At 74.7% G+C, this 57,671-nt stretch carries 42 protein-coding genes (2 of these 42 only partly in view); 24 read left to right on the plus strand and 18 right to left on the minus strand.

The window, feature by feature from the left end; genetic code table 11:
• From ACW14Y_RS36585 to ACW14Y_RS36600, 4 genes are all read left to right on the plus strand, one after another.
• On the plus strand, positions 1-1,866 hold the 3' portion of the coding sequence (locus tag ACW14Y_RS36585; protein WP_380310597.1) for an MMPL family transporter. The gene continues 369 nt to the left of window position 1, outside the view; 1,866 of the gene's 2,235 nt are visible here — the last part of the coding sequence; its start codon lies off the left edge, out of view; the stop codon is at positions 1,864-1,866.
• A gap of 291 nt (positions 1,867-2,157) precedes the next feature.
• The gene (locus tag ACW14Y_RS36590; protein ID WP_380389089.1) at positions 2,158-3,354 is read left to right on the plus strand and encodes a sensor histidine kinase; all 1,197 of its coding nucleotides are present in this window, start codon (positions 2,158-2,160) and stop codon (positions 3,352-3,354) included.
• Positions 3,351-4,046 carry a response regulator transcription factor gene (locus ACW14Y_RS36595; RefSeq protein ID WP_380310593.1) on the plus strand — a complete coding sequence of 232 codons (696 nt, stop codon included), beginning with the start codon at positions 3,351-3,353 and terminating at the stop codon, positions 4,044-4,046. The genes ACW14Y_RS36590 and ACW14Y_RS36595 overlap by 4 nt, the downstream gene beginning before the upstream one ends.
• Positions 4,047-4,124: 78 nt before the next feature.
• Positions 4,125-5,660, plus strand: a complete 1,536-nt coding sequence (locus ACW14Y_RS36600) for an alpha/beta hydrolase (protein WP_456984904.1) — start codon at positions 4,125-4,127, stop codon at positions 5,658-5,660.
• A 54-nt stretch (positions 5,661-5,714) separates the two neighbouring features.
• Here the strand turns inward: ACW14Y_RS36600 and ACW14Y_RS36605 are convergent, their stop codons facing one another.
• The gene (locus tag ACW14Y_RS36605) at positions 5,715-6,320 is read right to left on the minus strand and encodes a TetR/AcrR family transcriptional regulator (RefSeq protein ID WP_456984905.1); all 606 of its coding nucleotides are present in this window, start codon (positions 6,318-6,320) and stop codon (positions 5,715-5,717) included.
• A gap of 73 nt (positions 6,321-6,393) precedes the next feature.
• On the opposite strand from ACW14Y_RS36605, the gene ACW14Y_RS36610 reads away from it, so the two are divergent.
• The gene (locus tag ACW14Y_RS36610; protein ID WP_456984906.1) at positions 6,394-7,299 is read left to right on the plus strand and encodes an alpha/beta fold hydrolase; all 906 of its coding nucleotides are present in this window, start codon (positions 6,394-6,396) and stop codon (positions 7,297-7,299) included.
• Positions 7,300-7,379: 80 nt separating this feature from the next.
• The gene (locus tag ACW14Y_RS36615; RefSeq protein ID WP_456984907.1) at positions 7,380-8,843 is read left to right on the plus strand and encodes an Hsp70 family protein; all 1,464 of its coding nucleotides are present in this window, start codon (positions 7,380-7,382) and stop codon (positions 8,841-8,843) included.
• A 13-nt stretch (positions 8,844-8,856) separates the two neighbouring features.
• Here the strand turns inward: ACW14Y_RS36615 and ACW14Y_RS36620 are convergent, their stop codons facing one another.
• From ACW14Y_RS36620 to ACW14Y_RS36655, 8 genes are all read right to left on the minus strand, one after another.
• A complete protein-coding gene (locus tag ACW14Y_RS36620; RefSeq protein ID WP_456984908.1) occupies positions 8,857-10,446 on the minus strand; it encodes a dynamin family protein in 1,590 nt (529 codons plus the stop codon).
• The gene (locus ACW14Y_RS36625) at positions 10,443-12,440 is read right to left on the minus strand and encodes a dynamin family protein (RefSeq protein ID WP_456984909.1); all 1,998 of its coding nucleotides are present in this window, start codon (positions 12,438-12,440) and stop codon (positions 10,443-10,445) included. The genes ACW14Y_RS36620 and ACW14Y_RS36625 overlap by 4 nt, the downstream gene beginning before the upstream one ends.
• Positions 12,441-12,445: 5 nt before the next feature.
• A complete protein-coding gene (locus ACW14Y_RS36630) occupies positions 12,446-14,809 on the minus strand; it encodes an Hsp70 family protein (protein ID WP_456984910.1) in 2,364 nt (787 codons plus the stop codon).
• A complete protein-coding gene (locus ACW14Y_RS36635) occupies positions 14,806-15,099 on the minus strand; it encodes a hypothetical protein (RefSeq protein WP_456984911.1) in 294 nt (97 codons plus the stop codon). The genes ACW14Y_RS36630 and ACW14Y_RS36635 overlap by 4 nt, the downstream gene beginning before the upstream one ends.
• 64 nt (positions 15,100-15,163) lie before the next feature.
• Positions 15,164-15,718: an RNA polymerase sigma factor gene (locus tag ACW14Y_RS36640; protein ID WP_402722573.1), complete on the minus strand. Its 555-nt coding sequence runs from the start codon at positions 15,716-15,718 to the stop codon at positions 15,164-15,166.
• A 63-nt stretch (positions 15,719-15,781) separates the two neighbouring features.
• Positions 15,782-18,199, minus strand: coding sequence for an Hsp70 family protein (locus ACW14Y_RS36645; RefSeq protein ID WP_456984912.1), 2,418 nt, complete (start codon positions 18,197-18,199; stop codon positions 15,782-15,784).
• Positions 18,196-19,761, minus strand: coding sequence for a dynamin family protein (locus ACW14Y_RS36650; RefSeq protein WP_456984913.1), 1,566 nt, complete (start codon positions 19,759-19,761; stop codon positions 18,196-18,198). The genes ACW14Y_RS36645 and ACW14Y_RS36650 overlap by 4 nt, the downstream gene beginning before the upstream one ends.
• The gene (locus ACW14Y_RS36655; protein ID WP_456984914.1) at positions 19,758-21,857 is read right to left on the minus strand and encodes a dynamin family protein; all 2,100 of its coding nucleotides are present in this window, start codon (positions 21,855-21,857) and stop codon (positions 19,758-19,760) included. Before ACW14Y_RS36655 ends, ACW14Y_RS36650 begins: the two co-directional genes overlap by 4 nt.
• Before the next feature lie 416 nt (positions 21,858-22,273).
• Here ACW14Y_RS36655 and ACW14Y_RS36660 point away from each other — a divergent pair, with 416 nt between their 5' ends.
• The 5 genes from ACW14Y_RS36660 (at position 22,274) to ACW14Y_RS36680 (ending at position 27,377) form a co-directional block, all read left to right on the plus strand.
• Positions 22,274-22,876: a carbonic anhydrase gene (locus ACW14Y_RS36660; protein ID WP_380306364.1), complete on the plus strand. Its 603-nt coding sequence runs from the start codon at positions 22,274-22,276 to the stop codon at positions 22,874-22,876.
• A 79-nt stretch (positions 22,877-22,955) separates the two neighbouring features.
• A complete protein-coding gene (locus tag ACW14Y_RS36665; RefSeq protein ID WP_380389788.1) occupies positions 22,956-24,473 on the plus strand; it encodes a SulP family inorganic anion transporter in 1,518 nt (505 codons plus the stop codon).
• Between the two features lie 563 nt (positions 24,474-25,036).
• Complete coding sequence (locus ACW14Y_RS36670; RefSeq protein WP_456984915.1) at positions 25,037-25,288, plus strand: hypothetical protein; 252 nt, start codon at positions 25,037-25,039, stop codon at positions 25,286-25,288.
• Positions 25,289-25,420: 132 nt separating this feature from the next.
• Positions 25,421-26,518 carry a BadF/BadG/BcrA/BcrD ATPase family protein gene (locus tag ACW14Y_RS36675; protein ID WP_380389792.1) on the plus strand — a complete coding sequence of 366 codons (1,098 nt, stop codon included), beginning with the start codon at positions 25,421-25,423 and terminating at the stop codon, positions 26,516-26,518.
• Between the two features lie 43 nt (positions 26,519-26,561).
• Positions 26,562-27,377 (plus strand): class I SAM-dependent methyltransferase, encoded by an 816-nt coding sequence (locus tag ACW14Y_RS36680; protein ID WP_456984916.1) that lies wholly within the window; start codon positions 26,562-26,564, stop codon positions 27,375-27,377.
• A gap of 108 nt (positions 27,378-27,485) precedes the next feature.
• On the opposite strand, the gene ACW14Y_RS36685 is transcribed toward ACW14Y_RS36680, so the two are convergent.
• Positions 27,486-28,328 (minus strand): SAM-dependent methyltransferase, encoded by an 843-nt coding sequence (locus tag ACW14Y_RS36685; protein WP_380306352.1) that lies wholly within the window; start codon positions 28,326-28,328, stop codon positions 27,486-27,488.
• 188 nt (positions 28,329-28,516) lie between these two features.
• On the opposite strand from ACW14Y_RS36685, the gene ACW14Y_RS36690 reads away from it, so the two are divergent.
• The 6 genes from ACW14Y_RS36690 to ACW14Y_RS36715 all read left to right on the plus strand — a co-directional run bounded on the left by ACW14Y_RS36690 (position 28,517) and on the right by ACW14Y_RS36715 (position 34,613).
• Positions 28,517-29,434, plus strand: coding sequence for a YwqG family protein (locus tag ACW14Y_RS36690; protein WP_380389797.1), 918 nt, complete (start codon positions 28,517-28,519; stop codon positions 29,432-29,434).
• Positions 29,435-29,549: 115 nt separating this feature from the next.
• Positions 29,550-29,918 carry a PRC-barrel domain-containing protein gene (locus ACW14Y_RS36695; RefSeq protein WP_375977169.1) on the plus strand — a complete coding sequence of 123 codons (369 nt, stop codon included), beginning with the start codon at positions 29,550-29,552 and terminating at the stop codon, positions 29,916-29,918.
• 95 nt (positions 29,919-30,013) lie between these two features.
• On the plus strand, positions 30,014-30,280 hold the full coding sequence (locus ACW14Y_RS36700) for a metal-sensitive transcriptional regulator (RefSeq protein WP_030393156.1): 267 nt from the start codon (positions 30,014-30,016) through the stop codon (positions 30,278-30,280).
• A gap of 284 nt (positions 30,281-30,564) precedes the next feature.
• On the plus strand, positions 30,565-32,016 hold the full coding sequence (locus ACW14Y_RS36705) for an endonuclease/exonuclease/phosphatase family protein (RefSeq protein WP_456984917.1): 1,452 nt from the start codon (positions 30,565-30,567) through the stop codon (positions 32,014-32,016).
• 14 nt (positions 32,017-32,030) lie between these two features.
• A complete protein-coding gene (locus tag ACW14Y_RS36710; RefSeq protein WP_456984918.1) occupies positions 32,031-34,037 on the plus strand; it encodes a phosphocholine-specific phospholipase C in 2,007 nt (668 codons plus the stop codon).
• A 102-nt stretch (positions 34,038-34,139) separates the two neighbouring features.
• A complete protein-coding gene (locus tag ACW14Y_RS36715) occupies positions 34,140-34,613 on the plus strand; it encodes a VOC family protein (RefSeq protein ID WP_380304457.1) in 474 nt (157 codons plus the stop codon).
• A 42-nt stretch (positions 34,614-34,655) separates the two neighbouring features.
• On the opposite strand, the gene ACW14Y_RS36720 is transcribed toward ACW14Y_RS36715, so the two are convergent.
• The 3 genes from ACW14Y_RS36720 to ACW14Y_RS36730 form a co-directional block, all read right to left on the minus strand.
• Positions 34,656-35,918, minus strand: coding sequence for an FUSC family protein (locus ACW14Y_RS36720; protein WP_380304455.1), 1,263 nt, complete (start codon positions 35,916-35,918; stop codon positions 34,656-34,658).
• Positions 35,919-36,008: 90 nt separating this feature from the next.
• Positions 36,009-36,749 carry a polyprenol monophosphomannose synthase gene (locus tag ACW14Y_RS36725; protein WP_380304453.1) on the minus strand — a complete coding sequence of 247 codons (741 nt, stop codon included), beginning with the start codon at positions 36,747-36,749 and terminating at the stop codon, positions 36,009-36,011.
• A 197-nt stretch (positions 36,750-36,946) separates the two neighbouring features.
• Positions 36,947-37,213 (minus strand): GlsB/YeaQ/YmgE family stress response membrane protein, encoded by a 267-nt coding sequence (locus ACW14Y_RS36730; RefSeq protein ID WP_380304451.1) that lies wholly within the window; start codon positions 37,211-37,213, stop codon positions 36,947-36,949.
• A 462-nt stretch (positions 37,214-37,675) separates the two neighbouring features.
• Between ACW14Y_RS36730 and ACW14Y_RS36735 the strand changes: the two genes are divergently transcribed.
• The 4 genes from ACW14Y_RS36735 to ACW14Y_RS36750 all read left to right on the plus strand — a co-directional run bounded on the left by ACW14Y_RS36735 (position 37,676) and on the right by ACW14Y_RS36750 (position 49,257).
• Positions 37,676-40,780, plus strand: a complete 3,105-nt coding sequence (locus ACW14Y_RS36735; protein WP_456988350.1) for an AMP-binding protein — start codon at positions 37,676-37,678, stop codon at positions 40,778-40,780.
• A 60-nt stretch (positions 40,781-40,840) separates the two neighbouring features.
• Entirely contained in the window at positions 40,841-41,278 is a 438-nt protein-coding gene (locus ACW14Y_RS36740; RefSeq protein ID WP_380389802.1) for a DUF4259 domain-containing protein, read from the plus strand.
• Positions 41,279-41,434: 156 nt separating this feature from the next.
• Positions 41,435-48,961 (plus strand): RHS repeat-associated core domain-containing protein, encoded by a 7,527-nt coding sequence (locus ACW14Y_RS36745; protein ID WP_456984919.1) that lies wholly within the window; start codon positions 41,435-41,437, stop codon positions 48,959-48,961.
• A gap of 38 nt (positions 48,962-48,999) precedes the next feature.
• A complete protein-coding gene (locus tag ACW14Y_RS36750) occupies positions 49,000-49,257 on the plus strand; it encodes a hypothetical protein (RefSeq protein WP_380304443.1) in 258 nt (85 codons plus the stop codon).
• A 100-nt stretch (positions 49,258-49,357) separates the two neighbouring features.
• Here ACW14Y_RS36750 and ACW14Y_RS36755 read toward each other — a convergent pair whose 3' ends face one another.
• Positions 49,358-50,293, minus strand: a complete 936-nt coding sequence (locus tag ACW14Y_RS36755) for an NmrA family NAD(P)-binding protein (protein ID WP_456984920.1) — start codon at positions 50,291-50,293, stop codon at positions 49,358-49,360.
• Positions 50,294-50,384: 91 nt separating this feature from the next.
• Between ACW14Y_RS36755 and ACW14Y_RS36760 the strand changes: the two genes are divergently transcribed.
• A complete protein-coding gene (locus ACW14Y_RS36760) occupies positions 50,385-51,299 on the plus strand; it encodes a TetR/AcrR family transcriptional regulator (RefSeq protein WP_456984921.1) in 915 nt (304 codons plus the stop codon).
• Positions 51,300-51,803: 504 nt separating this feature from the next.
• Here ACW14Y_RS36760 and ACW14Y_RS36765 read toward each other — a convergent pair.
• On the minus strand, positions 51,804-52,454 hold the full coding sequence (locus ACW14Y_RS36765; protein ID WP_380304435.1) for a hypothetical protein: 651 nt from the start codon (positions 52,452-52,454) through the stop codon (positions 51,804-51,806).
• Positions 52,455-52,576: 122 nt separating this feature from the next.
• On the minus strand, positions 52,577-53,704 hold the full coding sequence (locus ACW14Y_RS36770) for an RICIN domain-containing protein (RefSeq protein ID WP_456984922.1): 1,128 nt from the start codon (positions 53,702-53,704) through the stop codon (positions 52,577-52,579).
• A 278-nt stretch (positions 53,705-53,982) separates the two neighbouring features.
• Here ACW14Y_RS36770 and ACW14Y_RS36775 point away from each other — a divergent pair, with 278 nt between their 5' ends.
• Entirely contained in the window at positions 53,983-54,876 is an 894-nt protein-coding gene (locus ACW14Y_RS36775; RefSeq protein ID WP_456984923.1) for a transcriptional regulator, read from the plus strand.
• 1 nt (position 54,877) lies between these two features.
• On the opposite strand, the gene ACW14Y_RS36780 is transcribed toward ACW14Y_RS36775, so the two are convergent.
• The gene (locus ACW14Y_RS36780) at positions 54,878-55,525 is read right to left on the minus strand and encodes a TetR/AcrR family transcriptional regulator (protein WP_456984924.1); all 648 of its coding nucleotides are present in this window, start codon (positions 55,523-55,525) and stop codon (positions 54,878-54,880) included.
• Positions 55,526-55,643: 118 nt separating this feature from the next.
• On the opposite strand from ACW14Y_RS36780, the gene ACW14Y_RS36785 reads away from it, so the two are divergent.
• Positions 55,644-56,267: an SRPBCC family protein gene (locus ACW14Y_RS36785; protein ID WP_456984925.1), complete on the plus strand. Its 624-nt coding sequence runs from the start codon at positions 55,644-55,646 to the stop codon at positions 56,265-56,267.
• Positions 56,268-56,302: 35 nt separating this feature from the next.
• On the opposite strand, the gene ACW14Y_RS36790 is transcribed toward ACW14Y_RS36785, so the two are convergent.
• Positions 56,303-57,671: the final stretch of an amino acid adenylation domain-containing protein gene (locus ACW14Y_RS36790; RefSeq protein ID WP_456984926.1), read on the minus strand. It continues 1,814 nt past the right edge of the window; 1,369 of the gene's 3,183 nt are visible here — the last part of the coding sequence; its start codon lies beyond the right edge, outside the window; it ends in the stop codon at positions 56,303-56,305.

Consider the following 57,671-nt stretch of genomic DNA (forward strand, 5'->3'; position numbering starts at 1 on the left):
ACCACCGCCTACGCGACGATCAGCTACGACGCCAAGCCCGGCAAGGTCTCCACCGGGGCCACCGACGCCCTGGAGCAGGCCGCCCAGCACGCCCGGGACGCCGGCCTCACCGTGGACATCGGCGGCACGGCCCTGATGGCCGGTGGTGAGGCGGGCGGTTCCGCCGAGGCCATCGGCATGGCGATCTCGGCCGTCGTCCTGGTGATCACCTTCGGCTCGCTGCTGGCGGCCGGACTCCCGTTGCTCACCGCGGTGATCGGCGTCGGCCTCGGCATCGCGCTGATCACCGGGCTCGGCAGCGTGCTCGGACTGTCCAGCACCACCAGCACCCTGGCGATGATGCTGGGCCTCGCCGTCGGCATCGACTACGCGGTCTTCATCGTCTCCCGCTACCGCGCCGAACTGCTCGACGGGTACGCGCCCAAGGAGGCCGCCGGACGGGCCGCCGGCACGGCCGGATCGGCCGTGGTGTTCGCCGGGCTCACCGTGATCATCGCGCTGGCCGGGCTCTCCGTGGTGGGCATCCCGCTGCTCGCCAAGATGGGCCTCGCGGCGGCCGGCACCGTGGTGATCGCCGTCCTGGTGGCGCTCACCCTGGTCCCCGCGCTGCTCGGCTTCATCGGTCAGCGGGTGCTGCCGCGCAAGCTCCGCAACCCGCGACGGGCCGCCGCCGCGGCGGGCGCCGGCGCCCGCCCCAACGGCGGGACCCGCTGGGCCCGGTTCGTGCTGCGCCGCCCGGTCGCCGTCCTGGTCGGCAGCGTGATCGGGCTCGGCGTGCTCGCCCTGCCCGCCCTCGACCTGCGGCTCGGCCTGCCGGGCGACGAGGCGAAGCCCACCTCCACCACCCAGCGCCGCGCCTACGACCACCTCTCCGAGGGCTTCGGCCCCGGCTTCAACGGTCCGCTGACCCTGCTGGTCGACGCCAAGGGCGTGCCCGACCCGAAGGGCGCCGCCCAGCAGGTCGCCGACGCCGTGAAGGGCCTGCCCGGCGTGGTGGCCGTCACCCCGGCGGCCTTCAACCAGGCCGGGGACACCGCCCTGGTCACCGCGATGCCGGCCACCGGCCCCAGCGAGGCCGCGACCACCGATCTGGTCCACGCCATCCGGGACAAGGCGCCCGGCCTCAAGTCCGCCACCGGCGCGACGGTGCTGGTCAGCGGCCCGACGGCGATGAACATCGACGTCTCGCAGAAGATGAACGACGCGCTGCTGCCCTATCTGGCGGTGGTGGTCGGCCTGGCCGTGGTGCTGCTGCTGGTGGTCTTCCGCTCGGTGCTCGTCCCGCTCAAGGCCGCCGCCGGCTTCCTGCTCTCGGTGGCCGCCGCGCTCGGCGCCGTCGTCGCGGTCTTCCAGTGGGGCTGGCTGGCCGAGCTGATCGGGATCGAACAGACCGGCCCGGTGATGAGCATGATGCCGATCTTCATGATCGGTGTGGTGTTCGGTCTGGCGATGGACTACGAGGTGTTCCTGGTCACCCGGATCCGCGAGGCCTATGTGCACGGCGAGGAACCCGGCGAGGCCGTGGTCACCGGCTTCCGGTACAACGCCCGGGTGGTCACGGCCGCCGCGCTCATCATGATCAGCGTCTTCGCCGGCTTCATCGGCATGAACGAGCCGATGATCAAGATGATGGGCTTCGGCCTGGCCGCCGCCGTCGCCTTCGACGCGTTCGTGGTCCGGATGGCGATCGTCCCGGCCGCCCTCGCCCTGCTCGGCCGCCGCGCCTGGTGGCTGCCGCGCCCGCTGGAGCGGATCGTCCCCGACATCGACGTCGAGGGGGCCAACCTCCGCACCGAGCCCCCGCTCCCCGCCGCCCCCGGCGACGGGACCGGCACCGAACCGGCCCGCCACTCGGTCGGCGTCTGAGGACCCCGCCCCGCCGCGATCCCTCTCCCCGGGACCGCGGCGGGGCGGCCCGCGTTCCGGCCGCCGTGCCCGACCGGTCAAAATGGTACGAACCGTGGACGAACGCCACTGACGAACAGCACTGACGAACGCCACTGACGAAGAGCACCGACGAACGCCACCGACGAACAGCACCGACGAACCGTAGTCGGACCGCAGGACCGGGTACTGCATCCGCAGTACCCGCCGTACGGCACCCGCCCCAACGCCCGCACCCCCCGCCGAACCGTCCGGGCCCGTGGAGAACCGAGCATGACCGACACCTGGCCGCGCCGCGTCCGCCGCCGCTACCCCCGCCTGCTCGACGCGCTGCTCGTGCTCGGTGTCTTCACCGCCACCGCCGGCACCACCACCGTCGACCGCCTCGGCAACCATCTGGACCCCAACCCGCCCGCGCTCGCCCTGGCCGTGGTCTCCAGCGCCGCCGTGTTCCTCCACCGCCGCCCCCGCGTGCTGTTCGGGATCACCTTCGCCTGCGCCCTGGCCATCTGCTTCGCCGCCACCCAGCTCAACGTCGGACTGGTCGCGCCGCTGATCGTCGCGCTCTACGTCCTCGCGGTCCACACCGACCGCGGCACCGCGCGCACCGCCACCGCCGTCGCGGCCGTGCTGCTCACCGGCGCCACGTACGTCGCCGAGCCCACTGCCCCGATCGGTGCCCGGATCGGCTTCGTCGCCTGGATCCTGCTGCCCGGCGCCATCGGCGACTCCGTCCGCACCCGCCGCGCCCACCTGGCCGCCATCGAGGAACGCGCCGAACGGGCCGAGCGCACCCGCGAGGAGGAGGCCCGCCGCCGGGTCGCCGACGAACGCATCCGGATCGCCCGCGACCTGCACGACGTCGTCGCGCACCACATCGCGCTCGCCAACGCCCAGGCCGGGATCGCCGTCCACCTGCTCGACCGCAACCCCGCCCAGGCCCGCGAGATGCTCAGCCACCTGACCGACGCCACCGGCTCCGCGCTGCGCGAGCTCAAGGCCACCGTCGGCCTGCTGCGCCGCGCCGACGACCCGGAGGCCCCGCTCGAACCGGCCCCCGGCCTGGACCGGCTGCCCGACCTCGTCGACACCTTCGAACGCGCCGGGCTGCCGGTGCGGCTCACCGTCGAGGGGGAGCGGCAGCAGCTCTCCCCGGGCGTCGACCTCACCGCGTACCGGATCCTCCAGGAATCCCTGACCAACGTGGCCAAGCACGCCGCCGGCAGTGCCGCCGACATCACCCTGACCTACTCCGGCGGCCGGTTCCTGCTGACCGTCGCCAACGACCGCCCGCCGCGCCCGGTCCCGCCCGCGTCCGCCCCGGCCGGCGGCGGCTTCGGCCTGATCGGCATGCGCGAGCGCGCCGCCGCCGTGGGCGGGCGCCTCACCGCCGACCGCCGGCCCGGCGGCGGCTTCCTGGTGTCCGCCGAACTGCCCCTGCGCACAGCAGCCCGAGAGGAACCCGCGTGACGATCCGAGTACTGCTCGCCGACGACCAGGCCCTGCTGCGCGGTGCCTTCCGCGTCCTCATCGACGCCGAGGACGACATGGAGGTGGTCGGCGAGGCCGCCGACGGCCGGGAGGCGGTCGAACTGACCCGGACCACCCGCCCCGACGTGGTCCTGATGGACATCCGGATGCCCGGTGTCGACGGTCTCTCCGCCACCGCCGCCATCTGCGGCGACCCCGACCTCGCCGGCACCCGGGTGCTCATCCTCACCACCTTCGAGATCGACGAGTACGTGGCCCAGGCCCTGCGCGCCGGCGCGGGCGGCTTCCTCGGCAAGGACGCCGAACCCACCGAACTGCTCGCCGCCCTGCGCCGGGTCGCCGGCGGCGAACCGCTGCTGTCGGCCGCCGCCACCCGCGCCGTCATCGACCGCCTGCTCGCCCAGCCCGACCCGGACCGGTCCCCGGCCGCCGCCCCCGAACGGCTGGCCGCCCTGACCGCCCGGGAGCGCGAGGTGATGGCGATGGCCGCCACCGGTCTCAGCAACGAGGAGATCGCCGCCCGGATGTACGTCAGCCCCTTCACGGTGCGCACCCACATCCACCGGGCGATGTCCAAGCTGGACGCCCGGGACCGGGCCCAGCTCGTCGCCCTCGCCTACCAGACCGGCCTGGTCCGGACGCCCCGCCCGGCCTCCGGGCCGAACGACTGATCCTTGCCGCCCGTGCCGGTGGTCCGTACCACTCCGGGGGGATGACACCCGACGGCCGCGTCCCTATGGTCCAGACCCATGTCGAGGAGATTACGACCCACCGGCCCACTGAGAACCGTCGGCGCCGCGCTCGCCCTGGCCCTCGCCGGGGCGACCGCCGGCGCCGGTGCCGCCGAGGCGGCCCCGAAGCAGCCGACCGCCCCCCTGGTCTGGACCGACTGCCCCGCCGACCCGTCCGGGGCCCCGGTGGACCCCCGGCTGCGCTGCACCACCCTGAAGGTGCCGCTGGACTACCGGGAGCCGCGCGGACGGACCATCGGGATCGCCGTCTCCAGACTCCCCGCCGCCGAGCCGGGGCTGCGGCGCGGGATCCTGGTCCACAACGGCGGCGGCCCGGGGGTGGCGAGCCTGCACCTGCCGAGCGCCCAGGAGTCCGGCTACCCGCAGGAGGTGCTGGACCGCTACGACCTGGTGGGCTTCGACCCGCGCGGGGTCGGCCGCAGCACCCCGGTCAGCTGCGGGCGGACGGCCGCCGAGGTGCCGTACGAGCTGGTGTTCCCGTTCCCCGGGCCCGACGGCTCGATCGCTCCCAACGTGCGCTTCGCCCGTGACCTGGCACGCGACTGCCTCGCCCGCAACGGCGACCGGATCCGCCATCTGACCACCGCCAACACGGCGCGCGACCTGGACCGGATCCGGGCCGCGCTCGGCGAGCCGAGGATCTCCTACCGCGCCGCGTCCTACGGCACCTACCTGGGCGTCGTCTACGCCGAGCTGTTCCCGGGACGGACCGACCGCTTCGTGCTGGACGGCAACGTCAGCCCCAACGTCACCTGGCAGGACCGGTTGGCCGGCTGGGACCGCGCGAGCGAACTGCGCTTCGAGGACTTCGCCCGCTGGGCGGCCGAGCGCGACACCACCCTGCGCCTCGGCGCCACCCCGGCGGCCGTCCGCGCCAACTACCTGGCCCTGGCGGCGAAGCTGGACCGGACGCCGGTGACCCACCCGGTCGCCGGGCCGGTCAACGGCAACCTGTGGCGCACGCTCTACCGGCTGGACTCGTACCACACCGCGCTGTTCCAGGAGATCGCCGACTGGTGGCGCTTCCTCGCCGACGACGGCGCCGGCCCGGTCCCGTACTGGTGGCTGGCCAAGGGCACCCCGGGCATCCCGGAGGACAACGACGTGGCCGCGCTGACGGCCGTGCTCTGCGGCGACACCCCGGCACCGCGCGACCTCGGCCACTACCGGCGGGCCGTCGCCGAGAGCCGGCGGCGGAACCCGATCGTCGCCGGGATGGGCGCCAACATCTGGCCCTGCGCGTTCTGGCCGGACCCGGTCGAGCCCGCCGTCCGGATCACCGACCGGGGGCCCGCGAACATCCTGCTGCTCCAGACCGAGCGGGACCCGGCCACCCCCCTGATCGGTGCCCTGGGCATGCGGGCGACCCTCGGGAAGCGGGCCCGCATGGTCACGGTCGACGGCGGCAACCACGGCGCCTACGACCGCTCCACCCCGTCCTGCGCGGTCACCGCCGCCGACCGGTTCCTGATCACCGGGACCCTGCCGGCCCGGGACCTCAGCTGCGCCCCGGACCCGGTCGCCACCCACTGACCGCCTGCGGAGCGGCCGCCGCCCGCGGCCGCTCCGCCCGGGCCGCCGCCCGGGTCAGAGGCCGGTGAAGAGCCGCCCGAGGTGGTAGTGGAGGGCGGCGGTCGCGTCCTCCGGCGTGCGCTGGCCGAGCAGCACGCTCAGGCCGAGGCCGGCGGAGGCGGCGAGCAGAACGGCGGCCTCCTGGCGGGCGTCCAGGCGCGGGTCGGCGGCGCCGGACCGCTGGGCGGCTTCGAGCTGTCCGACCAGGAACGCCTCCATCTCGTCCGGTGCGGCGAGGAAGTCCCGGCCGCCGAGGGCGGTGTCGGTGACGGCGAGCACCGCGTACTCGGTGTGGACGAGGTGGAAGACCCGGCTCTCCTCGTCGGTGGGGACGGCTTCGAGCAGGACCGCCTCGACGATGTCGCGCGGAGTCGGTGACGGGCCGGCGGCCCGCACCCGGTCGCGGACCCGTTCGCCCATACGGGTCGTCAGTCGGCCGACCGCGGCGAGCAGCAGCTGCTCCTTGGTGTCGAAGTAGTACTGCACCAGCCGCACCGAGACGCCCGCCTCGGCGGCGACGGACCGCATGGTGACGGCGTGCAGCCCGGTGTCCGCCGCCGTGCGGAGCAGGGCGTCGATGATCCGGGCCCGGCGCTCGTCGTGGTCGACCAGCTTCGGCATCGGGTTCCTCTCGAACGTTTTTATGGTACAAACATACCATCAAAATCTGTCGTTCTGCGTGCCGGGAGGGGCCATGACCCGAGCGAGTGTCGGACATTTCGTCAGTGCGGAAGCCCGCGGGAAGTTCCTGGCGGCGTACGACCGCGCCATGGAGCTGTGGCCCGGCCCGCGCGAGGAACTGGACGTCGAAACCGCCTACGGCACCGTCCACGTCCACCGCTACGGGTCCCGGACCGGCGAGCCGATCGTGCTCCTGCACGGCCACGCCGGACACGCCTCCAACTGGTACCCGCAGATCGCCGCCCTGGGCGAGAACCACCCGGTCTACGCGATCGACACCCTGGACGACCCCGGCCGCAGCGTGCAGCGCGCCGTCGCGGCCGGCTCCGCGGAGAACGCGGCCTGGCTCGGCGAGGTCCTCGCCGGACTCGGGCTGGAGCGCGTCCACCTGGTCGGCCTCTCCTACGGCGGATGGCTGGCCCTCAACCAGGCCGTGCACGCGCCCGAGCGCCTCGCCTCGATCGCACCGCTGGACCCCGGCGGGATCGAGAAGGTCCCCGCGCGGTTCTACGCGCACATGATCGGCGGGCTGTTCGGCCTGCTCGCCCCGCGCCCGCTCCGCCCCGCCCTCGGGCGGCTGCTCGCCAACCCCGCCCTGAGTGCGCCGCCCGCGATGATCGCCCCGCTGATGCTGGCCGTGCGGACCTACAAGCCGAACAACCGCCCCGCCGCCCGGCCGTTCACCGACGAGGAGCTGGGCTCGATCCGGCTGCCCGTCCTCGTCCTGCTCGGACGGCGCAGCGCCCTGCTCCGGCCCCGTCAGGTGCTGGCGCGGGTCACCGCGCTGGTCCCGGGCGTCCGGGCCGAGATCGTCGAGCGGGCCGGCCACGGCCTCAACCTGGAGCGTCCCGAGCTGGTCAACGAACGCCTCCTGGAGTTCGTCGACGCGCTCCGGGCGGAGCCGAGCCGGAGCGAGTGACGCCGCCGCGACGGTCCGGGCGGAACAAAAGCGCCGTCGGGCGGATCTGAGGGGGAGACCCGGAGCGAGGAGGGACCCCCATGGGCGCGAGTGCCGTCGAATCCGTGCTGGCCGTCGACTTCGGGACCACCACCACCTGTGCCGCGCTCGCGCGGGGCGGGACGGTGCGGCGGCTGCGGGAGCCGGCCGGGGACGGGTGGGCCTGGCCGTCGGCCGTGCTGCTGGCCGCGAACCGGCCCTACGTCGGATCGGCGGCCGAACAGCGGCGGCTGCTCGACCCGGCCGGGTACCGGGACGAACTCAAGCGGACCCTCGGCCGGGGCGTGCCGGTCGACCTCGGCGGACGCGGGCATCCGGCCGGGCTGCTGGTGTCGCTGCTGCTCCAGGCCGTGCGGGCGGAGGCCGAGCGGGTCAACGGCGGGCCGGTCGACCGGAGCGTGCTCACCGTCCCCGCCGCCTACGGGCCGGCCGACCCGCGCGGGGAGGAGCTGTTGGACGCCGCCCGGCGGGCCGGACTGCCCGGGCCCGAACTCTGCCCGGAACCCGTCGCCGGGGCACTCGCCCCGCTCGCCGGCGGACCGCTGCCGCCGGGCAGCACCGTCCTGGTGCACGACCTCGGCGGCGGCACCTTCGACACCGCCCTGGTCCGGCTGCCGGGCGAGGACGGCCGCCCCGGCCCCGCCGTGCTCGCCCACGACGGCGAGGAGTACGGCGGCCGGGACTTCGACGCCCTGGTGTACGCCGAACTCCTCGCCCGGGGCGGCCCGGAGCTGACCGCCCTGCTCCCGCCGGAGGACGGAGGACCGGACGGCGCGGGACCGGGCGGCGCGGGACCGGGCAGCGCGGGACGGTACGGCGCGGGGCCGGGGGACGCGCTGCCCGAGGAGGCCGCGCTGCGCCACCGGATCCAGCTGCTCGACCTCGCCCGGCGGCTCAAGCACCGGCTCGCCGCCGAGAGCGACCCCGCCGAGGTGTTCGCCCCGGCCGGGTGCGTGCTGGGCGTGCACCGGGACCGGTTCCTCCAGCAGGCCGAACCGCTGTACGCGCGCACCACCGCGTGCTGCGCCCGACTGCTCGCCGAGGCCGCGCTGCTGGACACCACCGGCCGCCCGCCGAGGCCCGACGCCGTGGTGGTCGTCGGCGGCTCCAGCCGGCTGCCGGGCCTGGTGGAGCACGTCGCGCAGGCGCTCGGCCTGCCGGTGGTCCTGGCCGAGGACCCGCGCACCGCCGTCGCCGAGGGTGCGGCCGCCTGGGCCGCGGCCCGGGCCGTGCGCACCGTCGAGGCGGTCGGTCCGGTGCCGGAGCGGACGCCGCTGCGCTGGCCGCTGCCGCCCGGCGGCGCGGTCCTGGTCGAGTGGTCGGTCGGCCCCGGCAGCCGGTACCCGGCCGGGGCGGTGCTGGGCCGGGCCCGGGCCGCCGACGGCTCGCTGCTGCAGCTGTCGGCGCCCTCGCCGGGCCGGGTGCGGGCCCAGCACGCCGGCCCGGGGGACCGGGTGCGGGACGGGGACTGGCTGGTGTCGGTCGAGCAGAGCCAGGGCGGCTGAGGTCGGTGTGCCCTCAGCCGCCGTCCAGCCCGTACAGCAGGTGCTCGTACGCCCGGACGGCGGCGCGGGCCGCCGCCCGGGTCGGGCCGGACAGGCCGCCCGACTGCCAGCGGTTCAGCCACACCCCGTGCCGCCGTCGGGCCTCGGCGCGCAGGGCGTCCGCGCCGCTGTCCGCGGGCAGCCCCAGCCGGTCGGCCGGGCCGCGCCCGAACTCTCCCAGCAGCCGCCGCAGTTCCTCGGTCGCCTCGGCGTCCAGCCGGAGCCGCCCGCCGTACAGCGCGCGCAGCGTGCGCAGCTCGGCGAATCCGGGCTCGTCCAGGGCCAGCGCCTCGACGAGCCCGATCGCCTCCTCCAGCAGCGCCCGTTCGCGCGGCCCGACCCCGGCCGCGAGGTCCTGCGGCATCCGCCGGATCCGTTCCAGCGCCGTGTGCAGCTTCAGCAGCGCGGACCGGTGGCCGAAGTGGTCGGCGAGCTGGGCGCGCAGTCCGTCGAGCCCGCTGTCCTCCGCCAGGAGGGCGCGCAGCTCGGGGACCCGCCGCTCGCCGTCGCGGATCCGTTCGCAGAGGGTGTGCAGGCCGTACGGCCCGTAGCGGCGCCACAGGGCGCGGCGCCGGGTGCCGTCCAGCGGTGCGCCCTCGTCCTCGCCGCCGAAGAAGGAGGCCGCTCCCAGCAGGTAGGAGAGGAAGTCCGGCCGGAGGGCGGCCAGTTCCTCCAGTGCGGCGACGTCGGACTCGTCCAGGGTGGCGGCGGCCTGGCCGATCAGCCCGCAGACGGGGGTGAGGTCGAACAGGCGCCGGCGCATACCGGGGGCGTCCTGGAGGATCCGGTCGGCGAGCCGGCGGCCGAGCACCAGTGGGTGCGGTCCGCCCGGCTCCCACAGCTCCTCGCACTTGGTGAGGGCGCCCAGGGTGGTGAGCGGGGTGGAGTTCTCGAAGTCCCGGCCGAGGAAGTGCGCCACCACCTCGGCGTCCGTGGTCGACGGCCCGCGCACCGGCAGGACCAGCAGCAGGGCGTCGGCCGCGGTGGCGTGCCGGCGGCTGGTGCTCGCCACCTCCTCGGGTCGCAGCCGCAGGAAGGCCAGGGTGTTGAGGGAGTCCTCGCCGTAGACGGAGTCCAGCCCGGGGGTGTCGATCAGTTCGAACAGCCGCAGGTAGGGGGCGGGGAACTCGACCAACACCTCCCGGATGCCGCGCAGCTGCTCCAGGTGGTCGTCCCGGCGCGCGGTCAGCTCGGCGAGCCGGTCGGGCGAGTACTCCACCGACGGCCGGCCCTCCTCCCGGTAGCGGACCAGCAGTCGAGGGGTGTCGGCGTACCGCAGCCGGTTGACGTTGAAGGTCAGTTCCTGCGAGCCGGTGGCCACCCGCTCCTCGCCGATCAGCGCATTGACCAGGGTGGACTTCCCGGCCGAGATCCGGCCCACCACGACCACGCTCATCTGCCGCCGCAGCCGCTGCTGTTCGGCCTCGAAGGCGGCGCGCAGCACCTCGGCGGAGCCGCCGCCGCGGGCCAGCAGCCGCCGTGCAGCGTCGAGCGCGGCGTCGGCCCGGCCGCCGAGGCCACCGGGGTCGCCGGGGTCGCCGAGGCCGCCGGGGTCGCCCGTCATGCCCGACCGCCCGGCCCGTCGGGAGAGTCGGGGGAGTCAGGAGCGGCGGCCTCGCGACCGGCGAGCCCCTGCACGGCGTCGGCCAGCACCGCGACCCGCTCCCCGAGTTCCCGCAACGGCCGCTGCTCCGCCTCCAGTTCGCCCAGCCGCCGGGCCGCCTCCGCCGCCGTGCGCTCGGCGCTGCGCCGCAGCCGCTCCAGGGTGTCCGCGGTCCGCTCCTGCTCCCGCTCGATCCGGCTGTCCAGCTCGGCCGCGATGTCCCGGGCGAAGGCGGCGACCGCCTCCTCCACGGCCCGTGCCACCAGCGGCTCCTGGTCCCGCCGGGCCCGGCCGACGGCCTCGGCGAGCTCCCGGCGGCGCTCCCCGAGGACGCGCTCGGGAATCTCCTCCTCGACGGTCCGGTACCGGACCCGCTCCGGCCGGTCGAGCACCCGCTCCTGGTAGCTCTCGTAGCGGGGCGCGAGGAAGTCCTGGGCCTGCCGGTACAGGTGCCTGGCCTTGTTGACGAACCCCGACGGCGCCGGACCGGAGGCCCGCTTCGCCTGCCGCTGCCTGGTCACCGTGCGGTAGGTGGCGGGTTCGACCTCGCGCACCTCCCTGGTCGGCCGGTGCAGCCGCCCGAAGCCGCCGAGATCCAGCACCGGCGCGGGCGGCAGCTCGCCGAGCGTGCCGCCCGCCAGCTCGACGCCCAGCTCCCGGGCCAGCCCGCTCTGCAGCGCGGCGGCCCGCCGGGCGGCCCACTCGCCGACCGTCGACCGGGCCAGCGTCAGGTCCGCGTTGATCCGGTCGGCCAGCCGCGCCGGCTTGGTGAGGTGCGCCCGGACCTCCAGGTGTTCGGTCTCCGCGCGCCGCCACACCCGCTCGAACTCGGCCCGGGTGCGGTCGGCCGTTTCGGTCCGCAGGGCGGCGAGTTCACGCGCCAGCCGCTCCCGCCACGGGGCCGCGCCGGAGGACAGTTCGGCCAGTCGCTCCGACTCCCGTTCGGTCTCGGCGCGCAGTTCCTCCAGCCGGGCCCGGCTGCCGTCGCGCAGCGCGCTCTCCTCCGTCAGCAGCGGCTCCAGCAGGGTGCGCACGGCGGCCTGCGCCTCGACCAGGGCGCCGCCGAGCAGCAGCCGCGCGCGGTGGGCGGCGAGCCGGGACCAGAGCGCCTCCTCCAGCCGGGGGAAGCCCGAGGCGGCCAGCAGCCTGGCCCGGCGCTCGGGGTCGTCCTCGGCGACCCCGGCCAGGTGGAGCTGCTTGAGCCTGCTGGACACCGGGACGATCAGCACGTCCTCGGGGTCGCGCCCGGTGACGGCGGCGATCTTGCGCCGCCCGGCGGCCAGGTCGGCCCCGATGTCCTCCCGCAGGTCCGACTTGGTCAGCACGTGGAACAGGGCGTCGGGGTGGTCGGCGGCCCGGACGGCGTGCGCGGCCTCGCGGAGGAACGCCGTCTCGCTGTCGCTCAGCGGCTCCTCGGCCGAGAGCACGAACAGGACCGCGTCGGCGCTGGGGAGCTGGCCCATGGTCACGGCCGTGTGGTGGTGGTAGACGCCGCCGACCCCCGGCGTGTCCACCAGTACCAGCCCCGATTCGAGGCGCGGCACGTCGAGCCGCAGGTCGAGCAGGACGGCCTCGCCGCTGTGCTTGCCGCCCTCGGCGGCGTAGTCGCCGATCCGGTCGAGCAGGATCCGCTCCTGCTTCAACGTGCCGTCCGACAGGCGGAGGGTGACCTCGGCGCGCTCCGGGGCGCCGTGGCGGATCACGGCGGCGACGCTGGTGGCGAAGTACGGGTCCACGGGCAGGATGTTGGGGCGCTCCAGCAGCGCGTTCAGCAGACTGGACTTGCCGCGGTTGAACTCCCCGCACACCACCACCGTCAACTCGCCGGACAGCAGCCGCTCGTGGGCTCCGCAGAGCCGGTCGGCGGTCTGCTCGGCCCGGCGGTCGCGGGCGGTCGCGGTGAGCGGCTCCAGCAGGTGGAGGATCTCGTCGCGCAGGGAGACGTAGTCGGGCACGGGTGTCACTCCTTCTCCAGGTCCCAGCTGTGGAGTTCACGGTCGGTGGCGGCGTGCAGGGTGGTGCCGTCGGCGCCGAAGGCCAGGCACAGCGGCGCGGAAGGCAGCTTCATCCGGTGCGTCGGCCGCGCCGACTCCAGCAGTTGGCCCGGGAGTTCGCCGTCGGACGGTGGAAGGGCCCAGACCGAGACGCAGCCGGCCAGGTCGGCGGCGGCGAGCAGGCGTTCGTCCGGGTCGATCGCGAGGTGGGCCGCCTTGGCCAGGGCCGGGTCCCGCAGCCGGGCCGCGTAGCCGCCGAGGCTCCAGACGTCCACCGCGGTGACGTCGGTGGAGCCGGACACGAATCCGGCCGACCTCGGCAGCGGACGGAGCACCCGCTGGTCGGAGGAGGTGAGTTGGGCGGGGGTCTCGATGTAGCGCCCGGAGGCGTCGCAGAGGACGACGGACTGGTTCGTCACGAAGGCGGTGTACTCCAGATCGGGGGAGAACACCGGCAAGCCGTGGATCGTGAAGCGCGCCAGGTGGGACTCGGTCGGCACCGATCCGTCCTCCAACGTGACGATCCGCAGCCAGCGTTGCTGGTCGATGTAGGCCAGCCGGGCGCGGTCGGCCGAGAGGGCCGCCCCCAGCACGCTGCCCTGGACCGGGACCTGGGCCAGCTCGGTGCCGGTCCCCACCTCCACGACGTCGAGGCGGCCGCCGGCCTTCGGGACGACGACGGCCGACGCTCCGTCCGCGCTCGTGGCCAGGAGCCAGCCGACGGCCGGTCGCGCCCAGCGCCGGACCGGGCCGTCCGGCAGGACGTCCCAGCACACCAGCTCCTCACCGTGCAGGGTGAGCAGCCTCGGCACCTCGCCCGGGACCGGTACGACCCGACCGACCGGAAGCGGCTCGGGCAGCGCCCGGACCCGCGCCCGGAGCGGCGCGGCCTCCTCCCAACGCGGCCGGACGTTCGCGCCGCCGCCGTTCCCGGCGCGCGCGGACCGTAGCCCGGCCGCCCGTCCGGTGGTCAGCAGCCAGTCGCCGGACGACACCGGCGCTCCCTCCGCGACGTGCAGTCGGGCGACGGTGCCCGGCCGGCCGTCGGCGCGCAGCTCCCAGAGCCCGCCGTCGGCCAGCCGTACCAGTGCGAGCACGGCGTCCCCGGCGAACTCCCCGCCCGGCGCGACGTACCAGCGCAGCAGGCGGCCGGAGTCGCCCGGCAGCCGCCAGCCGAGCGGGACCGAGGCGGCGCTGGGCCGCTCGGCGGCCGACCAGCGCCGGGTGGCGAGCCCGGCCCAGGCCGCCGCGCCCTGGGCGACGGCCAGCTCCGGGTCCTCGACGCTGCGCAGCAGCCCGGGGAAGGCCTCGGCCAGGGCGTCGCGGACGGCGGGCATCCGGGTGCTGCCGCCGACCAGCAGGACGGCCGCGAGCCGGTCCGGGGCCTGGCCGCATCGTTCGAGCAGTTCCCGGCAGCGGGCGACGGTCCGGGCGACGAGCGGGGCGGCGAGTTCGGCCAGCCGGTCCCGGCCGAGGGCGGTGGGCAGCCCGGCGGAGCGCAGGTAGTCGTCGACCTCCGCCTCGACGCTCAACCGGTGCTTGAACCGGTGCGCGAGGTCGGCGAGTTCGACCTCGCGCCGGAGTCGGTCGGTCGCGTCGCCGGACCCCTTCGCCGCCCCGCCCGGGCGCAGCCAGGCCGTGAGCCGGTCGCCGCCGAGCCGGACCAGCTCCTCGGCGACCAGCACGTCGATGTCGTGGCCGCCGCAGTCGTCCAGCGCGGTGTGCCCCAGCACCTCCACCGCCTCGGCCGAGGTGTCCGGGGGCGGCATCCGGAGCAGCGCGGCGTCGAAGGTGCCGCCGCCGAAGTCGTGCACCAGGACCAGGCTTCCGGGCTCCAGGGCGGGCCCGGCGACCGGGGCGAGCGCCGCCGCCACCGGTTCGGCGAGCAGGTCGACGACCGTGAGGCCGGCCGCCTCGCCCGCGCCGACCAGCAGCCGCCGGCGCGGGTCGCCGGGACCGTAGGAGGCGGGGTAGGTCAGCACGGCCCGGGTGACGGCCTGGCCGTGCAGCCGCTCGGCCTCGCCGCGCACGGCCGCCAGCAGCGCGGCCACCAGGTCCTCGGCCCGGTAGGAGGCGTCCCCCAGCAGCAGCGGGGCCCGTTCGCCGAGGTCGCGCTTGAACTCGCTGCGGAAGGAGGCGGGGTGGACGGCCCGGCGGTGCTCGGCGGGGGTGCCGACGAGCAGCCGGGTGCCGTCCCAGGAGACGGTGGAGGGCCAGGCCCAGGAGTCGCCGGACGGCTCCTTGATCAGGCGCACCCGGCCGTCGGCGACCAGTGCGGCGGCGGAGGTGGAGGTGCCGAAGTCGACGGCGAGGACGGGTTCACGGGTCACCGGGGGTCCTTCGGGTCGGGACGGTGCGGCGGGTCGGGACGGTGCGGCGGGTCGGTCGGGTCGGTCGGGCCGTCGGTGCCGGGCCGGCCGAGGGCGGTGGCGACCAGCCGCCGCCACGTCCCGTCGTCGACCTCCGGCAGCGGTACGGCGGTGAGCAGGGCGTGCAGCCGGGCCACCGTCCCGGGCGCGAGCACCGGGTCGGCGTCGGGTCGGTCCCGGCCGGGGTCCTCCTGGCCGAACGGGCGCTCCTGGCTCAACGGGCGCTCCTGGCTGAACGGGGATGCCTCCACCGGGGACTCCTCCCACTCGGGCGTGTCGTGCGGATCCCCCTCGGTCCGGGATTCCGGATCCCCCTCAGTCCGGCCGGAGCAGTCTCACCAGCTCCTGCCGGGCCCGCGCGAGACGGCTCTTGACGGTGCCGATGGGGATCCCCAGCACCTCCGCGATCTCCTCGTAGCCGCACCCGCACAGGTGCCGCAGCACCACCACCGCCCGGAAGTCCACGTCCAGTGCGGCCAGGGCCTCTTGGACCCGCACCACATCCGTGACACTGCCGTCCACCGCCCGCACCGCCTCGACCGGCAGCGCCTCGTCCAGCACCGGGTACGGCCGCCGCTTGCGCTGCGCCAGCTCCGCCCGGGCGGCGTTGACCGCTATCGTCCGCAGCCAGGTGGTGAACCGGGCCTCCGCCCGGAACGAGCCGATCGCGCCGGCCACCCGGATCAGCGCGTTCTGGCAGGCGTCCAGCGCGTCCTCGCGGTTGCCGGTGATGCCCGCGCAGACGGTCAGCACCGTGGTGCGGTGCCGGCGCAGGAGTTCTTCGAGTGCGCACCGGTCGCCGGCGACCGCGCGCGGGACGAGTTCCTCGTCGCCCAGACCCGTCAGGTCCGGCGACCTCGTGTACCGCAACACCGACCCCCCACAGGCGCGCCCCCGACGGCCGGATGCGACGGGCGGGCGGCGCCTGACGGTTCATAGACCCCGGTGCGGAGCGGAAAGTTCCCGCCGCCACACCGTGACTTTTCCGTCACCCTCGAGGGCCAGCGCGGAGCTGTCGCGGGACCAGGCCAGGGTATGCAAACCGCCGCTGGAGTGCGGGAGTTCGGCGACGACGGTGAGGTTCTCGCTGTCCACCACGAGAGCCCAGCCGCTGTCGAGGCCGAGCGCCAGGTGCTGGCCGTCGGGGGCGAACTCCAGGACGCTCACAGGTCGCGTTCCGAGGGTCCTGTCGCCCAGCCGCACCGTGCAGAGGTCGGCGGACAACTCTGCCGGAGGGCGCTCGGTGTGCACGGCGGTCCGCTGCGGCCGCTTGGAGGCGGCCCAGGCCACGCCCCTGGGGGTCGGCCCGTTCTCCAGCCAGGGAAAGATCCGGGTACTCCTCTGGTCGACGCTCCACGCCAGTTCGTCGGAGCCCGCGCAGCGGCCGAGATCGGGCCCGACCTGCTGCTGACGCAGGTCGGTGAGGAGGCGCGCGGTGCGACCGTTGCCCACGGTCCAGATCTCGTACGTCGGATACCCCGCCGCGTTGCGGGCGACGACCACCAGCAGGCGGTCCGGTCCGACGGGGACGGCTCGCCACAGCTGGTCGTGCCGCGAGGTGTTCCCCGGCAGCAGGTTGATCACAGCCGGCGTCCCGTCGGTCTCCCCATCGGTGTCCAGCGGGTGCACCGTGGCCCTCTGCTGCTTGTCGTCGGCCCGGAACAGTGTCTCGGAGCCGGGGGAGAACCACAGGCCCCCGCGGGAGGCTCTGAACGTCGTGAGCAGGCGGACCTCGGTCCTGCCGGTCCACTCGTGGACGGACCTCGCGGTGGCGATCCGCAGCGCGCCACTCGGCGTCCACCCGACGGTTCTCAGGTCGGCGAAGGCGTGCCGCCACTCGGGCAGGAAGGCCTGCGGGACAGCCTCGACGCTGGTGGCCAGCCAGTCCCCGGAGCGGAACCGCGCGCCCGGGTCGGCGTGCCAGCGCACCAGCTCACCGGGGTGCCGGGCCCGCAGCCGGTGCACGGCCCCCGTCGACGCGCGCACGTCGGCCAGCACCGCCCCCGCCGAGTACCGGGCGCCCTCGCGGACGACCGGTCCGAGGAAGACGGCGGAGCCGTCCGGCACGTCCCAGGCCAGCGGCTCCGTGCCCGGCTTGCGGACCACCGGGCGCAGGTCGCGGGCGGCGGTGAGGGCGGCCCAGGCGGCGGCGCCGCGCACCACCGTCAGCTGCGGGTCCTCGGGCTGGCGGACGCGCACCCCGAACGCCTCCTCGATCAGGTCGCGGACCACGGGGCTGCGGCTGGTCCCGCCGGTCACCAGGACGGCGTCGAGCGGGGTGGAGCGTTCGGCGGTGCCGTCGGGGGCGATGGTCCCGCCGGTCACCAGGACGGCGTCGAGCGGGGTGGTGCGTTCGGCGGTGCCGTCGGGGCCGACCGCAACGGCGTCCCGCGGGGCGGCCGCGACGCGCAGCAGGGCGCGGCAGCTCTCGACGGTGCGTTCCAGGACCTCCGCCGCCACGGTGCGCAGGGTCTCGCGGTCGAGGGCGACGACGGCGCCGTCGGGAGCGAGGTCCTCGACCCGTTCGGCCATCGCCAGACCGTGCTTCAGCTCGCGCACGAAGGTGTCCAGGTCGAGAGCTGCTCGCCGGGCGGTGGCCTCGTCGGCGCCGGGCGCGTCCGCGTTCGGGCCCGGGTGGCGCCGGCCCAGCTCCGTGCGCAGCGCGACGTCGAGGTCCCGCCCGCCGCAGTCGTCGAGGGAGCCGTGGGCGAGCAACTCCGGTCCTGCGGCGCCGATCCGGACCAGCGCCGCGTCGAAGGTGCCGCCGCCGAGGTCGTGCACCAGGACGGTCGCGCCCACGGGGAACGGCTCGCCGACCGGTGGGGCCCAGGCCGCCGCCAGCGGTTCGGCCAGCAGGCCGACCCGCGCCAGCCCGGCGGCCTCGGCGGCCGCCAGCATCGCCTGCCGCCGGGCGTCCTCCGGCCCGCCCCCGGCCGGGACGGTGAGCACGGTCCGCTCGGGGGCGCGGCCGAGCACCCGGTGCGCCTCGGCGGCGACGGCCCGCAGCACGGCCGCGACCAGATCGGTCGCGGAGTGGCTCGCGCCGTCGAGCAGCAGCGGCACCCGGCTGCCCAGGTCGCGCTTGATCTCCGCGCGGTAGCGCAGCGGGTGGAGCCGCTTGCCCCGCTCGGCCGGGGCGCCGACCAGGACGCCGCCGGAGCCGTCGGCGAGCACGGCCGAGGGCCAGGACGCGGCGCCGGTGGCCGGCTCGTGCAGCATCCGGACCGTGCCGTCCTCGACCACGGCGGCCTGGGTGGTGGTGGTGCCGAAGTCGACGACCAGGACCGGTCCGAGTGGTGCCGGGTCCTCCTGGGGCTCGTCCGCCCCGCCCCGGTGGGACTTCTTGCTCACCTGGACTGCTCCGATCGCGAGAGGTCGTGGTGGAGCGCCTCGTAGGCGTCCCGGACGGTCAGTTGGGCCTGCCGGGCCGGACCGCGGACGGTCGGCGCGGCGAGCACCCGGTGCCAGTGGTCCAGCCGGGAGCGGGCGGCGGCCAGCAGCGCCGCGCGGTCCGTGCCGGGCGGCAGGCCGAGCCGGTCCGCCGCCGTGCCGCCGTGTTCGCCGGTGACCCGCAGCAGTTCGGCCACCTGCTCGGCGGGCAGGTCGAGCCGTCCCTCGAAGTGGTCCCGCAGCGCGCGCAGTTCGGCGTACGCCTGGCCGTGCCGCAGCTCGACGGCGGTGAACGCGCCGGCCACGGCGGCGACGGCGCGGGCCGGTTCGGCCTGCCGCCCGGCGGCGGTGCGCTCGGCGAGCCGGGGCACGGTGCGGAACGCCCGGGCGGCCTTGATGAGGTCGGCCCGCCCGGCGAAGTGGTCGCGGAGTACGGCGCGCAGCGCATCGAGGCCGGAGAGCCGGAGCAGTTCGGCGCGCAGCGGCCCGGCCCCGGTGGCGCCGTCGCGGACCAGCCGCTGCGCGGTCGCCACGCCCCAGCCGCCGAAGCGCCGGTAGAGCCGGGCCCGGGCGGCGGCGGGCAGCGGCAGCGCGCCGTCCGCCGCGGTGAACCGGTCGGCCTCCGCGGCGAGTTCGGCCAGCCGGTGCGGTTCGCAGCCCGCGGCGAGCGCGGTCAGGTCGGCGAGGTCGGCGGCGTCCAGCTCGGCGGCGCCCGAGGCGAGCAGGCCCGCGACCGGCACCACCGTGTACAGCAGCCGGGACGCCCCGGCGGTGCGCAGCAGTTGGTCCGCGACCCGCCGGGCGGGCACGAACGGGTCCGGGCAGTCGGCCGGGTCCCAGAACAGCTCGGTCTTGGTCAGCGCGCCGACGGTGTTGAGCGGTCCGAGGCCGGGCACCCGGGCCAGGAAGTCGGCGGTGAGGCGGAGTTCCTCCCGGTGGACACCGCGTTCGGTGAAGGTCAGCACCAGCGCGTCGGCCCGGGCGCCCTCGGTCACGGTGGACTCGGTGACGCCGCTCGCGGTGCGGCCGAGCAGCCGCAGGGTGGCGGCGGACTCGGGGCCGGTGGCGGAGTCCAGTCCGGGGGTGTCGACGATCTCCGTGCCGGCCAGGGCGGGGTGCGGGAAGGCGGTCTCCAGGTGGTCGATCCGGCGCAGCAGCTCCTGCTGCCGGGGGTCGTCGGCGGCTCGGACGGTGAGGGCCTCCAGGGCGGACAGGTCCGGGTGGTGGACCACGGTGCCGTCCTCGAAGTGCACCGCCAGCGCGGCCGGATCGCCGTACCGGAACCGGTTCACCGTCATGGTCAGCTCGGTCACCCCGGTCGGGGCGAGCCTGGTCCCGAGCAGGGCGTTGACCAGGGTGGACTTGCCGCTGCTGACCCGGCCGACCAGGGCGACGGCGAACGGGGCGGCGAGCCGTTCGGCCTGCTCGGCCAGCGCCCGCCGGAACTCCTCGGGCAGGTGCTCGGCCCCGGCCGCCCCGGTGAGGACGGCCAGCGCGGCCCGGCGGAGGTCGGCGGCGGTCACTGCCCCGCCACCTCGGGGCCGCCACCGGCTCCGTTCTCCCCGTTCTCCCCGTTCTCTCCGTTCGCGACGTCCGCGACGTCCTTCCCGTTCGCGGCGTCCGCCCCGTCGTCCTCGTCCGCCGTCGCGTGCGCCCCGTCGACGACCTCGGCGACCAGCGCTGCCAGCCGGGCCACCTCGCGCCCGGCCGCGACCAGTGCGGCGTGCTCCTCGGTCAGCACCTTGTGCCGCGCCCCGGCCTCGGCGCGGGTGCTGTCCGCCGCCGCCCGCAGCCGCGTCACGGTCTCCTGCGCGCTCTCGTCCTGCTGGCGCAGCAGGCTGTCGAGCTCCCGCTCGGCCTGCTCCGCCGCGGTGTCGAGCAGGCTCCGCAGCCCCTCGGTGATCACCCGCTGCTGGCGCGAGCGGACCAGGGTCAGCTGGTCGCGCAGGTTGCGCCGCCGGGCCTGGAGCTCCTGCTCCCGGACCGCCCCGAGGCCGCGCAGCAGACCCGCGACCAGGCCGATCGCGCCGCCGACGGCGGCGCCCGCCGGCCCGAACAGCATCCCGCCGACGGCGGCGCCCATCGAGGCCCCGAACGAGCCGTCCCGGCTCACCGGCATCATCGGCCCGGGGGGTCGGCCGGAGCCCAGGTCCGGGTCCAGTCGGACCGGTTCGGGCGCGGCGATCCGCCCTTCCCCGACCGGTCCGATCCCGATCCGGTGCTGCCGGGCGAAGTCGGCGACCAGGGTGCGGAGTTCGGACTCGGCGCGGTGCGCGGTCGCACCGGCCACCGCCGCGTAGGCGGAGGCCACCTCGGTGGCCAGCCGGTCCGGGTCGTCCTGGAGGGACTCCTCGTGGAGCAGTTCGTTGCAGATCCGCTCCCACACCGCGTCCAGGTCGTCGTGCAGGGAGCCGGTCAGGGCGTTGCGGAGTTTCCGCAGCTCGGTGCGGAGTTCGGTGCGCCACTCGGCGCCGGACCGGCGGGCCCCGGCGGCCTCCCGCTGGCCGGCCTCGGCCGAGGCCCGCAGCCGGGCCAGCGTCTCGTCGGTCTCCCGGGTGAGCGCCTCCCGCTCCGCCTCCAGGGGTTGCAGCAGGGCGGTGACGGCGGCGTCCGCCTCGGCCAGCGGGCGGGCGAGCAGCAGGCTCGCCCGGCGGCGGCGCAGCAGCCCCCGGAGTGCGGATTCGAATGCGGGGTACCCGCTGGTGGGGTCGGCGGTCCCGTCCGGGGAGGCGGGCGCGTCCGGCCGGGTCCCGGCGGCGGCCAGGTGGCGCAGCCGGGCGCGGGTCGACACCGCCAGTACGGCGGGGCCGCCGTCCCTGCCGCCGGTCAGGTCGGCGAGCTTGGCGCGGGTGTTGTCGAGCATCGCCCGCCGGGTCTCGGCGTCGGCCTGGTCGGCGCGGGTGAGGACCACCAGCAGTCCGCCCGACCCGGGCGCACCCGGACCGGCGGGGTCGGCGGCCGCCGCGGGGTCTGCGGCCGCGGATTCGGTGGCCGGGGGTTCGGCGGCGGCGGTGGCCGCCACGGCGCGGCGGAGGAAGCGCAGTTCGGCGGCGGAGAGCGGCGAGGTCATGTCGCCGACGAACACCACCGCGTCGGCGGAGGCCAGGAACGCGGTGGTCACCGCCGTGTGCTCGGGGAACACCCCGCCGATGCCCGGGGTGTCGACCAGCACGGTGCCGCCGGTCAGCGCCTCGGACGGCAGCCGAAGGTCGAGGAGTTCGGCCCGCAGCCGGTTGCCGGGGTTGGCGCTCTCCGCGACGTAGTCGGCCAGTTCGGTGAACGGGACCTCCTGCTGGCGCACGCCGCCGCTGTCGTCCCGGAGGTGCACGGTCGCCGCGTCCTGCGGCCCCCAGGCCAGCGTGGTGACCACACTGGTGGTCTGGAGCACGTCCACCGGCAGCAGCCCCGGTCGCCGTACCAGCGCGTTGACCAGGCTGGACTTGCCCCGGTTGAACTCGCCGCAGACCACGACCACGATCCGCCCGTCCGCGAGCCGCCGCACCGCCTCGACCAGTCGTTCGGCGGTCCCGGCCAGCCCGCGCGCCCGCGCCGCCGCGCCGAGCCGCTCCAGGACGGCGGTGGTGTCGGCCGCGACCGCGCCCATGTCGATCCCTGTCATGCCCGCCCGGCTCCCCTCGCCCCCGGGGCCGACGCCCGCGCGTCGGCCTCCCGGACTCTGATCCGCCGAACGGCCGGAATGTTCCGGCGGCGGGCCGCGCGCGTTCCGGGCGGGTTCCGGCCGTTCCCCCGGACGGCGGTGGACCAGGAGTGTGCGCAGAGGGCGCGCGGTGGCTGGAGGGGCGCGCGGCAAATGCTGTGCGCCGACTGCCGATCGGCCGGTCCATGCCCTTTGACCTGCGACTTCCGTAGTGGAAGGTGTCATTTCGTTCGAGGCAACAGGATGTTAACCGGATCGGCACACTCTGTGCTCAAAACCCGCTTTTGCTCGCCCCATACCCATGTTTTACTCGCTCTTGACGCAACGTCAGGTGAACGGGGCTTCACCTGACGTCACCGAAGGAGGCGATCACCCTCATGGAACCGCTCATCGACCGGGCCCGGGCCTTTCCGCAGCGGGCCGGGGACACCGGCCGCGAACTCACCGGCCTCGCGGCCGGCCAGAGTCCGCAGGCCCTGTTCATCACCTGCTCCGACTCCCGTGTGGTCCCGGCCCTGATCACCAACGCCGACCCCGGCGACCTCTTCGAGCTCCGCACCGCGGGCAACATCGTCCCCGTCTACCGGGCCGACGGCGCCTCGGGGGAGACCGCGACCGTCGAGTACGCCGTCGAGGTGCTGGGCGTGCGCGACATCGTGGTCTGCGGCCACTCGCACTGCGGTGCCGTCGGCGCCGTGGTCCGCGGCGAGGACCTCAGTGTGGTGCCCGCCGTCCGCTCCTGGCTGCGCCACGCCGACCGGGCCGTGCTCCGCGCCGACGAGGCCGAGGTCTTCGACCCGACCGTCGCCGGCCCCGTGCAGCGGCACGTCCTCGCCCAGCTCGACCGGCTGCGCGGCTATCCCGCCGTCGCCCGGCGGCTGAGCGAGGGGCGGATCCGACTGCGGGGCTGGTTCTACGAGATCCACACCGGCCTGGTGCTCGAGCACCGTGCCGACACCGGTCTGTTCCTCCCGCTGTGAGGCCCACCCAGCACGGGCCGCCGCACCACCGCTCACCGCACCACCGCCGTCCGAATCCCGCTACTCTCCCGAGGACCCGATGACTCGTCGTCCCGCCCTTCGGCTGAGCACTCTGCGCTCCGACCTCCCTGCCTCCCTCGTCGTCTTCCTGGTGGCGCTCCCGCTCTGCGTGGGCGTCGCTGTCGCCTCCGGCGTACCGGCCGAACTCGGCCTGGTCACCGGCATCGTCGGCGGCCTGGTGACCGGGCTGATGCCCGGCAGCAGCCTCCAGGTGTCCGGCCCCGCCGCCGGGCTGACCGTCCTCGTGCTCGCCGCCGTCCAGGAACACGGCATAGCCACCCTCGGCGTGATCACCGCCGCGGCCGGCCTGCTCCAGCTCGCCATGGGCGCCGCCCGCCTGGGCCGGCTCTTCCGGGCGATCTCCGTCTCGGTCGTCCAGGGCATGCTGGCCGGCATCGGCCTGATCCTGATCGCCGGTCAGCTCTACGCGCTGGCCGACATCAAGGGCCCCACCGGCGGCCCCGCCAAACTCGCCGGACTCCCCGGCCTCGTCGTCGACATCGCCGGGAGCGGCCGTGCGCTCGCCGCCGCCGCCATCGGCGCCGGGACGATCGCGGTCCTGCTGCTCTGGCCGCGCCTGCCCGCCCGGGTCCGGGTGGTCCCCGCACCGCTCGCCGCCGTCGCCGGGGCGACGGCCGTCACCGCCCTGTTCGACCTGCCCGTCGCGCGGATCGAGGTGGCCGGACTGGCCGGCGTGGTCAATCTGCCCGGCGCCTCCGACCTCGCCGCACTCGGCAGCCTCGGCGTGCTCGGCACGGCGTTCGCCTTCGCGCTGATCGCCTCCGCCGAGAGCCTGTTCAGCGCCGCCGCCGTCGACCGCCTGCACCACGGCCCGCGCACGGACTACGACCGCGAACTGCTCGCCCAGGGCGTCGGCAACACGGTCTGCGGCCTGCTCGGCGCCCTTCCCATGACCGCCGTGATCGTCCGCAGCGCGGCCAACGTCCAGGCCGGTGCCCGGACCAAGGCCTCCCGGGTCCTGCACGGGGTCTGGCTGCTGCTCTTCGCCGCACTGGTCCCCGCCGCCCTCTCGGTCATCCCGCTCGCCGCGCTGGCCGGCGTCCTGGTCCACGCCGGGGCCAAGCTCGTCCCGCTGCGCGCCCTGCGGCCGCTCTGGCGGGCCGACCGGGGCGAGGCCGGGATCCTCGCCGTCACCGCGATCGCCATCGTGCTGACCAACCTGCTCGAAGGCGTCCTGCTCGGCCTCCTCCTCGCCGTGCTCAAGAGCGCCTGGGACACCTCCCACCTCCAGGTCGCCGTCACCGAACTCCCGGACGGCGCGGTCCGGGTGACCCTCCACGGCAACGCCACCTTCCTCCGGCTGCCCCGGCTGCTGGAGACCCTGGAATCCCTGGAGGGCCTGCCGGCGGACCGCCCGGTCCGCCTCGACCTGGCCGGCGTACGGCACCTCGACCACGCCTGCCGCAGCGCCCTGGAGCAGTGGCAGGAGCGCCACAACCGCAGCGGCTCCGCCGAACTCGTCGGCCTCCCGGCCCGGATGATCGATGCCAAGGGCTCCTTGTCGCGCGCCGGATGAAGCGAGGGGAGCGAGGGGGTGCGGCCGGGCCTGCTGACCCGAACCCGCCCGCACCCCGGGCGGCGTGACGGTCCGCTTCCCGCACCGCAATTCCCGCGCCGCATTTCCGCACCGCATTCCCGCGCCGACCCGCGCGGTCCGGCCCGACGACCGCGCCTGCCGGCCCGTCGGACGACCGCCCACCCGCACCGACCTCCGCACCGTTCCTCGGACCGGGGACCGGCCGGCCGAACGGACCCTTGGATTCGGGTCCGGGGGTGCCTCCAGAGGGCCATGGCGTTCCGCCGGGACGTGGTCCGAAGCAGGCGGGTGTGCGTATCACGGGCAGGTCGGCGCCGTGATCGCACCGGCGAGGACAGGGTGGGGTCCCCTGCATGTCGCAGAAGCCGGTACGAGAACGTGTGGGCCCTGATCACCCACGAGGCCCGCGTGATCGGCGGCAGGCACCACATCCCCACCGGGAACCTCCGGGTCACGTCGGCCGGCCGGGCGCCGCAGGGCCGGTTCCACGTCGGGGCCCCGCCGGCCAGGACCGGGCCCGCCGGGGCGAATCCGTCGGCAACGTGGCGGCCGCGGTCTCCAGCGGCACCACCGCCGCGGTGAGCGGGTCGGTGCTGATGGCGGTGGGCAGCGCGGTCGAAGGCGTCGCCGTCACCACTGAGGACGGGGTCGAGGCCGCCGCCAGGACGGACCTCGCGGCGCACTTCGTCGAGGACCAGGGCCCCGGCATCGGGAAGGCACTCGTCTCCGCCGTCACCGCGCAACTCGACAGTGCCCGCGAAGCGGCCGCCAAGGAGATCCGCCGCCCCTTCTGACAGCACGCCGCGGCGGCCGAGGGCCCGAGTGCGTGCGACCGGGACCCGGCCGGTCGCGCACCCGTCCGCCAGGGGCCTCCGCCGGGGGCACCATGGGGAGGACGGGTCCTGGGCGTGGCGGGTGGAGGCGGAGTGGAGCAGGCTGCGGGGGAGTGCTGGGTGGTCGGGGTGGACGTCGGCGGCTCCGGCCTCCGGGTCGGGGCGGCGCCCGCAGGCCGCCCGGTCGATCCGGCGGCGGTGCGGACGGTCGGGTCGGCCGCCGCCGCGCGGGTGTCCGCCTCGGCGGGCGGACAGGACGCGCGGGCGCTGCTCGACCGGCTGCTTCCCGCACTCGACGCCCTGGTCGCGGGCCTGCCCGACGGGGCCCGGATCGGCACGGTCGCCGTGGGCGCCACCGGGATGGCCCTGCTCGGCCGCGACCTGGCCGCCCGGCTGCCCGGCCCGCTCGCCCGGGCCACCGGGGCCCGGCGGCTGGTGCTCGCGGGGGACGCGGTCACGGCCTACGTGGGCGCGTTGGGCGCCGCCGCCGGGGTGGTGGTGGCCGGGGGGACGGGGCTGGTCGCGATCGGTCTCCGCCCGGGCGGCGGCTGGTGCCGCGCCGACGGCTGGGGCCAGCTGCTCGGGGACTGCGGCGGCGGCGCCTGGATCGGCCGGGCCGGGCTGGAGGCCGCGCTGCGGGCGCAGGACGGCCGCGACGGAGGTTCGCCCGTGCTGCTGGCGGCGGCCGAGCGGCACTACGGCCCGGTCGCCGGGCTCCCGGCCGCCCTCCAGCCGCGCCCGGACCGGGCGGCGCTGCTCGCGGAGTTCGCCCCGGCGGTGGTCGCGGCCGCCGAGGAGGGCTGTCCGGTCGCCGCGGGGCTGCTCCGCCGTGCGGGCGAGGAGATCGCCGCCACCGCGACCGCCGCCGCCACGGCCACCGGCCGGGCGGAGCCCCGGCTCGCCCTGACCGGCGGCCTGTTCCGCTTCGAACCGCTGCGCCGGGCGACGCTGGACGCGCTGGCGGTCCGCCTCCCCGGCGCCCGCCCGGGCCCTGCGGACGGCCCGCCGCTGCTCGGAGCCCTCCGCCTGGCCGTTGCCGCCCCGGCCGCCGTCGGCGCCGTCCCTGTCGGCGGCGCCGGCACCGTCGTACCGGACTTCCCCTGGCCGCTGGACCCGCCCCTGCTCACCGTCCTGGACCTCCCCGACGGCCCTGACCTCGCCCCCGCCGAGGACGGTCCGCGGCGGCCGTGAAAACCGTTTGAGGGGTGCTCCCGGCTCTGGCAGCGTGGTCGGTATGGAGAAGACCCCTGCCCCCGACGACTGGCTGGCGACCAACCGCGCCAACTGGGACGGCCGCGTCCCGGTGCACACGGCCAGCGATTTCTACGACCTCCCCGGCTTCCTGTCCGGCAACGAGGCGCTGCGCGGTTTCGAGCTGGCCGAGGTCGGTGACGTCAGCGGCAAGTCCCTGCTCCATCTCCAGTGCCACATCGGCCTGGACACCCTGTCCTGGTCCCGCCGCGGCGCCACCGTGACCGGCCTGGACTTCTCCGTGCCGGCGGTGGAGGCCGCCACCGAGCTGGCCGGGAAGATCGGCGCGGACACGGCCCGTTTCGTCGTCTCCGACGTGTACGAGGCGGTGGAGGCGCTCGACGGGCAGACCTTCGACATCGTCTACACCGGCCTCGGCGCCCTGTGCTGGCTGCCGGACATCGCGCGCTGGGCCCGCACCGCGGCCTCCCTGGTCGCCCCGGGCGGCTTCCTCTACCTGGCGGAGTTCCACCCCTTCGGCGACACCCTGGGCGACGACGGCCGGACGGTGGAGTACGACTACTTCAACCGCGACGCCACGGTCTGGGACGACCCCAGCACCTACACCGACGGCGAGGTCACGTCCCTCGCGACCAGGACCGTCGAGTGGCAGCACGGGATCGGCGACGTCCTCAGCGCCCTGGTGACCGAGGGCCTGCGGGTCGAGTTCCTCCACGAGCACGACTTCACGCTGTTCCCGCGCTTCCCGGTCCTGGAGCACGACCGGGGCTTCCGCTTCCCGGCCGGTCAGCCCCGCGTCCCGCTGATGTACTCGATCCGCGCGAGCAGGCCCGCCTGAGGCCCGTCGCGAGACGAGGGCGGCGGTGGCGGCCGGACGGGCCGCCACCACCGCGGTGCGGTGCTGTCGCCGTGCAGTGTTGTCGCGGTGCGGTACCGTGCCGGACTGTCAGGACTTCCGGGCGACCGCGCCGTACATGCTGACCCGGTCCGCGCCGGGGGCGGGGTCGCCCTCCGGACGCCACAGCGGGACGGTGACCACCCCGGGGTCGAGGACGTCCAGGCCGTCCAGGAAGGCGCCCACCTGCTCCCGGCTGCGGCCGACCAGCGGTGCGGTCGCCTTGCTGTAGACCCCGGTGACCCGGTCGCGGACCTCGGCGGGGATGAAGTCGGCGGTTCCGTGGGACAGGATCAGGTGGCTGCCGGGCGCCAGGGTGTCCAGCAGCGTGCGGACGATCTCGTACGGCCCGCTCTCGTCCGGCACGAAGTGCAGCACGGCGGCCAGCACCAGGGCCATCGGCTTGTCGAAGTCGAGCAGCTTCTCGGCCTCGGCGGCGGCGAGGAGGTCGACCGGCTCGCGCAGGTCGGCCTGGATGACGGTGGTCCGGCCGACGGCGGTGCCGCCCATCAGGGCGCGGGCGTGGGCGAGCACGATCGGGTCGTTGTCCACGTAGACGATCCGGGCGCCGGGATCGACGGCCTGGGCGATCTCGTGGGTGTTGCCGGCGGTCGGGATGCCGGTGCCGATGTCGAGGAACTGGTCGAGGCCGAGCCCGGCCACGTGGCGCACCGCCCGGTTCAGGAAGCCCCGGTTGGCGCGCGCGGTGGATCTGAACTCCGGATTGGCCGCGAGCGCCCGCTCGGCCGCCTCCCGGTCGGACGGGAAGTTGTCCTTTCCGCCCAAGTAGTAGTCGTACATCCGCGCGGGGTGCGGAATCTCGGGCCGGAGGTCGGCGGGGACGCCGGGCTCGCCCGGTTCCCACATCTCGTTGTAACCCACCACTGTCTCCACGCCTCCGCACCTGGCCGAACTGATGATCCGTCGGCGCACAGCGTAGATGTTCGAGTACACCCGCGGTGCGGCGAGGTCGGTTCACCCCCGCTTGTGCGCAATGGCCGCGTTGCGGCGGGATGGGTCGTAAACGGCCCCGGCCCGGGGCCGTTCGTCCGCTGTCGGAGGCGCCTGGCAGCATCACGGTCGTGAAGCACTCCCGCACCACTCCGCCGCGCCCGCTCGACGTGACCTCCGTGTTCCCCGACCTCGCCCCGCTGGCGAGGGAGGCGATCCGGCTGCACCCCCGGCCCGGGGCTCCCACGCCCTACGACAGCTCGGTCGGAGGGCCGTTCCTGTGGCCCGCCGACGAGCCCTGGCCGCACTGCGGCGAACAGCACGAGTGGTGGGACGAGGCGACCGACGAGGAGCACGAGGGGCCGAACGCCATGGTGGCCGTGGTCCAGCTCCACCTGCGCGACGTGCCGCTGCTGCGCCCGCCCGCCGGGGCGGACCTGCTCCAGGTGTTCTGGTGCCCGGTCGAGCACGAGCCGGACCTCAAGCCCCCGACCGTACTGGTCTGGCGGTCGGCCGGGGCGGTGACCGACCTTCTCGGCACGCCGCCGGCGCCTGTGGTGGTCGAGTACGACGACCACTACCTCCCGGTCCCGTGCGTGCTCGCGCCGGAGCGGGTCACCGAGTATCCCAACTACCTGGAGCTGAGCCCGGATCTGCAACAGCAGGTGGCCGACTGGAGCAGGTGGCCGACAGCCGGCGCCGCTGTGGAGGACTTCTACGAACCCTGCCCGCAGGAGTTCTACGGCGAGGCGCTGGCGGAGGCGCCCGGCTGGAAGGTCGGCGGCTGGGCCCCGTGGGGCCTCACCGATCCCGTGGCCCTGTGCTGCGGGACCTGCGGTGCCGGGATGACCCCGCTGCTGACCGTCGCCTCCGATGAGTGGGACGGTCGACCGCCCGCCTGGGTCCCGTTCGAGGACCGGGAGCTCGCCGCGACGGGCTCGGTCCGCTCGGCGAACCCGGCCGGGGTCCAGGTCTCCAAGGGCAACCACCTGCAGCTCTACGTCTGCCCGGAGTCCCCGGAGCACCCGCACGCCGACCTGATCCAGTGAACCCGGGCCCCGGCCCCCGGCGGGCGGGCCGGGGCGGAGAGGGGCAGGATGGGAGGGTCCGGGGCGCCGCCCACCAGTGCGGCGTGCCGCCGTGGAGCGGGAGTGGGAGGCAACCATGGCCGTCGCCGAGATCGTTCCGGCCGACATCAGGGAGTGGCGGGGGCAGGCCGTCGTGGACGAGAAGGACCACCGGATCGGCACCCTGGAGTCCGTCTACGTCGAGACCGCCAGTGACGAGCCGTACTTCGTGACGGTCACGATCGGTCTGGCGATGAAGCGGCGACTGGTGTTCGTCCCGCTGGACGGCGCGGTGCTGGGGCCGGGATACGTCCGGGTGGCGTTCCCGAAGGCGCTGGTGAAGCAGGCGCCCTCGATCGGCGTGGACGACGTGCTGCCGGCCGAGGACGAGCCCGAGGTGTTCGCGCACTACAAGCTGGAGTACGTCACCGGGGCGGGTGGGGAACGGCGGCTGGCCCGGCGCTGACCGCACTGGGCCGCGGAGCTGTCGACCATCGAGGTCCGGATACCCCACGGGGTACACTGGAGGCCCGGTGGTCAACAGTGGAGGGCGGTCCGGACATGCAGGTGGACGAGGAGGCCGTCGGAGCCGTCCTGAACCGGCTCCGGCGTGCCCAGGGCCAGCTGGCGGGCGTGATCGCCATGATCGAGGCCGGCCGGGACTGCAAGGACGTGGTGACCCAGCTGGCCGCCGTGTCGAGGGCGCTCGACCGGGCCGGTTTCAAGATCGTGGCGAGCGGTATGCGCCAGTGCATGGCGGGTGCCGAGGAGGGCACGGCGCCGATGACCGAGGCCGAGCTGGAGAAGCTCTTCCTCACGCTCGCCTGACGGCCGGCGTCCCCGCCCGCGCCCCACATCGCTCTTCGCGACCCGCATCCGCTGTTCCACGCGGCGCGTTCCGTGCTGCCCGTGCACATTTCCCGTTCCGCCCGACATCCCGTCACGCTTCGTTCATGTCCCGGTCGCCGGTCTTCGGATGAATGGGCCCGGCCCCGCAGTTGTACAGCCAACTGTCGATGGGCCGACCCTCCCAAGCCTCCGTCACCAGCCGCGGACGGCGCCGGCCCGGCACCCCCCGACGGCCCGGTGCCCGAGCGGCGGACAGGACATCCGTGGCCACCGGCAGCACCCTGACCAGCACGTCGTCGAGCAGCCCCGTCGAGGGCGACCGCCTCACCTTCCACTGGACCACCGACGCCCCCGACCCCAAGAACTGGGTCGGCATCTACGACGGGGACCGCCTGCCCGGCACCGGCAGCTCCCTGCTCTGGAAGTACACCCCGGCCACCGAGGGCGACGTCCAGCTCGACACCTCCGCCCTCACCGGCGGCCCGTACACGGCCTACCTGCTCGCCAAGGACGGCTACGGCATCCTCGCCAGGACCCAGCCGTTCACCTTCCGCCCCAAGCCGGCCGTGGTCCGCCCGCACGCCGTCGTGGACTCCTTCACCGCCACCCCCGTCGCACCCGGCGCGGCCGTCACCGTCAGGCTCGGCGGCCTCTGGGCCCGCCCCGCCGGGAACCCGGCCGGCAGCGCGACCTTCCGCAAGGTCTCCGGACCGGCCTGGCTCGCGGTCGCCGCCGACGGCACCGTCACCGGCACCGCGCCGGTCGGCGCCGCGCCGCGCACCCCCGAGGTCCTGGTCGTCGGCGTCAAGGACAGCGCCGGGGCCACCGACACCGTGACCGTGCTGCTCCCGGTGGTGGACCCGGCTGCCGCGCCCCGGCTCAAGGTCGCGAGCTGGAACCTCGCCAACGCCGGCGCCGCCTTCACCGACGCCACCGAGAAGCAGCTGCGGGTCGTGCTCGCCCAGGGCCTGGACGTCATCGCGCTCCAGGAGACCGCGGGCAAGGCCGCCCAGACGCTGGCCGACGCCCTCGGCTGGTACGCCCACCAGGGCTCCGGCGGCGTCGGCCTGCTCAGCCGCCACCCGCTGACCGCCGTCACCCCGGCCACCGCCGAACTGCCCGCCGCCGCGGCAACCGTGCAGCTGCCCGGCGGTCGCGCCGTCCGGGTCTGGAGCGCGCACCTCGACGAGTCCGACTACGGCCCGTACGCCCTCCAGGACGGCCGCACCGCCGCGCAGGTCCTCGCCGCCGAGAACGCCTCCGTCCGGCTCCGGCAGGCCCGGGCGCTGGCCGCCGCCGTCACCGCCGACGCCGCCGCCGGCACCCCCGTGGTGCTCGCCGGCGGGCTGTCCTCGCCCTCGCACCTCGACTGGACGGCCGCCACCGCCGCCGCGCACGGCGGCGCCGGGGCGTTCGCCTGGCCGGTCACCACCACCCTCCAGGCGGCCGGACTCACCGACACCTTCCGCGAGGAGAACCGGGACCCGGCGAAGGCGCCCGGCACCACCTGGTCGCCGGTCCGCAAGCAGCGTGCCGCCGGAAAGGCCGAGCCGCAGGACCGGATCGACTACGTGCTGTACCGGGGGAAGCTGCGGCTCGTCGAGGCGCACACCCTGGTCGCCGACTGGCCGGCCACCGCCGCCGACCCGGCCGCCCTCGCCGCCAACCAGTGGCCGTCCGACACCGCCGCCGCGGTCGCCACCTTCCAGCTCTGAAAGGCCAGTTCGCGATGTCCGAGCTCTCCCGCCGCACCTTCGTCGGCGCCACCGCCGCCGGTGCCGCCGCCCTGACCGGCCTCCAGGGCACCCCGGCCCAGGCCGCGCCCACCCAGCCCGCCGCCGCGCCGGACCGCCTCACCGGCACCATCAAGGACGTCAAGCACGTCGTGGTGCTGATGCAGGAGAACCGCAGCTTCGACCACTACTTCGGCACCCTCAACGGCGTGCGCGGCTTCGGCGACAAGCAGGGGCTGCAGTTCCCCGACGGCACCGACGTGTTCCGCCAGCCCGACCCGCGCCGCAGCGACGGCAACGCGATGCTGCCGTACCGGATGGACACCTCGAAGTACAACGCGCAGAACGCCGGCGGCCTGCCGCACGACTGGGCCACCGGCCACCAGGCGATCAACAACGGCGCGATGAACAAGTGGATCGCCGCCAAGGGCGAGCGCACCATGGGCTACTTCACCCGCGAGGACATCCCCTACCAGTACGCGCTCGCCGACGCCTTCACCCTGTGCGACGCCTACTTCACCTCGCTGGCCGGCCCGACCGACCCCAACCGGCTCTACCTGTGGACCGGCACCGCCGGCCCCGGCCGGGACGGCACCACCGGCCCGTGGATCGACAACACCCCGGTCACCGACAACCCGGTGGCCGACTGGACCACCTACGCCGAGCGCCTGCAGTCGGCGGGCGTCAGCTGGCGGGTCTACCACAACCCCAGCAAGGACGACCGCACCGGCGACTACGACGACAACGCGCTCTCGTACTTCAAGCAGTTCCACGACTTCCCCAAGGACGACCCGCGTTACATCAACGCGATGACCAAGTTCGACCCGGCGGCCTTCGACGCGCACTGCAAGGACGGCACCCTGCCGACCGTCTCCTGGCTGGTCGCGCCGTACCTGTTCTCCGAGCACCCGGAGGCCGGACCGGCGTACGGCGCGCACTGGGTGAACCAGGCCCTGCAGTCGCTGATGTCCAACCCGGACGTGTGGCGGCACACCGTCTTCCTGGTCATGTACGACGAGAACGACGGCTACTTCGACCACATGGTGCCGCCCACCCCCGAACCGGGCACCCCGGAGGAGTTCACCCAGGGCCGCGCCATCGGCCTCGGCAACCGCGTCCCGCTCTGGGTCGCCTCGCCCTGGTCGCGCGGCGGCTGGGTCAACTCCCAGGTCTTCGACCACACGTCGGTGCTGCGCTTCATGGAGCAGGTCACCGGTGTGGCCGAGCCCAACATCTCCGCCTGGCGCCGCGCCGTCTGCGGCGACCTCACCAGCTGCTTCGACTTCGCCGCCCCGGACCAATCGATCCCGCAACTGCCGGACACCAACGCCCTGATGGCCAGGGCCGACGCGGGCACCAAGCTCCCCGGGGTGCAACTGCCCGCCGTCGGCGCCCAGTCCATGCCGGTGCCCGAGCGGGGCGACCGCCCGCACCGCCACCTGCCCTACCAGCCCTGGGCCGAGGCCGAGGTGGACCGCCGCACCGGCCGGGTCACCTGCACGATGAGCAACGACGGTTCGGTGGCCTTCCCGTACACGGTCTACCCGAACATCGTCCAGCCCTTCGCCGGAACGCCGTTCACGGTGGCCCCGGGCGCCTCGGCCACGTACGTCTGGGAGGCCGCGAAGACCAACGGCCGCTACGACTTCACCGTGCACGGCCCGGACGGCTTCGTCCGCCGCTTCGCCGGCACCGTGGTCCGCGACGGCCAGGGCGACGCCGAGCAGCCGTCCGGCCAGAACGACATCGCGGTGCCGATCGTCACCGCCGACCTGTCCGGCTCCGGGCGGCTCACCCTCCAGCTCGTCAACGACGGCATGACCGACGTCTGCTTCACCGCCGTGCCGAACGACTTCGCCGGCACCGCGCAGACCGTCTGGGTCCGGCCGGGCAAGCAGAGCAACGTGGTCTGGCCGCTGGACAAGCAGGGCCGCTACGACGTGGTGGTCACCGCCGCCACCGGCCAGCGCTTCACCCGCCGGTACGCGGGCTGGGTGCACTGAGCCGGACCCGGCGGGAGCCGGGGGCCGGGGGCACCGAACCGGTGCCCCCCGGCCGTGGCGTGGCGCGGCCGCCCCGCCGGGACCCGCCGCTACCGTCTGCCCATGCAGCAGATCACACCCTGCCTCTGGTTCGACGACCAGGCCGAGGAAGCCGTCCGGTACTACACCTCGGTCGTTCCCGACTCCCGGATCACCGGCATCACCCACTACACCGAGGCCGGCCCGGGCACGGCCGGCACCGTGCTGACGGTCGCCTTCGAACTCGGCGGCCGCCCGTACGTGGCCCTCAACGGCGGCCCGATCTTCCCGTTCACCGAGGCCGTCTCGCTCCAGGTGCACTGCGACGACCAGGCGGAGGTGGACCGGCTCTGGGCGGCCCTGCTGGAGGGCGGCGGCCAGGAGGGGCCGTGCGGCTGGCTCAAGGACCGCTGGGGCCTGTCCTGGCAGGTCACCCCGCAGGTGCTGATCGACCTGGTGGCCGACCCGGACCGGGCCAGGGCCGCCCGGGTCACCGCGGCGATGCTGGAGATGCGCAAGATCGACATCCAGCGGCTGCTCGACGCCGCCGAGGGCTGAGCGGCCTGACCCTGGCAGGACCGGGGGCTCAGCTCCGGGCACTCAGCTCCGGGCGCCCGCCGACGCCTTCCCGCGCCGACGGCGGACCCGGGCGAGGACCGGGTCGCCGCGCAGCCAGCGGCGCAGCCGGCCGAGCCGGGAGAACCGCTCCCGGCCCGCCACCGAGGCCCGGTCCAGCTCCTCCATCAGCCGCCGGGAGCGGTGCTCCAGGTCCAGCTCGTCGAGGATCCGGTCGACCTCGGTCAGCAGCGACCCGAGCAGGTGCCAGGAGTCCGGGTCCGCGCGGACCTGCTCCAGCAGCAGCCTGGCGACGTTCTCCCGGCTCGCCCAGGCGGCGGTCAGCTCGGCGGCGAGCCGCTCCTCGGCCTCCTCGGCGTTCCGGCTCACCTGGGTGGTGACCAGCACGGCGAAGCTCACCAGGGCGCCGCCGACATGGGCGAGCAGTTCCTCCATCGCCACCGCGAGGCCCGGCGCCACCAACGGCTCGCCGGGCCCGCGCCGTTTGGCGAGGTCCGTGAGCGAGCGCGAGATGACCCGGATCACCACCACGCAGATCTCCAGCGTGTCCAGGCCGGTGCGCAGCACCAGCCGGGAGAGCAGCCCCTCGCTGATCCGGGGGTTGAACCGGAGGCTGTCCTCGGCCTGGCGCAGCGCGGCATCGACGTCGGCGATCGCCTGGTCGAGCCGGCGGGCCTCGTGCAGCCGCTCGGCGGCGTCCTCGACGGCGGTGGGCCGGCCCAGTTGCTCGGAGAGGTCGAGCAGCAGGTGGCGGGCCCGGCGGGCCAGGTCCTCGATCGACTCGCCCGCGGTGTCCACCCAGACCGGCGGGGCGAACACCAGGTTGAACAGCAGGCCGACGCTCGCGCCGATCAGCGTCTCCAGCACCCGGTCCCAGGCCTGCGAGGCGAGTTTGGTGACGCCCAGGATCAGCATCGCGCTGATCGCGACCTCCTGGACGAACTCGTCCACCCGGACGAACCGGCCGATCACCAGCGAGGCCAGGATGATCAGTCCGAGGCTCCACCAGGAGAGCCCGACCACCGCGCTGAAGCCGATCGCGATCAGCACGCCGACGACCACCGAGTTGACCCGGCGGATGCTGGTGGTGAGCGTCGAGTAGACGGTGACCTGGACCACCAGCAGCGCGGTCAGCGGGGCCGTCAGCGGGGCCGGTTCGCTGCTGAGCCAGGTCGCCACCACGTAGGAGAGGGTGGCGGCGACGGTCGCCCGGGCGGTCTGGACGGCGAAGGGTTCACGGGCGGCGCGGCGCAGCAGGCCGACCACGGAGTCCGGTAGCAGAGCCATGCGCACCTCCTTCCCCGTCCCCCGGCTCCCACGGGTCGTTCCCGTCCCCCGTTCCGCGCCGGTCCGGACCGCGTCGGGCGGAACCGGGACCTACTGCTTGCCGCGCCCCTCGCGCAGCAGCTTCCACGGCGCGAGCGCCGATTCGACCTGCACCCCGAGGCTCATCTTGGACGCGCCCTCGACCCGCTCCTCGAAGCGGATCGGCACCTCCTTGATGGTCAGCCCCTGGCGCACCACCCGGTGGTTCAGCTCGACCTGGAACGAGTAGCCGTTGCTGGTCACCGACGGCAGGTCGATGGCCCGCAGGGTCTGCGCCTTCCAGGCCTTGAAGCCGGCGGTGGCGTCCCGCACGCCCAGGCCGAGGATGGTGTTCACGTAGAGGTTGGCCCAGCTGGAGAGCGCCTTGCGGTGCCACGGCCACTCCTCGGCGGTCGACCCGCCGGGCACGTAGCGGGAGCCGAGCACCACGGCCGTGTCGTCGGCCAGCAGGGTCTCCACCATCAGCGGCAGGACGGCGGCCGGGTGGGACAGGTCGGCGTCCATCTGGACGACCACGTCCGCGCCGTCCTCCAGGGCCCGGGTCATGCCGGCCACGTAGGCGCGGCCGAGGCCGTTCTTCTCGGTGCGGTGCAGCACCGAGACCCGGCCCGCGGACTCGGCGGCCAGCTTGTCGGCCACCTCGCCGGTGCCGTCGGGGGAGTTGTCGTCGACGACCAGCAGATGCAGGTTCGGCAGGTCGAGCCCGGCCAGCAGGCCGGCGAGGACCGGAAGGTTCTCCCGCTCGTTGTAGGTGGGCACGACCACAACGACCTTCGGGGCGGCCTCGACCATGTTCTGTTCCCTCGCGAGTTCGGCGGCACGGCCGTCGGGCTGCGACGGCCGTGCGAGTCTAGCCGCGCCGCTTCGAACAGCGTCGCGCCGGACCACCCTCCGGACCCGGAGCACCCTTCGCCCGCCGGGGCCGGGGGGCGGCCGCCGGTCACCCCGGGTGCCTTCCCCGACCGCCGGTCGCTCGGGCCGCCGGCCGGTCACCTGGTCCGGCGGGCGCTCCACGCCGGGGCGACGATGCCGATCAGGCCGACGGCGAAGCCGAGCTGGAGCAGATGGCGGATCCAGTCGATGCCGGAGGTGTGCCGGACGCCGATCCATCCGGCGACCGCGTTGCCCAGCCAGGCCCCGGCCGCGCCCAGCAGCATGGTCAGCCACCACGGGATGGCCTGCGGGCCGCGCAGGATCAGCTTGGCGATCACACCGAGCACGAAGCCGATGAGCAGAATCCACAGGAGCTGGAACATCGCATTCCACCTTTCGAGGCACGTTCCCTCATGATCGCCCGAACCGCGCGGCACGGCACGTCCAGACGCCGACCGCCGCGGTGCGGGCCGTCCGGGCCCCCGTCTGCCCCGACCGCGCCGGACTATTCCCCGGGCTGCTCCCCGGGCCGCTCCCGGATCCCTCCCCCCGGTGACCGCCCGGCGGTCACGCTCCGCGACCGCCGCCGCGACCGCGGCCGGCGACCGTCGGTGGACGCCCCGGGCCGGTCGGCCGGTCGGACCCCGTGCTCCGGGGACGGACGACTCTGGCGGGGGACGGTACCCAGCCGCTACGGTCTGGACCAGCCACCCGTCCGGCCGATCGGCCGCGCCCCGTCCTGGCCACTTCCGGGAGTCGTCATCAGCACCCGATCCACCGTCAGTGCCGTTCCCGCCGCAGCCGCTTCGGCAGCCGGGACGCCCGACGCGCTCACTCTGACCGACCTGCTCGACGACCGGGCCGCCCGGCACCCCGACCGGCCCGCGCTGATCGCCCCCGGCCGCCCGGCACTCGACTACCGGACGTGGCGGGAGCGGGCCGTGCGCGCCGCCCACGGGCTCGCCCGGGCGGGCGTCCGGCCGGGCGAGCGGGTGCTGCTGCTCTTCCCCAACCGCGCCTGGGACGCCTACGCGGTGGCCTTCCTGGCCGCGCACTACGCGGGCGCGGCGGCCGTCGTCGTCCGCGAGGACCTGAACGCCGAGGACACCGCGCGGCTGGCCGGCGACAGCGGGGCGGTCCTCGCGGTCGCCGAGTACGCCGCCGAGTCCGCCGACACCTCCACCGACGCTTCCACCACCACCTCCGCCGCCGACGGGCGGGCCGCCGCGGCCGGCCTCCGCTGCCTGCCGCTGGCCGGACTGGAGGCCGACGGCGCCGGCGGCGGCACCGGCGACGGCGCGCAGGAGCCGCCGCACCGCCCCGCCCCCGGCGACCTCGCCCAGGTCATCGGCACCTCCGGCACCACCGGCGCGCCCAAGGGCGTGCACGCCGCCCACGCCAGCCTGACGGCCGGTCAGCGCCTCGACCCGCGCCCCCGCCCCTACGCCCACTCCGCGCACGCCGTGCACGCCTTCCCGATCGGCACCAACGCCGCCCAGGTGGTGCTGGTCAACGCGCTGGTGGCCGCGCCCGCCACGATCTGCCTGCCGCGCTTCGACGCCGAGGAGTTCGGGCGGACCGTCGCCGAACACCGCGCCGGCACCGTCTTCCTGGTGCCCTCGATGGCCGTCGAACTGCTCAACTCCGGTGCGATCGGGCGGCACGACCTGAGCAGCGTCCTGCTGATCAGCTCCTCCGCCGCCGCCCTGCCCGCCCCCGTCGCCGCCGCCCTGCGCGAAGCCCTGCCGACCGCGACCCTGGTCAACACCTACACCTCCGCCGAGGCGTCGCCCGCCCAGATATCCGCCGTCGTCGACGCCCGCCGGCCCGGCTCGGTCGGCCGCCCCGCCAACCCGGCCGACCTGCGGCTGCTCGACGAGCACGGGCAACCGGTCACGACCGGCACCGTCGGCGAGGTCTGGCTGCGCCAGCCGGGACCCCCGCGCGGCTACACGGCCGGCGCACGGGCCTCGGCCGCCGTCTTCCGCGACGGCTGGGTGCGGATGGGGGACCTCGGCCGGCTCGACGCCGACGGCTACCTGCACCTGGTCGACCGGGAGAGCGACATCATCAAGTCCGGTGCCCTCAAGGTCTCCACGCTGCGCATCGAGGACGTCCTGCACGCCCACCCGCGGGTCGCCGACGCGGCCGCGCTCGGCCTCCCGCACCCCGTCATGGGCGCCGTGCCGGTGGCCGCCGTGGTGCCCGCCGCCGACGGCCTGGACCTCGACGAACTGCGGCTCTTCCTCGCCGCCCGCCTCGGCCGGGCCGAACTGCCCGTCCGGATCCTGGTCACCGACCGGCTGCCCCGCAACCCCAGCGGCAAGGTCGTCAAGCACGAACTGCGGGCCCGTTTCGACACCCCGGCCGAGGCACCGGCCGGCACCCCGCCCACCAGCGGCACCGAGACCGCCCTCGCCGCGGTCTGGCGCAAGGTGCTCGGCCGGCCGGTCGCGGCCGTCGAGGACGAGTTCTTCGCGCTCGGCGGCGACTCCTTCCGCGCCGTCCAGCTCGCCGCCGCCGTCTCCGCCGAGTTCGGCGTCACCGCGAGCACCGCCCTGGTCTTCGAACGCCCCTCGCTGCGCGCCCAGGCCGCCTGGATCGCCACCGCGCCCAGGACCGCCGGGGCCGCGCCGCCGGTGGACGACGCCGCGCTCTCCCCGTTCCTGCGCGAACTGCGCGCCCAGCCCCACGACATCCCGCTCACCTCCCAGCAGGAGAACTTCCTGCGCTGGACGGCCGAGGCCGAGGGCCGCAACGTCGGCTCGGTGGCCGTGATGTTCCGCGTCACCGAAGCGCTGGACCCGGGCCTGCTGACCGAGGCCCTGTACGAGGCGGTGCGCCGCCACCCCGCGCTGCGCACCCGCTTCGTGCCCGTGCCCGGCGCCCTGCCGGGCGTCCGGCGCGCCGTCGTCGACCCCGAGCCGCAGGTGGAGGCCATCCTGGTCGACGCCCCGGGCGAGAGCGACGACGAGGTGTCGGCCCGGCTGATCGCCGTCCGGGACCGGCTCACCGACGTCGGCGAGGGCCCGATGACCGGCCTCGCCGTGGTCAGCCGGGCCGCCGACGACCACGCGGTGCTGCTCGCCGTCCACCACATCGTCGGTGACGGCTGGTCGGTCGGCGTGCTGCTGCGCGACCTCGGCGTCATCTACTCGGCCCTGCGCCGCGGCCGCCCGGCGCCCCCGCCCCGGCCGATGCCGACCCTCGGTGAGCTGGTCACCCGCGCCAACGCCAACTGGCCCGTCGCCCGGGCCCACTTCGCCCGCACCCTGGCCGGCGCGCCGGAGGCGGTGGACCCCTTCCCGGGCCGCGCCGACACCGAGACGGTGCTCAGCGCCGCCCATCGGCTCACCGTCCCCGCCGAGCGGGCCGCCGCCCTGCGCGCCCGGGCCGCCGAGGCCGGGGCGACCCCCTTCCAGGTCCTCGCCACGGTCTGGCTGGGCCTGCTCGCGGAACGCAGCGGCCAGGACGACCTGGTCCTGATGACCCCCGTCCCCGGCCGCACCACGCCCGAGGCCGAACAGGCCGTCGGCTGCTTCGTCCAGTCCCTCCTGCTGCGGGTCGACGCCTCCGGCGGGCCCGGCTTCGCCGAACTCCTCGCCCGCGTCCGCGACACCGCCACCTCGGCCCTGGACCACCAGCTCTACCCCTTCGCGGAGTTCAGCCCGCTGGTGCCGTTCGCCGCCTGGCTCCGCTACGAGAGCTGGAACGCCCCCGCCCAGCTCCCCGGCCTCGCCTGCACCGCCTGGGAGGTCCCGCGCAGCGCCACCGTGCCCTACCCGATGCCCGGCGGCGACCGCCACGTCCCCGAACTCGCCGCCACCGAACAGCCCGACGGCTCCCTGGTCTGCTGGCTCCGCTACAACGAGCACGCCTTCACCCCGGCCGTCGTCGAATCCCTCGCCACCGCCCTGGAGGCCCGTCTGACGGAGGCCGCCGGCGGCTGAGCCCGCGTGACTGTCGGTGGGCGGTGCCATGATCCCCGGAAACGAGCTGAGGAGAGCACCGTGGGTACCTGGGACATCGGCCACTTCGACAACGACACCGCGGCGGACTTCTGCGCCGGCCTGGACGAGGTGGCGGAGGAGGAGCGGGAGGGGCTGGTCCGCCGTGCGCTGACGCTGGCCGCCGACACCGGTGCCGAGGACTACCTCGACTACGACGAGGCGGTGGAGGCGGTGGCCGCCGCCGCCCTGGTCGCGTCCCAGTGCCCCGGGGGTGCGCCGGTCACCAGTGCCTACGGGCCCGAGAAGCCGCTCCCGGCCCTCCCCGCCGATCTGCGGCCGCTCGCGGCGGCGGCCCTGGACCGGGTGGTCACCGAGGAGTCCGAGCTCGCCGAGCTCTGGGACGAGGGCGGGGAGGGATCGGCCTGGCGCCGTACCGTCCGGGAGCTCCGCGACGTCCTCGCCCCGGCGCCCGGTCCGGCCCCGGAGGCGCTGTTCTGAGGCTCCTCCCGGCACCTCACGGGCGTGGGCCGGTGAGGTGCCGGTGGGTTCCCGGTGCGGTTCTGGGGTGATTAGCCGTCATCGGCGGTCGGGCGGACGGAAATCGTTCATCCGTCCGACGTCCGAAGGTAGCGGGTCGTCGAGATCCTCTACGGCATGCGAACGTTGAGACGATCTCTGATCGCCGTACTGGTGACCCTGGCACTGGTCTGCGGACTGGTCCAGGCTGCCGGCGCGGCCACCGGCGGCGGGCGACGCGCCGCCGCCCTACCGGGGCCGGTGGCCTCCGAACCCCTGCCGCCGGGGCAGGTGACCGGCCAGGTGAAGGCGGGGCCGGACGACCCGACCACCCAGGAAGCCGCACCGGAGTCCGGGCCGCGGCACGAACAGGCCGAACGGATCCGGGCGGCACTCGCCGAGCGGCAGGCGCCGCCGCCCGTCCTGCCCGACCCGCCGTCGCCCGACGCGGCGGACGCCGACGGCGGGGTCGTCGGGCAGCCGCAGAAGGCCGACACCCCGGCGGCCACCCCGTCGGCCACCGCGGCCACCGCGGTTTCGGCGCCCTCGGCGCCCGGCGCGGCGCGCGGCACCACCGTGGGCGACGCCGTGTACCACGGGACGAGCGGCGAGGACGCAGCGGCCGAGGGGGATTCGGCCGACGCGTCCGGAGGCGTGGTCCGGGCGGCGGTCAGCTACGGCGCCACGTACGACCCGGCACCGTCGTTCGTCCAGAACCCCCGCTACGACAACCCGGGCCGCCAGACGGTGCGGGTCAGCAACACCGGGAACACCACCTGGGCGGCCGGCTCGGTGAGCCTCGGCTACCACCTGCGGTGGAGCGACGGCACGATCTACAACGACAACGGCACCGGCACCATCATCGACGTGGCCGTGCCGCCCGGCTACTACGTCGACGTCAACGCGATCTTCCAGACGCTGCCGGCCGGTTCGTTCGTCCTCAACTGGGACCTGAGGGTGGTGAACGGGGGCGGCAACGGGTTCTACTCCTCGCTCGGCGTCCCCGCCTCCCGGGCGGTGGGGATCAACGTCCCCCACTACGCGCCCACCGGGTATGTGTACGGCCCGGAGTACAACGCGACGCTCGACAGCCTCAGCCCGTACCTGACCTTCGGCGTCGGTGCGGACCGCACCCAGAACAACTACACCGAGTTCCAGATCTGCCCCGACACCACCCTGTCCGGCTGCTGGAGCTCGGGGCAGCTGCCCGTCACGATGGGCGGGTTCTTCGCGGCCAAGACGATCCAGCCGCCGGCCGGGGTGCTGTCCTGGAACCGGACCTCCTACTGGCGGGCCCGGGTCACCGACGCCAGCTACCCGAACACGCCGTGGTCGACCCTGTCGCCGTTCACCACCGTGGTCACCGCCGCACCGGGGGCCCACCTCGGCCCGGGCCAGGCCGACCCGGCCGGGGTCGACCTCTTCCAGGGCAACTTCAGCCACACCGACACGGACTTCACCCTGCCGGTCGACGGCACCACGGTCACCGTGGCCCGGACCTACAACAGCGCCAGTACGACCCCCGGCGTCTTCGGCCCCGGCTGGTCCTCGCTGCTGGACGTGCGCCAGGACGTCTCCTCCGACGGGTTCCTGACGGTCACCTACTCCAGCGGCCGCCGGATCCGCTACGGCCGCAACCCCGACGGCACCTACGTCGCGGCCTACGGGCAGTCCGACGAGGCCCGCTACGCCCGGCCGGGCCTGGTCGGACTGCCGGACGGCACGATCTACACGTTCAACCCGGACGGCACCCTGCACAGCACCACCGGCCCGGGCGGGCAGGTGGGCTACCTCGACTACAGCGGCGGCCGGCTCAGCCGGATCGACCTGGGCGTCTCCCGCCACCTCTACGCCACCTGGGACGGCAGCGGCCGGCTCACCGCGCTCTCCACCAACGGCGGGACGCCGCAGCGCCTGCCCGGCGTGCAGACCTGGACCTACGGCTACAACGCCCAGGGCGGGCTGGCCTCCGCCTGCAACCCGCGCTGGGACGTCTCCGCGTGCACCGCGTACGCGTACGACGGGCCGGGCGGGCGGCTGAGTACGATCACCCCGCCGAACGGGGCCGCCGAGACCGTCACCCTCGGCTACGACCCGGTCGACGGCCGGGTGACCACCGTCGCGCTCCCCAACGCCTCCGGGCCCGGCGGCGACAACTGGCTCTACGCCAAGCACGACCCGGTCCAGACCAACGCGGCGTTCACGGTCCTCGTCACCGCGCCGACCGGTCAGACCACCAACTACCAGTTCGGCCAGCGCGGCGAGTTGTGGAACCGCTGGTCGGGCACACCCACTCCCCAGAGCACCAACACCCGCAGCTGGACGTACGACCGGGCCGGCCGGACCGAATCCCTGACGGACGAGAACGGCAACTCCACCGAGTACTACTACGACGGCTGGGGCAACCTCAAGACCGTCAACCAGGCACGCGACGGGCAGACCCTGGTCACCACCAGCTACCACCGCTTCACCGGTGACGGCACGACGTACAACCTCGACGACCCCCGGACGGGCAAGGTCGTCGAGGTCGTGGACCAGAACTTCAACCGGACCACGATGGCGTACAACAGCCACGGCGACGTGACCGCCGTGACCGCGCCGCCCACCGCCGCCGCCCCGGGCGGGGCCCGGACCACCTACACGTACACCTGTGACACCGGCGCGGGCTGGAACTCCGCCGCCGCCCCGGTCACCGTCAACGACCCGGCGGGCGGCGGCGGCAGGCAGCCCTGCGGGATGCTCTCCGCGACGACCGACCCCGACGGCCGCACCACCCGCTACGAGTACGACTCCTTCGGCGAACAGACCAGGACGACCACGCCCACCGGCGAGGTCACCGACCTGTTCCACGACGGCTTCGGCCACCTCACGCGCAAGACCGTGGCACTGCCCGACGGCTCGCCCGCGGCCGAGACGACCTACGTCTACGACGGCGTCGGCCACCTCGTCTCCCAGACCGACCCCGCGGTCAAGAACGAGATCACCGGGGTCGTCCACCAGCGCAGAGCCGTCAACACCTACGACGCCAACGGGAACCTGAGGACCAGCACCGTCTCCGACACCACACCGTCCGCGAACGGCGGCGACACCGCCCGCACCACCGCCTACGACTACGACACCCGGGGCCGGCGGACCGCCGTCCGGGTGAACGGCACCGGCACCGGGACCAAGACCTACGACGGCCTCGGCAACGTCGTCCGCAGCACCGACGGCAACGGCAACGTCTACACCTACACCTACCACGAGCGGAGCGGCTGGCTGCTGGGCATCGCCATGCCCGACTTCGCCGACGACCCGGCGACCCCGGGGAGCAAGCGCGAGGTCCAGCTCGTCGCCTACACCTACGACAACGCCGGGCGGATCGCCACCAGCCGGGACGCGATGGGCGCCCGCGTCGCCTACACCTACTCCCCGGACAACCTGAAGCTCACCGAGACCTTCAGGGACTACCGCGACACCCCCACCTCGCCGGCCCGCGACCTCGTCCTGCACAGCTACACCTACGACCTGGCCGGGAACGTCCTGACCGACCTGGCCGGTGGCACGCGGACCACCACCCACACCTACGACGCGACGAACGCACCCATCAGCAGCACCCTCGACCCGACCGGACTGAAGCGCACCACCACCAGCACCTACGACCCGGCCGGACTGCCGCTCACCAGCACGCTGTCGGACGGCACCCGCACCGAGACCAGCGCCAACCAGTACGACGCGGCCGGCCGACTGGTCCGCACGATCGTCCACAACGACGCCACCGCCGACCTGGTGACCGCCTACGTCCGCGACGCCCGCGGCCAGCCGCTCGCCGTCACCGACCCGCGCGGCATGCCGACGGCCGGCTCCACCCCGGACCCGGCGTTCACCACCACCCACCGCTACGACGCCCTCGGCCGTCCGGCAGCCATCACCGGCCCGCAGGTGAAGGCGGAGGACGGCACCGGCACCGCGCCCGTCACCGTCACGCCGACCGCCGGACGCGGCTACAACACCTTCGGGGAGCTCACCGACGTCCGCGACGCGCGCGGCCAGGTCACCCGGACCGCGTTCGACAACCGCGGCCGCCGGGTCGAGATCGTCCACCCCACCTCCAGCGAGCCGAACGGCACCGTCGTCACCCCCCGCGAGAAGTGGGCGTACGACAACAACGACAACGTCGTCGCCCGCACCGACCTGCTCGGGCAGACCACCGACATCACCTACGACGGGCGCAACCGCCCGGTGAAGGTGACGGCGCCGGCGGCCACCGCGGGCGGCGCCCGAGGTGTCACCCGCTACGCCTGGAACGACGGCGGCAAGCTGCTCTCCGAGATCGGCCCCACCGGCGCGCAGACCCTGCGCACCTACGACGAAACGGGCCGGGTCAGCACCCTCGTCACCGTCGAGCGCTACGTCCACGGCCCGGGCGGCGCACAGCAGTTCACCACCAGCTACCGCTACGACCCGTTCGGCGACCTGCTGACCGAGAGCTCGAACGGCACCGGCGTCATCCGCAGCTACAACGCGGCCGGCGAGACGGTCAACCGGACCGTCACCGGGCGGGCCACCACCGCCTACCACTACGACGTGGCCGGCCGGGTCGACCGGATCACCGACGAACTCGGGCGCCGCACCGACGTCACCCACGACCTCGCGGGCCGGGAGATCCGCCGCACCGTCTCCGACGACAACGGCGTCACCCTCTCCACCACCGCCTGGACCAACGACCGGGCCGGTCTGCGCACAAGCATCACCGACCCGAACGGCAACACCTGGCAGACCTCCTACGACGCCCTCGGCCGGGCCGAGAAGCTCACCGACCCGGTGCCCACCGACGCCGACGGGAACACCCTGCCCGCGCCGGTCACCTCCTTCGGCCACGACGCGGCGGGCAACCGCACCCGGCTGACCGACGGCAACGGCAACGCCACCTTCACCACCTACAACGCCTGGAACCTGCCCTCCGTCCGGACCGCACCCGCCACCACCGCCCACCCGGCCGTGGCCGACCGGACCTGGCGCAACAGCTACAACGCGAACGGCGCGCCCGTCGCGACCACCGCCCCGGGCGGCGTCTCCACGGCCTCCGGCTACGACCTGCTCGGCCGGCTCACCGCCACCACCGGCAGCGGCGCGGAGGCGACCACCCAGGCCCGGCACTACGGCTACGACCTGGCCGGCCGGGTGACCTCGGTCGACGCGATCTACGGCACCGAGAACTTCGCCTACAACGACCGCGGCCTGCTCCTCGCCTACAGCCACCCGAGCTTCGCCGGGGACGGCGACGCCGTCTACGTCAACCAGTACGACGCCCTCGGCCGGATCACCGTACGGTCCGGCGCCGCCGGCACCACCGCGTTCGGCTACGACAACGCGGGCCAGGTCACCACCGCGACCGACTCGCTGACCGGCACCACCCGCGGCTACACCTACGACCAGGCCGGGCGGACGACCGGCCAGACCGACACCACCGCCGGCGGCGCCGTCGCCGCCCGGTACAGCTTCGGCTACGACGGGCTGGACCGCCCGCTCACCGAGTCGGCCTTCGACGCGGCCGGCAACCAGACCGGCCGGATCACCTACGGCTGGGACGCCAACGGCAACCTGACCAGCACCAGCGGCAGCGGGAAACTGGTCGGCCAGTCGGACCGGACGTACCGCTACGACGCCGCCAACCGGCTGATCAGCTCGATCGAACCGGGCACCCAGACCGACTACCGCTGGGACGCGGCCGGCAACCGCACCTCCGCGACCGTCTCCACCCTGGTCGGCGGGGTGCGGACTGCCCCCGTCACCACGACCGCCCAGTACGACCAGCGCAACCGCCTGATCCGCACCGACAGCCCGCAGGCCGCCGCCTCCTACCAGTGGCAGCCGCGCGGAACCCTCGCCGCGGTGACCACCGAGGCCCTGCCCGAGGGCGACCCGGTCACCGTCCGCACCAAGTCCGACGCCTTCGACCAGACGGTCGACGACGGCGGCACGGCCAACAGCTACGATGCCCTCGGCCGACTGGTCCTCAGCAACGGCCGGAACATCGAGTACGACGGCCTGGGCGGCGAGCCCGTCGCGGACGGGCAGTGGCTCTACGCCCGCGATCTCGCCGAGCGTCCGACCGGGGCCAAGTCCCTCGCGGGACAGACCTCCTCGCTGCTCACCAACGTGCACGGCGACGTCATCGGCGCCGCCGACCCGGCCAACGGCGCCTCCCGGGGCACCCGAAGCTACGGTCCGTTCGGCGAGGCACGCGCCGGTGCCGCCGGGATCGCCCCGCTCGGCTTCCAGGGCGGCTGGACGGCGCCCTCCGGCAAGGTCGACGCCCGCTCTCGCTGGTACGACCCGGTCACCGGCGGCTTCACCGCCCAGGACAGTGCACCCGGCCCGGTCTCCGGCGCCGCCTCCGCCAATCTCTACGGCTACGGCGCGGGCAACCCCACCAGTCGGGTCGACCCCGACGGGCACTTCGCGGTCGGGGTCATCGGCGGCACCTTCGGCGAGATCGTCGCGGGACTGGGCGACGTCGCGGCGGTCGGTGCCGAGATCATCGCCGGGGCCGCCCCCGAGATCGCCGAAGCGGTCGGCGTCGGGCTGATGGAGGCCGGGATCGACGTCGCGGCCGGGGTGGCCTGCGTGATCGGCTGCCTGGAGGCCCTGATCGTCGGGGCCGTCGTGGTGGTCGTCATCGCCGGCGTCTACTTCGCGATGCAGGTCAGCGCCGACGGTTCGCTCGGCTCGCCCTCGACCGTCAGCCCCGACGCGACCCCGATCGAGGTCGACCCGATCACCGCCCCGCCCGTCGGTATCGACGCGCCCGTCGGCACCCCGGTCGGCACACCCACCACCGTCCCCGTCGGCGCGCCCGGCCCGGAGTTCGGTCCGCCCACGCCGCCGGAGACCCACCGGCCGAAGGCCACGTCGACGACCAGGACGTCGAGCTGGACCGAGACCAGTAGCTGGTACGACGACACGTTCCTCTACAACCGCACCGACAACTACGTCCAGACCACCACCACGCACTACCTCGACGGCGTCCAGACCGGCGAGCCCTCCGTCCGGACCGACCACAGCTGGGTGCTGACCTGGCAACTGCTGATCGACACGTCCAACCCGGTCGTGATCGAGGTCCCGACCCCGGGCGAGGCCCAGAAGCCGGTCGAGGAACAGGGCACCGCCCGCGCCGACGGTACCTGCGGCAACGGCGGATCCCCGGCCGCCTGCGCCGGGGAGGAATCCGGGCCGAAGCCGACCGACGCCGGAATGGGCGGCAAGGGCGGCGACGGCGGATCCGAGCCGGCGAGCTGCCTCCCGGACCCGGCCCACTTCGACCGCGGCAAGGCGTCGGAGAGCGGCAAGGAGCCGGCACCGAACGCCAAGGCCCCGAAGGGAAAGAAGGGGCAGAAGGACGTCCCCCGGCAGAGCCGGGCCGGCCGGGCGCTCGGCAAGAAGGGCGGCCGGGACGGCAACAGCAACGGGTGGCCGACCGCACCGGGCAACCCGGTGAACCTCAATCCGGTCGCCCAGGCCCTGCTGGACCGGCTGCTCGGAGATCCGAGGGGTGTGGTGACGGTCGGGCGCGGCCGGATCGGCGGCGACTACGAGGACTGCTACGACTTGGAGATACCGGGCGAGCCGCACGGGGCACGGTTCTCGTTGGACAGCATCTTCGAGACCTTCCTGAACTTCTGACCCGCCCGTTCGTGATGTTGTCGAGAGGAGTGGAGGCGATGCCGGTGAGGCCGGAGCTGTGGCAGCCGGGCCCGGAGACCCGGGTCATCGAGTCGGAGGGATCGGATCCGGACACCTGGATCGTCGAGTTCAGGGACCGGCGGCTCGACGAGCGGGGCACCGTGCTCGCGGTCGTCCGGCCGGAGGACGGCACCTGGGCCGAAGCCGTGCTGAGTGTTCCCCCGGACGTCGACGAGCTGCCGGTGGCGTTCGTCGGCTGGGCGCTCGAAGAGGCCAGGCGGCGGCTGGACCGCTGACCCGCCCGCTCGCCGGGGCCGCCGCACCTGTGCGGCGGCCCCGGCTTCTTTCGTGCGCCCCGCCCGGCGGCAGGGCGCCCCCGCAGGGCGGGTGACCACGTCAAGCAGCCTGTTCCGGAGCACCGGGGGCGTCGAACCGGGCGCGCAGCGCGGCGGCGCCGCCCTCGGCGAGCCAGTCGCCGAGGGTGCGCAGCCCGGGGTGGACCACCCGCAGTTCCTCGATGTCGACCCGCCAGCGGTGGCCCTCGGCCCACTGCCGGCGGACCTCGGCGAGTCCGGGGTGCAGCGCGGCGGCCTCGTCGTGGCCGATCTGCTCGTAGCGCAGCGCCTGCCCGGTCGCGGCGGCGATCGCGGCGACGGCCTCGACCGGGGTCGGGGCGTCACCGGCCAGCTCCAGCGTCCGGCCGGCGAAGCGCTCCGGCTGCTCGAAGGCCAGGGCGGCGATCTCGGCGATGTCCTCGACCGCGATGATCTGGAGCGGTTCGTCCGGGGGGAAGAGGTGGCGGTGGACCCCGTTCGTGAACCCGTCGAGGGGCACTCCCGCCACCCCCAGGTAGTTCGTCATGAACCGCACCGGCCGCAGCACCGTCACCTGCCCGATCCGCTCGCGCAGGTACTGCTCGGTGCGGCGCTTCCCGGGGGCCGCGAACGCCGTGCCGGTGGTCGGGGCGACGCCGGTGAACACCACCTGGCGCACGCCCGCGGCCTCGGCCGCGTCGGCCAGCGCCCGCCCCCGGGCGAAGTCCAGCTCCTCGTCGAGGCCCGCCGGTCCGTAGGCCACCGGCGGCACGGCGAACAGCGCCCCGGCTCCGGCCAGCGCCGGGCCCAGGCTCGCCGGGTCGTCGAGGTCCGCGACGGCCAGCTCGGCCCCGGCCTCCGCGAGCGCCGCGGCGGCGGGCGCCGAGGCGTCCCGCACCAGCGCGCGCACCGGGCGCCCGGCGGCCAGCAGCCGTCGGGCCGTCGCCCCGCCCTGGTTCCCGGTGGCGCCGGTCACGGCGACGACGCTCCAGGCGGTGTCATCGGTATCGGTGGTCATGTCGTCCTCCCTCGCCCCGGTCTGGGTTTCACCCCGGGGATCTGGGATACTCCAACCCGTTTGACTCCGGGGGCACAAGGGGTTTCGTGACATGACGACGGTGATCGGCGCGGGCGACCGGAGCGACGCCCGCCGCAATCGGGCCAGGGTGCTGGCGGCGGCGGGGGAGGCGTTCGCGGAGCGGGGGCTCGATGTCCCGCTCGGGGACATCGCCCGCCGGGCGGGCGTCGGCGCCGGCACGGTGTACCGGCACTTCCCGACCAAGCACGCCCTCGTCGAGGCGGTGTTCGCCCAGCAGTTGGGCGAGTTGGTCGCCTCCGGAGAGCGCCGGACGGCCCGGTCCGAACCCACCGAGGCCTTCTTCGGGTTCGTCCTGGACGTCATCGACACCTCGCGCAGCCGCGCGACCATCTGCGATGTGATGTCGGCCGACGCGAGCTGGCCGCGCCCGGTCCTGACGGCCACACTGGCGCGGCTGCACCATCTGCTGACGGTGCTGCTGGAGGCCGCCCAGCGGGACGGCGGCGTTCGGCCCGACGTGGACCCGGACGACATCGTCGCCCTCACCGTGGGCTGCGCCGCGATGTTGACGGCCCGCCACGACCGCGCGGCCGGACTCCAGTTGGTCCGGCTGACCCTGGACGGCCTCCGGCCCTCCGCCCCGGTTGTCACGGAAGGGCGGTCCTTCCGTGACAACCGGGGCCCGCACCGGACCCGCCCCGGCCTGCGAGGAGTGCGGAGCGGTGCTCACCGTCCACCCCACCGGCCGCCCGGCCCGCTACTGCGGCACCACGTGCCGCCAGCGCGCCCACCGCCGCCGCCCCGCCCCCTGAACCGGCTCCCTTCCGCCGGTCGACGTCGTCAGACGGAGCCGGTGGGAGACCCGACCGGCCGGGGGAGACACGGCTGGGTCGAGGTCGGGGCGGGCGTGCTCGGGGCGGGGGACGGGGTGGCGCACTCGTCGGGGTACATCGGCCCGATCATCGAGACCCGGTTCACCTGGTAGGGGCCCTGCCCGTACCACCCGTGGAAGGTGACGGTCACCTCGTGGCTGTTGCCGATCACGAGGGTCGTGGCCAGGGACCTCCAGGTCGGCCCGTCGGCCCAGAGGGTCACCTCGCCGGTGCCCGTCCCGGTGCCGGCGACGGTGACGAAGGTGTAGGAGCCGGACATGGAGGCCGAAAAGCTGTACCGCGTACCGGCGACCACCGGCACCCGTTGTGTGCAGCCCGCGTAGCTCTGTTCACCGGGGCGGCCCTCGACGCCCCGGTCGGTCTGCGTGAACTCCCCTTCGCAGGACCAGCCGCGGGCCAGCGGGTCGCGGAACTCGCCGTTCTTGATCCATTCCAGGGGCGCGGGCTGGGCTGCGGCGGAACCGTTCGCGGCCACGGCGGCCGTACCGGCCAGGACGAGGGCGCCGAGGACGGCACCGAGGGGGTTGCCGCCAGTGGCGCGGCGGGGGTGTGACGGGCGCATGGGTGTCTCCGGGTGTGGGGAGGAGGGCCGACCGTCAGGGGATGTACGTGCGCTGGCAGGTGGGTGTGGGCGAAGGCGATCCGGGCCCTTCGGTGCCCGTCGGCGTCGGCGACGGGCTGTCGGGCTCCCCGCAGGGAGGCGGTGGGTACCCGGGGCCGCTGAAGGACACCCGTCGCACGTCGTACGTCGGCTGCTCGTACCAGCCGTGGAAGTACACGGTCAGCTCGGTGGTGTCCGGCCCGGTGTCGACCTGCACCGACAGGTTGTTCCAGTCGCTCCGGCTCGACCAGGTCGAGGCGTTCTCGCCCCCTGCTCCCGTGACGCCGACGAAGGCGAACGACCCGCGCACCGTGGCGTACAGCAGGTAGCGGGAGTTCGGCAGCACCCGCACCCGCTGCGTGCACCGGGTGTTGTTGTCGGCGGTCGGATACCCCGTCACGTAGTGGTCGTGCGGGATGCTGCTGGACCGGACGTCACCGTCGCACTTCCAGATCCACGGGTAGGAGTCGAAACCCCCGTTGAGGATCAGCTCGGCGTGCGGTTGCGGATCCGCCGCACCGGCGGCGAACCCGGTGCTGGACGCCAGCCCGACGGTCGAGGCCGCCGCCGCGAGGGCGGTCAGGGCCAGCCCGACGGAGAGTCTGCCGCGCCGGCGGCCGGGTCGGGGTCGAACGGTTGCACGCATGCCGTCTCCAGTGGGGGAGTACTGACGGGGCAGCGGTGCGAGGGAGTGGACCACACCCTGGTGGACCCGGCCGACCCCCGTCAAGGGTCCTGGACGGGAGCGGCCGGGAGGGCGGGATCAGGTCAGGGCTTCTCGCCCTCGGCCCAGGTGATGTTGACCTCGTCGATGAAGTAGTGGCCGTCGAAGCGGAGGAAGACCTTGGAACTGGTGTCGTTGTCCGCGATCCAGCTCTTGTTCCACTGCACGACGGTGCCGGCGCCGTCCACCCTGGGATAGTAGAGGCCCTCGCGGCGTTCGGGCCGGTTGTAGAAGCCGTGCCCGTTGGCCAGCTTCCACGGCGTCCGCACGAGGGCGCCGTCGACGTCGGCGAAGAGCGCGGCGGGGAAGTTGGTGCGGGCGATCAGCTTCGGCGGCACGTAGTGGACGGTGACCTCGTCGCCGTCCACGTAGCGGGCGGGCTCCCCGGGCAGCCGGTGGAAAGCCTTGCGTACGGCGCCGTTGGTCTCGTAGCTGTCCGTGAAGGCCACCAGAGTTCCCTCCCGGCCCTCCCTGTACCAGTCGCCCCGGGAGTAGTGGTCGAAGTCGAAGGTCGTGATATTCGTGCCCGGGGTGAGGAGCTCCCCGGGGACCTCCCGGAAGACCGTCTCCTCGAAGATCGCCTCGACGGTCCGGGTGTCCTTCTCGAAGCGCCGGGCCGGCACCCGGACCCGTCCCGTCCCCACCGGCAGATCGGCGGCCTTCGGCGCCGGGGCGGGTGCGGGCTTCGGCGGCGGGACCGGCGCGGGCGCCCACGCGGTGCAGGCCCGGTCCTCGGCCCCGGCACCCTTCTCCAGGACCAGTGGCCCACCCGGCCGCTCGGCGGCCGGATCGGCCAGTCCGAGAAGGCAGTTGGAGGAGTCGTGGAGAGCCATCAGCCGACCGGTGTCACGCTGCACGAAGGCCCGCCACGCCTGCCGCCAGTACGAGGTGTCACTGCCGGTGTCGGAGAACTTGGGCCGCAGCGTGACCGCGGCACCCCGGCTCGACACCTCGGCGGTCAGGTAGAGGCCGGTGGCGACATGCCGGATCCGATGGTTGATCACCCGGAACCGCTCCGCCACCCACTGCTCCCCCTCCCCGCCGACCTCGGGCCCGAGCACCACGGCCGTACCCTCCGGGCTCCCCGGAGGAACGGCCGCCACCAGCCCGGGAATCCGGTGCAGGCGTAACACGAACGTCTCGGCAGGCCAGTCGACCAGCATCTTGAACATCCTCTCGACCATCGGACATGACATCACGTCACACCATGATCACCCGATCGATGGTCCCCGCACCAGGCCGCCCCGGCATCGTGGATCGACCCACTGGGCAAGAGCAGTCCGTGGGAATGGTGGAAGGACTGGTCGACCTCGGGAGTGCCGACATGGATCCATCGCGCAGAGGCGTGCTCGGGGCCGGCCTCTACTCAGTAGCGCTGACCGTTCCCGGGTGGCCGGACGTGGTGGGGAGGTTCGAGAGGCTCGGGTCCGATCCGCATGCCAGGATCGGAATGGGTGAGGTCGAGTCCGTCATTGCCATGACGGAGCGGATCAGTGAGATCGACGACCAGTTCGGCGGCCGCACCGCGCGGCCCATGGCGGCGGCGTTCATGGTCAACAACATCGTCCCGTACCTTCGCGCCACGGCTTCGGACGAGGTGCGCAGGGCGATGCTCTCCGCTGCGGCCGACCACCTCTATCTGACGGGGTACATGGCCGTCGACGAACGGCTGGACACACTGGGGCAGAGCTACTACACCAAGGCGCTGGAGCTCGCGCTCGCGGCCGGTGACCATCTCACGTACTGCACCACGTTGCGTGGCATGAGCGTGCAGGCCGTCGAACTCGGTCACGGGGCGGAGGCGGTACGGCTTGCGGATGCGGCGTCGAGTGCCTCGCCGCAGGCCGGGCCGAGGATGCGGGCCTTCCTGGCCGGGCAGCAGGCGCACTCCCTCGCGCGGACCGGCGATCGCGCGGGGGCGTTGGCGATGTTGCGTGCGGCGGAGGTCGCGATGGAGCAGGCCGAGTCCAAGGCCAAGGCGCACGGCTCGTACGATCCCGCGTCGCTCGCCTATCACATGGCGCAGGTGAACCATGAACTCGGCGACCGGGAAGGGGCGATCAGGGCGCTGCAACACTCCGAGAAGGTCAGGCCCGCCGTGTACCGGCGGGCCCGGGTGCGTCATCGGGCGATGCTGGCCGAGTGGCAGGTCGAGGCCGGTCGGCTCGAAGAGGCGCTGCAGAACTGGCACTTGGCCTTGGACGAGTACCCGCAGGTGCAGTCCGGTCGGGCGGACGACCGGTTCCGGGCGATGGTCGCGGCGGTTCGCCCGTACCGTCGCGACGCGCGGGTGCGGGGGCTGCTGGAGCGGGCGCGGCCGATGGCGGGTGCGCGGAGGGCCTGAATCAGCCCAGCAGGGTGGCGAGTTCGGACTCGAAGAGGGCCTCGGCGTCGAAGCCCATGCCGCCGAAGTGGCCGGCCAGTTCCAGCGACAGCACGCCGTGGAGGCGGGTCCACAGGGAGAGGAACAGGGCGAGCGCCTCCGGCGGTGCGGGGTGGCCGGCGGCCCAGGTGCGGTGGTCGGCGAGGTGGGTGGCGAGGGGTGAACCCGGGGCGGTCCGGGGGAGGGCGGCGGTGCAGGCGTCGATGAGGGTCACCGCGATCTCCTGGGAGATCGCCCTCGTGTCCTCGGGGGCCTCGTAGCCGGGTACCGGGGTGCCGTAGAGCAGCAGGTAGCGCTGCGGGTCGGCGAGGGCCCAGGTGCGCAGGGCGCGGGCGAGGCCGGCCAGGTCGGCTCCGGAAGCGGCGGCCGCACTCAGGGTGTCCGCGAGGTCGCGGTAGGCCTCGCGGACGAGTTCGGTGATCAGCTCGTCCCGGTTGGCGAAGTAGCGGTAGAGCGCGGGGCCGCTCATGCCCATGTGCTTGGCGATCGCGTTCAGCGAGAGCGCGGACGCGCCGGCGGTGGCGATCTGTTCCCAGGCGCGTTCCATGACCTCGGCGCGGACCTGGGTGCGGTAGCGCTCGCGGGGGGTGGTGGGGTCGCTCTTCGCCATGGTGGGGGTCGCCTCTCGGATGTGTTGGTTAGAGGGTATCACGGAAGCTATTGACTCTCGGGAAGACCATGAGTTAGAACTTCTAACAAGAAGAACGAGGGCTAGGGAAGGAAATGCCATGTTCGGTATGCGCAAGGCCGGAATCCGGGCCGCCGTGATCACGGTTCCGCTGGTCGTCGGGCTGTTGGGCGGCGCCGCGGCCCCGGCGGGGGCGCACTCCACGAGGCCGGCCAAGGGCCTCACCTGCCGGGGAGCCGGGGTCGACCCGGCCGCGCAGATCCGGTACCGGACCGAGGCCGTGGTCAACGCGCCGCTGGACGTGATCTGGAAGCTGCAGACGGACGTCGACCGCTGGCCGTCCTGGCAGCAGGCGGTCAGCAGCGCCGAGCGGCTGGACCACGGGCGGTTCCGGGCCGGGTCGGCCTTCCACTGGACGACGCCGATCCCGCCCGGCACCGGCATTCCGGCCACCGCTCTGGACATCACCTCGACCGTGCGGCAGGTCGAGGACCGCTCCTGCCTCCGCTGGACCGGCCCGGCGGACGGCGAGGGCCTGCACATCGACGGGGTGCACGTCTGGACCTTCACCAAGGTGCGGGGCGGGGTGCGGGTGAGCACCGAGGAGACCCACACCGGGCCGCAGGTCGACGCCAATGTGCCGTTGGCGACCGCGATCCTGCGGACGGGGCTGGAGGCGTGGCTGACCGACCTCAAGGCGGCCGCCGAGGCCCGGGTGCGGTGAAGCGGGGGGCGGGCCGCGGCCCGCCCCCCGGACGGTCAGCCGTCCAGGCGGTCGGCCGCCTCGTCCTCGCTCAGGGCCTCGATCTCGGCGACGAGCAGCTCCTCGACCCGGGCCGCCAGCGCGGCGACCGTGGAGAGCTCGAAGGCGTCACGGATCGGGACGTCCAGACCGACGCCCGCCCGGATCCGGGCCACCACCCGGGTGACCAGCAGGGAGTCGCCGCCGAGTTCGAAGAAGTCGTCCAGCGCTCCCACCTGCGGGACCCCGAGCACCTCCTGCCACAGCTGGGCGACCAGCTGCTCGGCATCGGTCCGCGGCGCCAGGTACGGGCGTCCGGCGGTCGCGGCCGGTTCGGGGAGGGCTGCGGTGTCGAGCTTGCCGTTGAGGGTCAGCGGGAGGGTGTCGAGGAGGACGACGGTGTCGGGGACCAGGTAGGCGGGCAGCCGCCGGAGCAGGTGCTCGCGCAGGGCGGCGGGGTCGGGCTCCGCGCCCGGGGCCGGGACGGCGTACGCGACCAGGCGGCGGCCGCCGCGCACCACGGCGGCGGCCCGGGCCACCTCCGGGCGGGCGGTCAGGGCGGCCTCGATCTCGGCCGGTTCGATCCGGTAGCCGCGCAGCTTGACCTGCTCGTCACCGCGGCCGAGGTAGTCGAGCGTCCCGTCGCTGCGCCAGCGCGCGCGGTCGCCGGTGCGGTACATCCGCGCCCCGGTGGGCGGACCTTCGAGGAACGGGTCGTCGAGGAAGGCCGAGGCCGTCAGATCGGCTCGCCCGAGGTAGCCTCGGGCGAGGCCGGTGCCGCCGATGTGCAGCTCGCCCTCGGAGCCGCGCGGCAGCAGCGCGCCGCGCTCGTCCAGCACGTACAGCCGCACGCCGGGCAGCGGGCGGCCCAGGGACGGGCGGCGGGCGGCGTCCGGGGCGCCGAGGTCGGTGGCGGTGACGATGACGGTGGCCTCGGTCGGGCCGTAGGTGTTGACCAGCCGGACGGTGTCGCCGTGCCGCTCCCGCCAGCGGGCGACGGCCTCGGCGCGGACCTCGGAGCCGCCGAGCACCACCAGTCGCAGGCCGGCCGGCCAGGGGGTGCGGTCGTCGTGCGAGACCAGCTCCTCCCAGTAGGCGGTGGGGAGGTCGAGCACGGTGACGGACGGGCCGTCCGGGCCGCGCAGCAGCTCGGGCAGGGTGCGGCCGCCGCCCGGGAGCAGCACCACGCAGGCGCCGGAGGCGAGGGCGGGCCACAGTTCCTCGGCGTGGGTGTCGAAGCCGACGGAGGCGAACTGGACGATCCGGTCCCCGGGGGCGAGCCGGTAGCCCTCGGGCCCGGCCATCCAGTCGACCCGGGCTGCGAGGGCGGCGTGGTCCACGGCCACGGCCTTGGGGGTGCCGGTGGAGCCGGAGGTGAACAGGACG

Source organism: Kitasatospora sp. cg17-2 (assembly GCF_054031055.1).

Coding starts and splice junctions, on each gene's coding strand:
- ACW14Y_RS36590 (WP_380389089.1), top strand. CDS start 2,158: ATGACCGACACCTGGCCGCGCCGCGTCCGCCGCCGCTACCCCCGCCTG.
- ACW14Y_RS36600 (WP_456984904.1), top strand. CDS start 4,125: ATGTCGAGGAGATTACGACCCACCGGCCCACTGAGAACCGTCGGCGCC.
- ACW14Y_RS36605 (WP_456984905.1), bottom strand. CDS start 6,320: ATGCCGAAGCTGGTCGACCACGACGAGCGCCGGGCCCGGATCATCGAC.
- ACW14Y_RS36610 (WP_456984906.1), top strand. CDS start 6,394: ATGACCCGAGCGAGTGTCGGACATTTCGTCAGTGCGGAAGCCCGCGGG.
- ACW14Y_RS36615 (WP_456984907.1), top strand. CDS start 7,380: ATGGGCGCGAGTGCCGTCGAATCCGTGCTGGCCGTCGACTTCGGGACC.
- ACW14Y_RS36620 (WP_456984908.1), bottom strand. CDS start 10,446: ATGACGGGCGACCCCGGCGGCCTCGGCGACCCCGGCGACCCCGGTGGC.
- ACW14Y_RS36655 (WP_456984914.1), bottom strand. CDS start 21,857: ATGACAGGGATCGACATGGGCGCGGTCGCGGCCGACACCACCGCCGTC.
- ACW14Y_RS36660 (WP_380306364.1), top strand. CDS start 22,274: ATGGAACCGCTCATCGACCGGGCCCGGGCCTTTCCGCAGCGGGCCGGG.
- ACW14Y_RS36665 (WP_380389788.1), top strand. CDS start 22,956: ATGACTCGTCGTCCCGCCCTTCGGCTGAGCACTCTGCGCTCCGACCTC.
- ACW14Y_RS36680 (WP_456984916.1), top strand. CDS start 26,562: ATGGAGAAGACCCCTGCCCCCGACGACTGGCTGGCGACCAACCGCGCC.
- ACW14Y_RS36695 (WP_375977169.1), top strand. CDS start 29,550: ATGGCCGTCGCCGAGATCGTTCCGGCCGACATCAGGGAGTGGCGGGGG.
- ACW14Y_RS36700 (WP_030393156.1), top strand. CDS start 30,014: ATGCAGGTGGACGAGGAGGCCGTCGGAGCCGTCCTGAACCGGCTCCGG.
- ACW14Y_RS36710 (WP_456984918.1), top strand. CDS start 32,031: ATGTCCGAGCTCTCCCGCCGCACCTTCGTCGGCGCCACCGCCGCCGGT.
- ACW14Y_RS36715 (WP_380304457.1), top strand. CDS start 34,140: ATGCAGCAGATCACACCCTGCCTCTGGTTCGACGACCAGGCCGAGGAA.
- ACW14Y_RS36720 (WP_380304455.1), bottom strand. CDS start 35,918: ATGGCTCTGCTACCGGACTCCGTGGTCGGCCTGCTGCGCCGCGCCGCC.
- ACW14Y_RS36725 (WP_380304453.1), bottom strand. CDS start 36,749: ATGGTCGAGGCCGCCCCGAAGGTCGTTGTGGTCGTGCCCACCTACAAC.
- ACW14Y_RS36730 (WP_380304451.1), bottom strand. CDS start 37,213: ATGTTCCAGCTCCTGTGGATTCTGCTCATCGGCTTCGTGCTCGGTGTG.
- ACW14Y_RS36745 (WP_456984919.1), top strand. CDS start 41,435: ATGCGAACGTTGAGACGATCTCTGATCGCCGTACTGGTGACCCTGGCA.
- ACW14Y_RS36750 (WP_380304443.1), top strand. CDS start 49,000: ATGCCGGTGAGGCCGGAGCTGTGGCAGCCGGGCCCGGAGACCCGGGTC.
- ACW14Y_RS36755 (WP_456984920.1), bottom strand. CDS start 50,293: ATGACCACCGATACCGATGACACCGCCTGGAGCGTCGTCGCCGTGACC.
- ACW14Y_RS36760 (WP_456984921.1), top strand. CDS start 50,385: ATGACGACGGTGATCGGCGCGGGCGACCGGAGCGACGCCCGCCGCAAT.
- ACW14Y_RS36765 (WP_380304435.1), bottom strand. CDS start 52,454: ATGCGTGCAACCGTTCGACCCCGACCCGGCCGCCGGCGCGGCAGACTC.
- ACW14Y_RS36770 (WP_456984922.1), bottom strand. CDS start 53,704: ATGTTCAAGATGCTGGTCGACTGGCCTGCCGAGACGTTCGTGTTACGC.
- ACW14Y_RS36775 (WP_456984923.1), top strand. CDS start 53,983: ATGGGTGAGGTCGAGTCCGTCATTGCCATGACGGAGCGGATCAGTGAG.
- ACW14Y_RS36780 (WP_456984924.1), bottom strand. CDS start 55,525: ATGGCGAAGAGCGACCCCACCACCCCCCGCGAGCGCTACCGCACCCAG.
- ACW14Y_RS36785 (WP_456984925.1), top strand. CDS start 55,644: ATGTTCGGTATGCGCAAGGCCGGAATCCGGGCCGCCGTGATCACGGTT.